General features: G+C 64.1%; 60 protein-coding genes (1 of these 60 running past the window's edge). 32 read left to right on the top strand and 28 right to left on the bottom strand.

Features of this window, described 5'->3' with window-relative positions:
* Positions 1-85 precede the first annotated feature (85 nt).
* From mscL to GSQ90_RS19645, 8 genes are all read left to right on the top strand, one after another.
* Positions 86-499 (top strand): large conductance mechanosensitive channel protein MscL, encoded by a 414-nt coding sequence (gene mscL, locus GSQ90_RS19680; protein WP_158816576.1) that lies wholly within the window; start codon positions 86-88, stop codon positions 497-499.
* 132 nt (positions 500-631) lie between these two features.
* Positions 632-1,846 (top strand): pyridoxal phosphate-dependent aminotransferase, encoded by a 1,215-nt coding sequence (locus tag GSQ90_RS19675; protein ID WP_158816575.1) that lies wholly within the window; start codon positions 632-634, stop codon positions 1,844-1,846.
* Between the two features lie 126 nt (positions 1,847-1,972).
* Complete coding sequence (locus tag GSQ90_RS19670) at positions 1,973-2,863, top strand: CoA ester lyase (protein ID WP_174247504.1); 891 nt, start codon at positions 1,973-1,975, stop codon at positions 2,861-2,863.
* A gap of 85 nt (positions 2,864-2,948) precedes the next feature.
* Positions 2,949-4,565: a fumarate hydratase gene (locus tag GSQ90_RS19665; RefSeq protein WP_158816574.1), complete on the top strand. Its 1,617-nt coding sequence runs from the start codon at positions 2,949-2,951 to the stop codon at positions 4,563-4,565.
* A gap of 21 nt (positions 4,566-4,586) precedes the next feature.
* A complete protein-coding gene (locus tag GSQ90_RS19660; RefSeq protein WP_158816573.1) occupies positions 4,587-5,000 on the top strand; it encodes a GFA family protein in 414 nt (137 codons plus the stop codon).
* A gap of 128 nt (positions 5,001-5,128) precedes the next feature.
* The gene (locus GSQ90_RS19655; protein WP_158816572.1) at positions 5,129-5,653 is read left to right on the top strand and encodes a DUF1993 family protein; all 525 of its coding nucleotides are present in this window, start codon (positions 5,129-5,131) and stop codon (positions 5,651-5,653) included.
* 48 nt (positions 5,654-5,701) lie between these two features.
* Positions 5,702-6,052 (top strand): RidA family protein, encoded by a 351-nt coding sequence (locus GSQ90_RS19650; protein WP_158816571.1) that lies wholly within the window; start codon positions 5,702-5,704, stop codon positions 6,050-6,052.
* 19 nt (positions 6,053-6,071) lie between these two features.
* A complete protein-coding gene (locus GSQ90_RS19645) occupies positions 6,072-7,547 on the top strand; it encodes an AMP nucleosidase (protein WP_371418404.1) in 1,476 nt (491 codons plus the stop codon).
* Between the two features lie 115 nt (positions 7,548-7,662).
* Here the strand turns inward: GSQ90_RS19645 and GSQ90_RS19640 are convergent, their stop codons facing one another.
* From GSQ90_RS19640 to GSQ90_RS19620, 5 genes are all read right to left on the bottom strand, one after another.
* Positions 7,663-8,262, bottom strand: coding sequence for a LysE family translocator (locus tag GSQ90_RS19640; protein WP_158816569.1), 600 nt, complete (start codon positions 8,260-8,262; stop codon positions 7,663-7,665).
* Positions 8,263-8,362: 100 nt separating this feature from the next.
* Complete coding sequence (locus GSQ90_RS19635) at positions 8,363-8,941, bottom strand: DUF6101 family protein (RefSeq protein ID WP_158816568.1); 579 nt, start codon at positions 8,939-8,941, stop codon at positions 8,363-8,365.
* 189 nt (positions 8,942-9,130) lie between these two features.
* Positions 9,131-9,580, bottom strand: coding sequence for a GNAT family N-acetyltransferase (locus GSQ90_RS19630; protein ID WP_158816567.1), 450 nt, complete (start codon positions 9,578-9,580; stop codon positions 9,131-9,133).
* A gap of 67 nt (positions 9,581-9,647) precedes the next feature.
* Entirely contained in the window at positions 9,648-10,388 is a 741-nt protein-coding gene (locus GSQ90_RS19625; RefSeq protein ID WP_158816566.1) for a TetR/AcrR family transcriptional regulator, read from the bottom strand.
* 83 nt (positions 10,389-10,471) lie between these two features.
* Positions 10,472-11,431, bottom strand: coding sequence for a helix-turn-helix transcriptional regulator (locus GSQ90_RS19620; RefSeq protein WP_158816565.1), 960 nt, complete (start codon positions 11,429-11,431; stop codon positions 10,472-10,474).
* Positions 11,432-11,583: 152 nt separating this feature from the next.
* Between GSQ90_RS19620 and GSQ90_RS19615 the strand changes: the two genes are divergently transcribed.
* Both GSQ90_RS19615 and GSQ90_RS19610 read left to right on the top strand, forming a co-directional pair.
* Entirely contained in the window at positions 11,584-12,456 is an 873-nt protein-coding gene (locus GSQ90_RS19615; RefSeq protein WP_158816564.1) for an SDR family NAD(P)-dependent oxidoreductase, read from the top strand.
* A complete protein-coding gene (locus GSQ90_RS19610) occupies positions 12,453-13,175 on the top strand; it encodes an SDR family oxidoreductase (RefSeq protein ID WP_158816563.1) in 723 nt (240 codons plus the stop codon). The genes GSQ90_RS19615 and GSQ90_RS19610 overlap by 4 nt, the downstream gene beginning before the upstream one ends.
* 45 nt (positions 13,176-13,220) lie before the next feature.
* Here the strand turns inward: GSQ90_RS19610 and proC are convergent, their stop codons facing one another.
* The 3 genes from proC to GSQ90_RS19595 all read right to left on the bottom strand — a co-directional run bounded on the left by proC (position 13,221) and on the right by GSQ90_RS19595 (position 15,233).
* A complete protein-coding gene (gene proC, locus GSQ90_RS19605; protein ID WP_158816562.1) occupies positions 13,221-14,042 on the bottom strand; it encodes a pyrroline-5-carboxylate reductase in 822 nt (273 codons plus the stop codon).
* A gap of 203 nt (positions 14,043-14,245) precedes the next feature.
* Positions 14,246-14,749 carry a YbjN domain-containing protein gene (locus tag GSQ90_RS19600; RefSeq protein WP_158816561.1) on the bottom strand — a complete coding sequence of 168 codons (504 nt, stop codon included), beginning with the start codon at positions 14,747-14,749 and terminating at the stop codon, positions 14,246-14,248.
* 202 nt (positions 14,750-14,951) lie between these two features.
* Complete coding sequence (locus tag GSQ90_RS19595; RefSeq protein ID WP_158816560.1) at positions 14,952-15,233, bottom strand: accessory factor UbiK family protein; 282 nt, start codon at positions 15,231-15,233, stop codon at positions 14,952-14,954.
* Positions 15,234-15,362: 129 nt separating this feature from the next.
* On the opposite strand from GSQ90_RS19595, the gene GSQ90_RS19590 reads away from it, so the two are divergent.
* Complete coding sequence (locus tag GSQ90_RS19590; protein ID WP_158816559.1) at positions 15,363-15,617, top strand: hypothetical protein; 255 nt, start codon at positions 15,363-15,365, stop codon at positions 15,615-15,617.
* Positions 15,618-15,646: 29 nt separating this feature from the next.
* On the opposite strand, the gene GSQ90_RS19585 is transcribed toward GSQ90_RS19590, so the two are convergent.
* Positions 15,647-17,419 (bottom strand): cation:proton antiporter, encoded by a 1,773-nt coding sequence (locus GSQ90_RS19585; RefSeq protein WP_158816558.1) that lies wholly within the window; start codon positions 17,417-17,419, stop codon positions 15,647-15,649.
* 195 nt (positions 17,420-17,614) lie between these two features.
* Here GSQ90_RS19585 and eda point away from each other — a divergent pair, with 195 nt between their 5' ends.
* The gene (eda, locus tag GSQ90_RS19580) at positions 17,615-18,262 is read left to right on the top strand and encodes a bifunctional 4-hydroxy-2-oxoglutarate aldolase/2-dehydro-3-deoxy-phosphogluconate aldolase (protein WP_256366618.1); all 648 of its coding nucleotides are present in this window, start codon (positions 17,615-17,617) and stop codon (positions 18,260-18,262) included.
* Here eda and GSQ90_RS19575 read toward each other — a convergent pair.
* On the bottom strand, positions 18,259-19,551 hold the full coding sequence (locus tag GSQ90_RS19575; RefSeq protein WP_158816557.1) for a glutamate-5-semialdehyde dehydrogenase: 1,293 nt from the start codon (positions 19,549-19,551) through the stop codon (positions 18,259-18,261). The two genes, eda and GSQ90_RS19575, sit on opposite strands and share 4 nt — an antisense overlap.
* Before the next feature lie 253 nt (positions 19,552-19,804).
* Here GSQ90_RS19575 and GSQ90_RS19570 point away from each other — a divergent pair, with 253 nt between their 5' ends.
* Positions 19,805-20,389: an acyloxyacyl hydrolase gene (locus GSQ90_RS19570; protein WP_158816556.1), complete on the top strand. Its 585-nt coding sequence runs from the start codon at positions 19,805-19,807 to the stop codon at positions 20,387-20,389.
* Positions 20,390-20,417: 28 nt separating this feature from the next.
* On the opposite strand, the gene proB is transcribed toward GSQ90_RS19570, so the two are convergent.
* Both proB and GSQ90_RS19560 read right to left on the bottom strand, forming a co-directional pair.
* Positions 20,418-21,545, bottom strand: coding sequence for a glutamate 5-kinase (proB, locus tag GSQ90_RS19565; RefSeq protein ID WP_158816555.1), 1,128 nt, complete (start codon positions 21,543-21,545; stop codon positions 20,418-20,420).
* A gap of 685 nt (positions 21,546-22,230) precedes the next feature.
* Positions 22,231-22,491, bottom strand: coding sequence for a hypothetical protein (locus tag GSQ90_RS19560; protein ID WP_158816554.1), 261 nt, complete (start codon positions 22,489-22,491; stop codon positions 22,231-22,233).
* Positions 22,492-22,839: 348 nt separating this feature from the next.
* On the opposite strand from GSQ90_RS19560, the gene GSQ90_RS19555 reads away from it, so the two are divergent.
* A complete protein-coding gene (locus GSQ90_RS19555) occupies positions 22,840-23,172 on the top strand; it encodes a hypothetical protein (protein ID WP_158816553.1) in 333 nt (110 codons plus the stop codon).
* Between the two features lie 26 nt (positions 23,173-23,198).
* Here GSQ90_RS19555 and GSQ90_RS19550 read toward each other — a convergent pair whose 3' ends face one another.
* Both GSQ90_RS19550 and GSQ90_RS19545 read right to left on the bottom strand, forming a co-directional pair.
* A complete protein-coding gene (locus GSQ90_RS19550; RefSeq protein ID WP_158816552.1) occupies positions 23,199-23,531 on the bottom strand; it encodes a hypothetical protein in 333 nt (110 codons plus the stop codon).
* Between the two features lie 550 nt (positions 23,532-24,081).
* Positions 24,082-24,345, bottom strand: a complete 264-nt coding sequence (locus GSQ90_RS19545; protein WP_158816551.1) for a hypothetical protein — start codon at positions 24,343-24,345, stop codon at positions 24,082-24,084.
* Between the two features lie 671 nt (positions 24,346-25,016).
* On the opposite strand from GSQ90_RS19545, the gene recA reads away from it, so the two are divergent.
* From recA to gor, 4 genes are all read left to right on the top strand, one after another.
* A complete protein-coding gene (recA, locus tag GSQ90_RS19540) occupies positions 25,017-26,099 on the top strand; it encodes a recombinase RecA (RefSeq protein ID WP_158816550.1) in 1,083 nt (360 codons plus the stop codon).
* A 678-nt stretch (positions 26,100-26,777) separates the two neighbouring features.
* Positions 26,778-27,485, top strand: a complete 708-nt coding sequence (rpiA, locus tag GSQ90_RS19535) for a ribose-5-phosphate isomerase RpiA (RefSeq protein WP_158816549.1) — start codon at positions 26,778-26,780, stop codon at positions 27,483-27,485.
* Between the two features lie 34 nt (positions 27,486-27,519).
* Positions 27,520-28,026 carry a DUF2059 domain-containing protein gene (locus GSQ90_RS19530; RefSeq protein ID WP_158816548.1) on the top strand — a complete coding sequence of 169 codons (507 nt, stop codon included), beginning with the start codon at positions 27,520-27,522 and terminating at the stop codon, positions 28,024-28,026.
* Between the two features lie 247 nt (positions 28,027-28,273).
* On the top strand, positions 28,274-29,650 hold the full coding sequence (gor, locus tag GSQ90_RS19525) for a glutathione-disulfide reductase (RefSeq protein ID WP_158816547.1): 1,377 nt from the start codon (positions 28,274-28,276) through the stop codon (positions 29,648-29,650).
* A 175-nt stretch (positions 29,651-29,825) separates the two neighbouring features.
* Here the strand turns inward: gor and GSQ90_RS19520 are convergent, their stop codons facing one another.
* Positions 29,826-30,716 (bottom strand): LysR family transcriptional regulator, encoded by an 891-nt coding sequence (locus GSQ90_RS19520; RefSeq protein ID WP_158816546.1) that lies wholly within the window; start codon positions 30,714-30,716, stop codon positions 29,826-29,828.
* 100 nt (positions 30,717-30,816) lie between these two features.
* On the bottom strand, positions 30,817-31,809 hold the full coding sequence (locus GSQ90_RS19515) for an L-threonylcarbamoyladenylate synthase (RefSeq protein ID WP_158816545.1): 993 nt from the start codon (positions 31,807-31,809) through the stop codon (positions 30,817-30,819).
* 144 nt (positions 31,810-31,953) lie between these two features.
* Here GSQ90_RS19515 and GSQ90_RS19510 point away from each other — a divergent pair, with 144 nt between their 5' ends.
* The 3 genes from GSQ90_RS19510 to GSQ90_RS19500 are packed head-to-tail and all read left to right on the top strand — an operon-like array spanning position 31,954 to position 35,396.
* Complete coding sequence (locus GSQ90_RS19510) at positions 31,954-33,744, top strand: acyl-CoA dehydrogenase (RefSeq protein ID WP_158816544.1); 1,791 nt, start codon at positions 31,954-31,956, stop codon at positions 33,742-33,744.
* Positions 33,741-34,487: an enoyl-CoA hydratase-related protein gene (locus GSQ90_RS19505; RefSeq protein WP_158816543.1), complete on the top strand. Its 747-nt coding sequence runs from the start codon at positions 33,741-33,743 to the stop codon at positions 34,485-34,487. Before GSQ90_RS19510 ends, GSQ90_RS19505 begins: the two co-directional genes overlap by 4 nt.
* A 27-nt stretch (positions 34,488-34,514) precedes the next feature.
* The gene (locus GSQ90_RS19500) at positions 34,515-35,396 is read left to right on the top strand and encodes an NAD(P)-dependent oxidoreductase (protein ID WP_158816542.1); all 882 of its coding nucleotides are present in this window, start codon (positions 34,515-34,517) and stop codon (positions 35,394-35,396) included.
* 222 nt (positions 35,397-35,618) lie between these two features.
* Here the strand turns inward: GSQ90_RS19500 and GSQ90_RS19495 are convergent, their stop codons facing one another.
* Both GSQ90_RS19495 and GSQ90_RS19490 read right to left on the bottom strand, forming a co-directional pair.
* Positions 35,619-35,822, bottom strand: coding sequence for a hypothetical protein (locus tag GSQ90_RS19495; protein WP_158816541.1), 204 nt, complete (start codon positions 35,820-35,822; stop codon positions 35,619-35,621).
* Between the two features lie 85 nt (positions 35,823-35,907).
* The gene (locus tag GSQ90_RS19490; RefSeq protein ID WP_158816540.1) at positions 35,908-36,477 is read right to left on the bottom strand and encodes a TMEM175 family protein; all 570 of its coding nucleotides are present in this window, start codon (positions 36,475-36,477) and stop codon (positions 35,908-35,910) included.
* Positions 36,478-36,843: 366 nt separating this feature from the next.
* Between GSQ90_RS19490 and GSQ90_RS19485 the strand changes: the two genes are divergently transcribed.
* Positions 36,844-37,206 (top strand): hypothetical protein, encoded by a 363-nt coding sequence (locus tag GSQ90_RS19485; protein ID WP_158816539.1) that lies wholly within the window; start codon positions 36,844-36,846, stop codon positions 37,204-37,206.
* Positions 37,207-37,340: 134 nt separating this feature from the next.
* A complete protein-coding gene (locus tag GSQ90_RS32900) occupies positions 37,341-39,242 on the top strand; it encodes an adenylate/guanylate cyclase domain-containing protein (RefSeq protein ID WP_371418403.1) in 1,902 nt (633 codons plus the stop codon).
* Positions 39,243-39,333: 91 nt separating this feature from the next.
* On the opposite strand, the gene GSQ90_RS19475 is transcribed toward GSQ90_RS32900, so the two are convergent.
* Complete coding sequence (locus tag GSQ90_RS19475; protein WP_158816538.1) at positions 39,334-40,107, bottom strand: PRC-barrel domain-containing protein; 774 nt, start codon at positions 40,105-40,107, stop codon at positions 39,334-39,336.
* 158 nt (positions 40,108-40,265) lie between these two features.
* Here GSQ90_RS19475 and GSQ90_RS19470 point away from each other — a divergent pair, with 158 nt between their 5' ends.
* Entirely contained in the window at positions 40,266-40,856 is a 591-nt protein-coding gene (locus tag GSQ90_RS19470; RefSeq protein WP_158816537.1) for an isoprenylcysteine carboxylmethyltransferase family protein, read from the top strand.
* Here GSQ90_RS19470 and GSQ90_RS19465 read toward each other — a convergent pair.
* The 3 genes from GSQ90_RS19465 to GSQ90_RS19455 form a co-directional block, all read right to left on the bottom strand.
* Positions 40,844-41,278: a TIGR02301 family protein gene (locus tag GSQ90_RS19465; protein ID WP_174247503.1), complete on the bottom strand. Its 435-nt coding sequence runs from the start codon at positions 41,276-41,278 to the stop codon at positions 40,844-40,846. The genes GSQ90_RS19470 and GSQ90_RS19465 overlap by 13 nt on opposite strands.
* Positions 41,275-41,667, bottom strand: coding sequence for an NUDIX hydrolase (locus GSQ90_RS19460; RefSeq protein ID WP_371418410.1), 393 nt, complete (start codon positions 41,665-41,667; stop codon positions 41,275-41,277). Before GSQ90_RS19460 ends, GSQ90_RS19465 begins: the two co-directional genes overlap by 4 nt.
* Before the next feature lie 67 nt (positions 41,668-41,734).
* Positions 41,735-42,487 (bottom strand): SDR family NAD(P)-dependent oxidoreductase, encoded by a 753-nt coding sequence (locus GSQ90_RS19455; RefSeq protein ID WP_158816536.1) that lies wholly within the window; start codon positions 42,485-42,487, stop codon positions 41,735-41,737.
* 517 nt (positions 42,488-43,004) lie between these two features.
* On the opposite strand from GSQ90_RS19455, the gene GSQ90_RS19450 reads away from it, so the two are divergent.
* Together GSQ90_RS19450 and GSQ90_RS19445 are read left to right on the top strand one after the other, a co-directional pair.
* On the top strand, positions 43,005-43,232 hold the full coding sequence (locus tag GSQ90_RS19450; protein ID WP_158816535.1) for a hypothetical protein: 228 nt from the start codon (positions 43,005-43,007) through the stop codon (positions 43,230-43,232).
* 71 nt (positions 43,233-43,303) lie between these two features.
* Positions 43,304-43,582 carry a hypothetical protein gene (locus GSQ90_RS19445; RefSeq protein WP_158816534.1) on the top strand — a complete coding sequence of 93 codons (279 nt, stop codon included), beginning with the start codon at positions 43,304-43,306 and terminating at the stop codon, positions 43,580-43,582.
* Between the two features lie 113 nt (positions 43,583-43,695).
* On the opposite strand, the gene pdxH is transcribed toward GSQ90_RS19445, so the two are convergent.
* On the bottom strand, positions 43,696-44,310 hold the full coding sequence (gene pdxH, locus GSQ90_RS19440; RefSeq protein WP_158816533.1) for a pyridoxamine 5'-phosphate oxidase: 615 nt from the start codon (positions 44,308-44,310) through the stop codon (positions 43,696-43,698).
* 209 nt (positions 44,311-44,519) lie between these two features.
* Between pdxH and GSQ90_RS19435 the strand changes: the two genes are divergently transcribed.
* Positions 44,520-44,855, top strand: coding sequence for an RT0821/Lpp0805 family surface protein (locus GSQ90_RS19435; protein ID WP_158816532.1), 336 nt, complete (start codon positions 44,520-44,522; stop codon positions 44,853-44,855).
* A gap of 132 nt (positions 44,856-44,987) precedes the next feature.
* Entirely contained in the window at positions 44,988-45,941 is a 954-nt protein-coding gene (locus GSQ90_RS19430; RefSeq protein WP_158816531.1) for a DnaJ C-terminal domain-containing protein, read from the top strand.
* A 20-nt stretch (positions 45,942-45,961) separates the two neighbouring features.
* On the opposite strand, the gene GSQ90_RS19425 is transcribed toward GSQ90_RS19430, so the two are convergent.
* Entirely contained in the window at positions 45,962-46,762 is an 801-nt protein-coding gene (locus tag GSQ90_RS19425) for a hypothetical protein (protein ID WP_158816530.1), read from the bottom strand.
* Between the two features lie 151 nt (positions 46,763-46,913).
* On the opposite strand from GSQ90_RS19425, the gene aroQ reads away from it, so the two are divergent.
* Together aroQ and GSQ90_RS19415 are read left to right on the top strand one after the other, a co-directional pair.
* The gene (gene aroQ, locus GSQ90_RS19420; protein ID WP_158816529.1) at positions 46,914-47,360 is read left to right on the top strand and encodes a type II 3-dehydroquinate dehydratase; all 447 of its coding nucleotides are present in this window, start codon (positions 46,914-46,916) and stop codon (positions 47,358-47,360) included.
* 245 nt (positions 47,361-47,605) lie between these two features.
* On the top strand, positions 47,606-48,655 hold the full coding sequence (locus GSQ90_RS19415) for a GGDEF domain-containing protein (RefSeq protein WP_158816528.1): 1,050 nt from the start codon (positions 47,606-47,608) through the stop codon (positions 48,653-48,655).
* Between the two features lie 25 nt (positions 48,656-48,680).
* Here GSQ90_RS19415 and GSQ90_RS19410 read toward each other — a convergent pair whose 3' ends face one another.
* A complete protein-coding gene (locus tag GSQ90_RS19410; RefSeq protein WP_158816527.1) occupies positions 48,681-49,529 on the bottom strand; it encodes a protein-L-isoaspartate O-methyltransferase in 849 nt (282 codons plus the stop codon).
* Positions 49,530-49,606: 77 nt separating this feature from the next.
* On the opposite strand from GSQ90_RS19410, the gene GSQ90_RS19405 reads away from it, so the two are divergent.
* Both GSQ90_RS19405 and GSQ90_RS19400 read left to right on the top strand, forming a co-directional pair.
* Positions 49,607-50,224, top strand: coding sequence for an RNA polymerase sigma factor (locus tag GSQ90_RS19405; protein WP_246731668.1), 618 nt, complete (start codon positions 49,607-49,609; stop codon positions 50,222-50,224).
* Positions 50,221-50,478 (top strand): hypothetical protein, encoded by a 258-nt coding sequence (locus tag GSQ90_RS19400; RefSeq protein ID WP_158816526.1) that lies wholly within the window; start codon positions 50,221-50,223, stop codon positions 50,476-50,478. The genes GSQ90_RS19405 and GSQ90_RS19400 overlap by 4 nt, the downstream gene beginning before the upstream one ends.
* Positions 50,479-50,565: 87 nt before the next feature.
* Here GSQ90_RS19400 and GSQ90_RS19395 read toward each other — a convergent pair whose 3' ends face one another.
* The 3 genes in view from GSQ90_RS19395 to GSQ90_RS19385 are tightly spaced (each overlapping or abutting the next) and all read right to left on the bottom strand, a layout consistent with a single transcriptional unit that may run on beyond the window.
* Complete coding sequence (locus GSQ90_RS19395) at positions 50,566-51,447, bottom strand: transglutaminase family protein (protein ID WP_158816525.1); 882 nt, start codon at positions 51,445-51,447, stop codon at positions 50,566-50,568.
* Positions 51,444-53,966, bottom strand: a complete 2,523-nt coding sequence (locus tag GSQ90_RS19390) for a circularly permuted type 2 ATP-grasp protein (protein ID WP_158816524.1) — start codon at positions 53,964-53,966, stop codon at positions 51,444-51,446. The genes GSQ90_RS19395 and GSQ90_RS19390 overlap by 4 nt, the downstream gene beginning before the upstream one ends.
* A protein-coding gene (locus tag GSQ90_RS19385) for a DUF2126 domain-containing protein (protein ID WP_158816523.1) crosses the window boundary here: on the bottom strand, positions 53,956-54,383 show its 3' portion. 2,878 nt of this gene lie beyond the right edge of the window; only the last 428 of its 3,306 coding nucleotides appear in the window; the start codon falls outside the window, past its right edge; the stop codon is at positions 53,956-53,958. Before GSQ90_RS19385 ends, GSQ90_RS19390 begins: the two co-directional genes overlap by 11 nt.

The raw sequence follows: 54,383 nt of genomic DNA, 5'->3' as shown, positions 1-54,383 counted from the left end.
CAATTCGCGACCAAGCTCGGCTACCGTGTCATCTGGGCGTCGCAAAGGACGCTCGGGATTCTCACGAGCTCTATGGGGGAATGCAATGCTTAAGGAATTCAGGGACTTTGCCATGAAAGGCAATGTCGTCGACCTGGCGATCGGCGTGATCATTGGCGCCGCTTTCGGCAAGATCGTCGATTCGCTCGTCAACGACATCATCATGCCGTTCATCGGCGCATTGGGCGGCGCCGACTTCTCCAATTATTTCTTCGGTCTTTCCCATGCGGTCGTCGCGACCAATCTCGTCGACGCCAAGAAGCAGGGCCCGGTTTTCGCTTACGGCAATTTCGCCACCATCGTGGTCAATTTCCTCATTATCGCTTTCGTGCTGTTCCTCGTCATCCAAGGGATCAACCGGATGAAAAGGAAGGAAGTCGCGGCTCCGGCGGCCCCCCCTTCGCCGCCGCGCAGCGAAGTGTTGCTCGCCGAGATCCGCGACGCGCTGGTCAAGCGCTAGGACATTGATCGAGACGCCGGTCCGTCGGCGTTCGGCCTTCCGCCGCCAAAAAGCGTCAGGAGGCCGAGAAGTTTATTAGGCCCGCCGCTTGTTTGCGCCGGCGTTCTCCGGCAAAACCCGGCGATGACGAAAATGCCCTCCGATCTTCCTGATACGACGTCCCCATCGCGCGTGGATTGGCTCGGCGCGATCAATCCGCAAATGCATGCCGTCGCCGAAAGCGGCATCGTCGAAGTGTTCAACTACGGCCGCAACCGACAGGGCCTGATCCCGCTCTGGGTCGGCGAGGGCGATCTGACGACGCCCGATTTTATCGCGGATGCGGCGAGGCTCTCCCTGGCCAAGGGCGAGACCTTCTACACCTATCAGCGCGGCATCCCCGAATTGCGCGAGACGATTGCGCGCTACATGACGCGCGTCTACGGCGCGGCGCCCGGCGGCGGCGCGCACCAGGCCGAGCGCTTTTTCGTGACCATCGGCGGCATGCATGCGCTGCAGATCGCCATGCGGATTGTCGCAGGGCCTGGCGACGAAATCGTCGTTCCATCACCCGCCTGGCCGAATTTCGACGGCGCCGTCGCGCTTGCGGGCGCACGCACCGTCAATGTGCCGATGATCAGCGGCGAGCGCTGGAGCCTCGATATCGAACGCCTCGCGGCGGCGATCACGCCGGCGACGCGGGCGATTATCGTCAATTCGCCGGGCAATCCGACCGGCTTTACGGCGACGCGCGCCGAACTTGTCGCCATCCTCGATCTTGCGCGCCGGCACGGCCTGTGGATCGTCGCCGACGAAATCTACGGCCGCCTTGTCTACCAAGGCGAACGTGCGCCTTCGTTTCATGATGTGATGGACCCCGACGACCGCATTCTATTCCTGCAGACCCTGTCGAAGAACTGGGCGATGACCGGCTGGCGCATCGGTTGGCTTGAGGCGCCGGCCGAGCTCGGGCCGACCATTGAAAATGCGATTCAATACACGACTTCGGGCGTCCCGGTTTTTATCCAGCGCGCCGCCATCGCCGCGATCGAGGAAGGCGAACCCTTCCTCGCCGATCAATTGGCCCGCATCCGGCAGAGCCGCGATATCCTATGCAGCGGTCTGGCCGCCACGGGACGTGTGCGCTTCGCCCAGCCGGAAGCGGCCTTCTATCTCTTTTGCTCGGTTGACGGCGAAGAGGACACAAGGACGTTGGCCAAACGTCTCGTCGACGAAGCGGGGCTCGGCGTTGCGCCGGGTTCGGCCTTTGGCGCTGGCGGCGAGGGCTATATCCGGCTGTGCTTCGCCCGATCGCCCGAACAGATCGCCGAAGCGACGCGCCGCTTCAGCGCCTGGCTCGCCAGGTGACGAGCGCCTCTCCGGCATTGCTCCGATTAGGCATTTTCCAAATTCGGGCTGTGGCGACCGCAGCGATGGACTAGCTATATTGCGCTGCACAAATTACAAATGGAGGTTCGTCTTCTGGAGAAAGCCATGATCGCACGCCCGCGTCGAAGCGTCCTCTATATGCCCGGATCCAATCCTCGCGCCATCGCCAAGGCCCGGAGTCTGGCGGCGGATGTGGTCATCCTCGACCTCGAAGATTCGGTCGCGCCTGAGGCAAAGGCCGCGGCGCGCGAGCAGGTCGCGGCCGCTGTCCGGGAGGGCGGTTTTGGCCGGCGCGAAGTCGTCATTCGCGTCAACGGCTTCGAATCGCCTTGGGGCCGGGACGATCTGACGGCGGCGGCGGCGGCCGGGCCCGACGCGATCCTTCTGCCCAAGATCGACGGGCCGGGCTCAGTCATGCAGGTGGCTCGCGAGCTGCGTGAGGCGGGCGCGCCCGAACGCATCCGTCTTTGGGCGATGATGGAGACGCCCATGGCTGTTCTCCATGCCGGCTCGATCGCCGCGGTGGCCGCCGATCCCGGCTCGCGGCTGGATGTGCTGGTCATGGGGCTCAACGATCTGGCCAAGGAAACGCGCGCGCGTTTCGTTCCGGGCCGCGCGTCGATGACCGCCTGGCTCGCCCTTTGCGTGGTCGCCGCCAAAGCGCATGGCGTCGATATTCTCGACGGCGTTTACAACGACATCGGCGACCTCAAAGGTTTCGAGGCCGAGTGCCTGCAGGGGCGCGATATGGGCCTTGACGGCAAGACGCTCATCCACCCCGGCCAGGTCGATATCGCCAATGCTGTTTTCGCCCCGACGAGCGCGGAAATCGACAGCGCGCAGGCGATTATTGGCGCTTTCAACTTGCCCGAAAACGCCGGTAAGGGCGCCATCCAGCTCGACGGCAAGATGGTGGAGCGCTTGCACGCCGAAATAGCCCGCCGTACGCTGGCGATCGCGCAAGGCATCGCGGCCCTGTCGGCCGCGGCGACCTGAACGCCGATCGCCGCCCGCCACGATTGGAATTTGCGGTGAGAAGCATTAGACCGGGCGCGTCAGCGCCAGCTTTGGAGCCGCGTCAATGAGCCATGCCTATCGCCCCCTCTTCCCGCTTGGCCCCGATCAAACGCGCTACCGCAAGCTGAGTGGAGACGGCGTTCGCATCGAGCATGCGCTGGGCGCCGATATGCTGGTCGTCGATCGCGAGGCGATCCGCCTCTTGAGCGAACAGGCGCTGATCGACATCAACCATCTGCTTCGCCCCGGCCATCTCGCCCAACTCGCCGGCATACTCGACGACCCGGAGGCGACGTCGAACGACAAGTTTGTCGCCTTCGACCTGTTGAAGAACGCCAATATCGCGGCGGGCGGTGTTTTGCCGATGTGCCAGGATACGGGCACCGCCATTGTTGTCGCCAAGAAGGGTCGCCTCGTCTGGACTGACGGCGGCGACGAGAGCGCGATCGCGCAAGGCATCGGTGACGCCTATGAAAAGAAGAACCTGCGCTATTCGCAGCTCGCCGCGCTTTCGATGTTCGAGGAAAAGAACACCGGCGACAATCTGCCCGCGCAGATCGAAATCCACGCCGAGGGGGAGGAATCCTACAAGTTTCTGTTCGTCGCCAAGGGCGGCGGCTCGGCCAACAAGAGCTTTTTCTATCAGGCGACGCCATCGATTCTGACGCATGACCGGATGATCGCCTTCCTCAAGGAAAAAATCCTCACGCTCGGCACGGCCGCCTGCCCGCCGTACCATCTCGCCATCGTCATTGGCGGCACCAGCGCCGAGCAGACGATGAAGACGGTCAAGCTCGCCTCGACCCGCTATCTCGACAGTCTGCCGACCTCGGGAGGACCGGACGCCCATGCCTTCCGCGATCTGGCGATGGAGGCGGAAATTCATAAACTGACGCAGCAGCTCGGCGTCGGCGCGCAATTCGGCGGCAAGTATTTCTGCCATGACGTGCGCGTCATCCGGTTGCCGCGCCACGGCGCATCGCTGCCGATCGGCCTTGGCGTCTCATGCTCGGCCGATCGTCAGGCGCTTGGCAAGATCACGAAAGACGGCGTGTTCCTCGAAGAGCTTGAACATGATCCGGCGCGCTTCATGCCGCATGTGGACGAGGAAACGCTGGGCGGGCCGGTCGTGCGCATCGATCTGACCGCGCCGATGAAAGACATTCTCGCCGAACTGTCGAGACATTCGATCCGCACCCGCCTCTCGCTGACCGGCCCGATGATCGTGGCGCGCGACTCGGCCCATGCGAAAATCCGCGAGCGGCTGGAGCGCGGCGAGCCGATGCCTGACTACTTCAAGAATCATCCGGTCTATTACGCCGGGCCCGCCAAGACGCCGGTCGGTTATGCCTCAGGCTCCTTTGGGCCGACCACGGCGGGGCGGATGGACAGCTATGTCGATCAGTTTCAGGCGGCGGGCGGGTCGCTCGTCATGCTCGCCAAGGGCAATCGTTCGAAACAGGTGCGCGAAGCCTGCGCCAAGCATGGCGGCTTCTATCTCGGCTCGATCGGCGGCCCTGCCGCCCGTCTCGCGCTGGATTGCATCCGCAAGGTCGAAGTCCTCGAATATCCGGAACTCGGCATGGAGGCGATCTGGCGCATCGAAGTCGAGAATTTCCCCGCCTTCATCGTCATCGACGACAAGGGGAACGATTTCTTCAAGGAATTGAATCTGGGCTGACGCGATTGGGAGGAGAAGGACATGGTCGTTGTCGGCGGGTGTCTGTGCAAGGCCGTGCGTTATGAAATCGCCGCTGAACCGATCGCGGCAAGGGCCTGCTGGTGTCGGGTATGCCAATATATCGGCGCCGGCAGCGCGACCGTGAACGCCGCTTTCCATAAAAGCGCCCTGACGGTTTCAGGCGAAGTCCGCGACTATCGCAGCGTCGCCGACAGCGGTTCAGTCATGCATCGCCGCTTCTGTCCCACATGCGGAACCCATTTGTTCAGCGAAGCGGAGTCGCGCCCGCATCTCGTTCTCGTGCGCGCCGGCACGCTCGACAATCCCGAAATTGCACGCCCCATCGCGACGATCTGGACCGCCAGCGCGCCGAGCTGGGCGTGCATCGACGAGTCCGTTCCGCGGATCGAAGGTCAGCCGCCGCCCGCGGGCTGAACGCGCGCCGAGCGATCCGCGTCTCTCGATTTTTCGGGTTCTCGCGCAGCCGCCATTGAACCGGAGCGGCATTCTGTGCAAGTTGCCCGCGAAAGCCCGCCAAGGGCCGAGCCCAAGGAACACCACGCATGTCGACTTTGCTTTACCAGGCCACCGTCCCGGTTTTCGTTCAGACTTTGGGGGCGCTCGACGCCATCATCGATAAGGCCGCCGCTCATGCAACGGCGCAAAAGATCGACCCTGCCGTCTTGTTGGCGTCGCGCCTGCGTCCGGACATGCTGCCGTTCGTTCGCCAGACCCAGATCGTTTGCGACAACGCCAAGAACATGGCGGGGCGCCTGGCCGGCGCCGAGATTCCCAGATTTGAGGACAATGAGGCCTCCTTCGACGACATCAAGGCGCGGATCAAGAAGACGCTCGACTATATCGGCGGCGTCAACTCCCAAGATATTGAAGCGGGAGAGAACCGCGAAATCGTCTTTCCGATCGGGCCCAACAAGATGAAGATGAAAGGCGCCGACTATATCTTTCACTTCGCCTTGCCCAATTTCTATTTCCATCTTACGACGGCCTATGGAATTCTGCGCCATAACGGGGTTGAACTCGGCAAGCGCGATTTCCTTGGCGCGGTGGTGGGGGTTTCGCCGGCCTGACGCGTTTTGGCGCGTCTGTCGTCTTCCAATTGTCATGAGGTCAAACGTATGAGCATCCATCGCATCGGCATCGGACCGCGCATGTCGCAGGCGGTCGTCCATGGCGACACGATCTATCTGGCCGGCACGGTGGCCGACAAAGCCGCCGGGAAAAGCGTCGGCGAACAGACCAAGGAAATTCTCGAAATCATCGATGGCGTGCTCGCCAAGGCTGGAACCGACAAGACCAAAATTCTGTCCGCCAATATCTGGCTGACCGACATCAAGACCTTCGCCGAGATGAACGCCGTTTGGGACGTGTGGGTCGCTCAGGGGCATACGCCGGCGCGGGCGACCGTCGAGGCCAAACTCGCCGCTCCGCAATTTAATGTCGAAATCGCCTGCATCGCCGTCAAATAGTTCAGCAAAGAAAGCTTTCGTGGAACACCGTTCTCCGCAAACCTTCGAAACAATGGCGACGCCCGGCCAGGCGATCGATCGCCTGGCCGAACTCTATGCCGAGGCGACTTCGGCGTTGCGCAGCGCGGTTGAGAAGTTTCTGACGGATGGAATCGCGCCGCCGCACGAAATCAGGGCGAAATTCCGCTACCCGCAATTGCGCGTGACGTACAAGCCCGAGGGCGTGCCGCCATCGAACCAGCGCGCTTTCGCCAAATTCACCGAAGCGGGAATCTATACGACGACTGTGACCCAGCCGGCGGCTTTTCGCGACTATCTGCTGGAGCAATTGGAGCCGCTCGTCACGGAATTTGGCGCGACCCTCGAGGTCGGAATCGGCGCCCAGGAAATTCCCTATCCCTATGTCTTCGAGACAGGCGATGAACTCGGGCGCGGCGGCGCTTCGGCTTCCGAACTCGCACGATTTTTTCCGGTGCCCCTGCTCGCGGTTGTGGGCGATGAAATCGCCGATGGCGCCTTCGAGATCAAATATGGCGCGCCGCGTCCGCTGGCTTTGTTCGACGCGGTGCGCGTCGACTATTCCTTGCGGCGGATGGTCCATTACACCGGCTCGGATTGGCGGGCTATGCAGCCCTGGGTGCTGCTGACCAATTATCACCGCTATGTCGATCAGTTCGTACGCTGGGGCCTCGAGCAATTGCGCGGCGGAACAGGCGTCGAAAAGCTTGTCTTGCCCGGCAATGTCGTCATCGACGCGAGCCTCACGGAAGAAGAGGCCGACGCGCGCATCGCCGCTGTCGCCTGGCACCGTTTCCAGATGCCGGCCTATCACGTGGTGCGCGCCGACGGGCAGGGCGTCAGCCTCGTCAATATCGGCGTCGGCCCGGCCAACGCCAAAAACATCACCGATCATATCGCCGTTCTGCGTCCCCATTGCTGGTTGATGGTCGGGCATTGCGCGGGACTGCGCCAGTCGCAGCTCATCGGGGACTATGTTCTGGCGCATGGTTATCTGCGCCAGGATCACATTCTCGACGACGCCGTGCCGCTGGATATGCCGATCCCCGCGCTTGCCGAAGTGCAGGTCGCGTTGCAGGAGGCGGTCGCGCGCGTCACGGGCGATCGCGGCGAGGCGTTGAAGCGGCGCTTGCGCACCGGCACCGTCGTCACCAACGACGATCGTAACTGGGAGCTGCGCTGGACGCAGGAGCGCCGGCGCATCAATCTTTCGCGCGCGATCGCGGTCGATATGGAATCGGGCACGATCGCGACGCAAGGTTTCCGCATGCGCGTGCCCTATGGCACGCTGCTTTGCGTTTCCGACAAGCCGCTGCATGGCGAGATCAAACTGCCGGGCGCGGCGAACGCCTTCTACGAGCGTTCGATCGGCGAGCATTTGCAGATCGGCATCGCCGCGCTGGAGCTGCTGCAAAGCCAGCGCGACACCCTGCATTCGCGCAAATTGCGCAGCTTCGACGAGCCGCCGTTCCGGTAAGGCCTGTATTGTGGACGCGGCCGATGGCCGCGTTCAGCGCTTAAGCGCTTATTTTCAGTTTGCTTCGGTGGTGGAAGATGCGCGGCCAGCGGCCGCGCGTACAAGGCTGTCTCGCCTATGCTTCCGTCAGCACCGGAATGATCGAAGCGACGAGCAGCAAAGCCATGGCGATGTTGAACGGCCGCACGAAGCGCGGATTGCTGAGAACCCGGCGCATCGCCGTCCCGAACAACACCCAGGCGGCGACGCATGGCAGGGTCACCAGCCCGAACACGAGCGCCACGATGAACACCGAGCGCGTGTAATCCTCCGACACGGCATAGGCGGTAAGGGCGCTGACCGCGATGACCCAGGCTTTGGGGTTGATCCATTGGAACGCGGCGGCGCCGAGGAAGCCCAAAGGATTGCCGCTATATTCCGTCTCGCCGACCGGCCCCGCGAACGCCAGTTTCGCGGCGAGCCACAGCATATAAGCCGCGCCGAGATAGCGCATCGCCGGCAGCAGCGCCGGAAAACGCGTAAACAGCGCGTCGAGGCCGATGCCGACGAGGCCGACCATCAGCGCGAAGCCGAGGCCGACGCCCAGCATATGCGGAATCGTGCGGCGAAAGCCGAAATTCACACCCGAAGTCAGCAGCATCAGATTGTTGGGGCCGGGCGTGATCGCCGAGACAAAGCAAAAGACCATCAACGCGTAAAGAATGCCAAACCGCATAGCCGCTCAATTCGTCTTCATGTCGGTGGGAGCCAGAAGACGCGGATATAGGCTTCTTTTCCCCGATTTGCGAATGCGCGGCGGCGGCGTTCGTCAGGCCTCAGCGATCTTCCTTTGATCCGGGGAATATTTCGCGTGCTCCTGGCGTCAATCGACGGCTCGGGTCCGGCCGTCCCGTCTTGCGCCGAGTCAGGAACCGGGGCCGGCGGCTCATCGCGGCGCCGCGGCGGCGCGCCTTGGTGCGCGCGATTGCGATCTCGCCCAGATGCGCGCCTTCCGGTTCAGCGCGCCCTTCCTCGCGCTCGATAAGCGTGGGCAGCCCGAGGAATCGCGCCCATAGCCGCCATTCCGCTCGGATCTCGCTGTCGTCGCTCGCCTCATGCAGCGTGATGGAAAGATCGGGATCGCGATGGGCCAGGCGGATTTCATAATGAAAAATCCCGTCCCGCAATGCGCTCATTCGCAGAACGACGCCGCGATAGGCGTTGGGCGCCATGGCGATATGCATGAAAACGCCAGCGACGCTGCGCGCGATCACCACGCGGTCGCGCGCCAGCAGCACCACCCGACGCCGTCCATCGGCGCGCGGATCGGAAACTTCAATGCGCCGGGGCTCGGCGACGCCCGGCTTGGGCGCGGCCGCAATGCCTGGAAGTGCTTGGGATCGCTCCGCCTGCATTTGAAATGATCTCCCGTGCGAGCCTGTTCGCTGGAGGGAGATTGGCCGGGGCGAGACTGCCGGTCGCCTAATATCTGTGGTTAAGCGCTCTTGAATCGGCCTTTTTGCCCGCCATTCGACGGGGATGGCTGGCGCGCGCTTTCCCGATTCAATCAAATTCGACGCAAATTATTTCTGAGGGATAAGAGGTCAAATCTGCTTGCGGTATTGGACGAAGCCCGAGCGCTCCGCGACCCCGTCGTAAAGTTTCATCGCCGTTAGGTTCGTTTCATGCGTCATCCAATAGACGCGCGGCGATCCCGCAACGCGCGCCCGTTCATAGACCGCCTCGATCAGCGCGCGCCCGATCCCCTTGCCGCGCGCCGCCGCGTTGGTGAACAAATCCTGCAAATAGCAGGTCGGTCCGATCATCGCAGTGTTGCGATGAAAGAGATAATGGACGAGGCCGAGAAGCCGCCCGTCCTCTTCCGCGACGATGGCGTGAACCGGCTCATAGGCGTCGAAGAAGCGCGACCAGGTCGTCTGCGTGACGTCGGTGGGTACGACGCGTTCGTAGAAACTGTTATAGCCCTCCCACAGCGGCGACCACTGGGGGAAATCGGCAGGGGTTACGGAACGGACAATCAATGCGCCGGGCATGGCGGTCTCCCAAATATTCATGAATCCTCAAGCGAGGCGCTGATCCGGTCTTTCGCGGGATCGTCGCTCAGCGCTCCTGTTCGCGCGGTTCGCGCTCCGAGGCGCCGCGTCGCGGCCGATCGCGAAAGGACTCAGCCGCTCGTCTGCGGGTTTCAAACGCCGCGCGAGTCAGGGCTTTCAACGGGCCCGTGAATCGATCGAAACTCTCGACCCGCGACACAATGCGCTCGCCGCGCGTCAATTCGCGATCGAGCGCGGCCATGGTTTTGGAAAGTTCCGCCTCTTCGTCGTCGAGCCAGACCCCGACAATTCTGCCCCAAGCGAGGGCGAGGCCTTGCAATTTGAGCGCGCCGGCGCCGCCCTCGCTTTCGATGCCGGCCGCCTCAAGCATGAAGCGCATCGAATTGACGACGACCTGATTGACGGCGAGCGCCGACAAAGGTTCGCGGCGCAGCCATTGCGTGATTTCGCGCAGGCCCTCGCGATAGGGGCTCATCGCATCAAGCCGGCGCATCAGCACGTCGAACAGCCGCTCTTTGGGCTCTTCGCTCGCCAGTTCGTCGCTGTGCTGCTCAAGCACGATCCGGTCGATGCGCTTCGAAAAGCCGGCCAGCACCGCGCCTTTGGAAGGGAAAGAATCGCGGAAATCGGCGAGCGACACGCCTGCCTTGGCTGAGATCGCCGATATCGAAATGTCCTCGAACCGTTGCTCCCCCGCCAGCGCCATCAGCGCATCGACGATGCGCGAGCGGGCATCGCCGGGGGCGCTATCGCCTTTGGCGGCGGCGGTTTCTTTGTCCTTAGCCATGCGAACTCCTCGTTTTCATTTCTCGCAATGTAAGCGCTCGCGGCTTTTCCTCCAAACAAAAGCGGGGAATGCAGCGACCGGCTCTATGATCGGGAACGATCGCGCTCATGGGCGACGCGGCGATGACGGACATTGGCCGCCTCAACGGTCCTCTGCTTCTTTGCGGAAGTCGCCGAACGCCTCGCGGCGCCCGCCCCTTCGCGCAACAGCCCCGCCATCTTCGCGATGCTGTCCTCCTCCGCCAGCGGCGTGTAGACGATCAGCCGCATGTCGGAGCCGTCGTCGATCGAAAAGCTCATATGTTCGAAAGCCATCGCGCCGGCGATCGGGTGGCGGATTTTCTTGATTCCCGAGAGGCGGCGCAGCACGTCGCGCTGCGGCCACCAGGCCCGAAACTCGGGACTTGCAGCCGTCAGCAAGGCGATCAGTCGCTCGAAATCGGGATCGCCGATATATTTGGCGCTGTCGGCGCGAAACAGGCCGAGCGCGGCGCGCGCCAGTTCCTCCCAATCGACCAGCAGATCGCGGTGGGCGCCGTCGGTAAAAATGAGATGCATCGAGTTGCGCCTGTCGCCCTCAAGCAGTCCATAATCGCCGAATATGGCTTGCGCCGCGGGGTTCCAGGCCAGCACGTCCCAGCGCCGCCCCATGACATAGGCCGGCTGGGTCGCGAGGCTCGCGAGCGTATGGCGCAGCGGCGCGTCGACCTGTTCGGGCGTTTGGGGGCGCGGGTTCGGCGCCTGGCGTCCGGCGAGAATGAACAGGTGCCGTTTCTCGGCTGCATTCAGCTTGAGCGCGTCGCCCAGCGCGGCGAGAACCTCGTTCGAAGGTCTGACGTCGCGGCCTTGTTCAAGCCAAGTGTACCAGGTCGTCCCGACGCCGGCGACCATCGCGACTTCTTCGCGCCGAAGCCCCGGCGTGCGCCGGCGCGGGCCCGACGTGAGGCCGACATCGGCCGGATCGAGACGCTCGCGCCGCGAGCGCAGGAAGGCGCCAAGCTCGCGTTGGCGGATGTCGTCGGAGGCGAAGTTCTGAAGGCTCATGGCGTGGAATGATAGCAGTATGGATACCAGGATAAAATAGGAACTGTTTGCGACACCGGGGAGCGCCCATCTTCGGTTCCGGGCAGTTCAATCCCGCCGGTCATGCCTAGCCATGACCGGCGGGTGAATAAGAAAGGAATTGCCCCGAAGCTATGGAGGCTCTCATTACAAATCTCGTAGGCAAGATCGCCCTCGTCACCGGCTCGACCGATGGCGTCGGCCGGCTCGTGGCGCGCAGGCTCGGCGAAGCCGGTGCGGAAGTCATTGTCCATGGCCGCGATTCCGGGCGCGGCGAGGAAGTCGTGTCCGAAATCAAAGCCGACGGCGGCAAGGCCCTGTTCTTCGCCGCCGACCTCTCATCCCTGGAGGAAGTGCGCGGCCTAGCCGATTCGGTGTTGCAGCATGCCGGCCGGCTCGACCTCCTCATCAACAATGCCGGCATCGGTTCGGGCGGCCCGGGCGCCGCGCGACGGACGAGCGCGGCGGGGCATGAATTGCGCTTCGCCGTGAACTATCTCTCGGGGTTTCTGCTGACCTCGCTTCTCCTGCCGCTGCTGAAGACGAGCGCCCCGGCGCGCATCGTCAATGTCGCTTCGGCCGGCCAGCAGGCGATCGAGTTCGACGATGTCATGCTCAGCCGCGGCTATTCCGGCGGCCGTGCTTATATGCAAAGCAAGCTCGCGCAGATCCTCTTCACCGTCGATCTCGCGCAAGCCCTCAAGGGGACCGGCGTCACAGTCAACGCCCTGCATCCGGCAAGCTATATGGCGACGACCATGGTGCGCGAAGCCGGCGTCTCGCCCTGGAGCACGGTCGAGGAAGGCGCGGCGGCGATCCTCAATCTCGCGACATCGCCCGATCTTACCGGGCGCAGCGGCCTCTATTTCGACGGCCTTCAGGAAACTCGGGCCAATGCCCAGGCCTATGATTCGCGGGCGCGCGAACGATTGCGCGCGATCAGCCTCGAACTCGCGGGCCTTTCATCCTCACCCCATCAATCCCAATCAGGACAACATCAGTCATGACAAACGCAATCGAACATGTCGTCATCATTGGCGGAACGTCCGGCATCGGCCTTGCCGCGGCCAAGCGGCTCGCCGGCGAAGGCATGAAAGTCACCATCGCGGGCCGCGATCGGGACCGGCTCGCCGCCGCCAGCGCGGCGCTTGCCGGCAAAGCCGACGCTCGGGCGCTCGATGCGTCCGACGCGGCGCAGGTTCGTGAATTTTTCGGGACGCTCGGCGCCTTCGATCATCTTGTGCTGGCTTTGGGCAGCAGCCGCGGAACCGGCGCTTTCGCGACGCTCGATCTGACGGACGTGCGGCGCGGCTTCGAAGAAAAGGTCTGGCCGCATCTGTCCTGCGCCCAGGCCGCCCTGCCGACGATCCGCAAAGACGGCTCGATCACCTTCATCTCCGCGGTGTCGGCTGAGATGGCGGCGCCGGGAACGGCCGGGATCGCGGCCGCCAATGGCGCGCTCGCCATTGTCACGCCCATTCTAGCGGCCGAGCTGCGGCCGCTGCGCGTCAATGCGGTGTCGCCCGGCGTCGTCGACACGCCCTGGTGGGACTTTTTGGCTGCCGACCGGCGCCAGGCGGCTTTCGCCGCTTACGCCGGCATGTCGCCGGTCGGCCGCGTCGGAACGCCGGACGATATCGCCAAAGCGATCGCGTTTCTGATCGCGGACAGTTTTGTCACCGGCCATGTGCTCACCTGCGATGGCGGGTTGCGGCTCGCGGCGTGAGGGCGGGGCTCATTCCCGATGCGGGAAGTTAGCGCGAAAGCCCGATCAGCCCGCCAGCTCTCCGGCGCGCTTGTGGGCGGCGGCGACCGCGCGGCGCATCAGCGGCGCGAGCCCGTCGGGCGCGCGCAGCGCGGCGAGGGCGGCGGCGGTGGTGCCGGCTGGAGAGGTCACATTTTCGCGCAGGCGCGAGGCTGGAACATCCGGCTCGCGATGCATCAGTTCGCCGGCGCCCTCGACAGTCGCCCGCGCGAGCCGCATCGCCACATCTTCGGCGAGCCCCAGGGCCGCGCCGGCTTCCGCGAGCGCCTCGACGAGCGCGAACACATAGGCCGGCCCTGAGCCCGAGACCGCGGTCACGGCGTCGATCAGATCCTCGCCTGGCAGCCATTCGAACTGGCCGACGGCGCAAAGAAGCGCCTGCGTTATCGCGCGCTGGCGTGTCGTCACCGCCGCGCTGGCGGCCGCGCCGGCGATTCCGCGCCCGACCGCCGCCGGCGTATTGGGCATGGCGCGAACGAAAGCGCGGGCGTCGGGCAATCGCGCCTCAAGATTGGCGATGGTCTTGCCGGCGATAATCGACAAAACCAGCGTCTGCGCACCGGCTAATAGTCTGAGTTCAGGCACGGCGGCGTCCAGCATCTGCGGCTTGACCGCGAGAACCAGAACCTCCGGCGCCGTTCGATTGGCGGCGGGCGGATTGAGGGCGATATGACGCGCCCCGGCGAGCGCCAGGATTTCGGGCGACGGCGCGGGATCGACCAGCGTGATTCGGGACGGCGCCAGGCCGCCTTCGAGCCAGCCCTGCAACAGGGCGCCGCCCATTTTGCCGGCGCCGACAAGCGCCAGAGACTGCGGCCATTGGGTCATTTTCGGTTCCTCACCCTCTTGCTGGAGCGGTTCAATTTCTGTCGCCACGCCTCACGCCGTCCTGGCCGGTCTTGTGCCGGCCATCCACGCTGTAACGCCGCCGCGAGCCTGTCGGAAGAATATGCAACGTCCCGGCATGGATGGCCGGGACAAGCCCGGCCATGACGGCGATGGCAGTTCTCTCAGCGTCTTCCGTGTCGCCCTCAGGCGCTGCCCTGGGTCTCGAACATGGCGAGCTCAAGCGCTTCGCGCGCGCTCCGGCCGGCCCACAGAACGAACTGAAAAGCCTGATAATAATTCTCACAGGCCTTCAGCGCCTCATGAACGATCGTGCCGCATTGCGCATCATTGGCCTGCGCGCCGCCCGCCAGCACCAGCGAATGGCGGAACATGACGATGTTTTCATTGCTCCACAGATCGAAATGGCCGATCCACAATTGCTCGTTGATCATTTGAGCGAGCGTGGAGATTTCGGCGCGTCGGCGGGCGGGAATTTTCAGGTCGAACGAACAGCCGACATGCAGCGATTCAATGTCGGGCAGCCAAGTGAAGGCGACTTCATATTGCGTCCAGGCGCCCGAAACCAGGATCGAAATCTCGTCCTCGTCGGCGCGATCGAACGCCCAGTCGTTAAGCGCGGCCAGACGCTCCACCACATCGACCGGATGCTCGGCGCGGTCGGCGACAAAACTCTGGCTGGGCGTCATTCTTGAGCCTTCGGGATGCGATGGAGCGGGACGCCGGAACACGCTTGCACAAACCGAGAGGCGAACGGCCAAGACCGAATCACCTGACCCGACTATAGCCGCACAAGAGGCCCTCGAACATGCGTCGCAAACTCGCGGATTCGCAGCCCCGCGTAAACCTCCCGTTAAGCGTCATCCACAGAATCAGCGAAACGAATCAAGGCTATGGCGTTGGCCGCGCGGATTGAGTCGGCGTTGAGTCCAATTTGGCTTCAAGCGCCGCCACCCGCTCGCGCAATCGGTCGTTTTCGGCTCGGGCCAGCGCCGCCATGTCGCGCACGGCCTCAAATTCCTCGCGCGTGACGACATCCATCCCCGAGAGCAATCGCTCGAGCTGGCTGCGCAGCGCGGTATCGACTTCGCGGCGCGCGCCGTCGGCGAGGCCGGCGGCGTCGGTCATCAGCTTGGAAAGGTCGTCGAAAAAGCGGCTGCGGGTCTGGGGCATGTCCGGGCTCCGAGAGGGGCGAATGTCTCGCCCGATATCTGGAGCCCGCCGCCGTTGGATGCAAGACCCGGTTCGGCTATGCTCGTCGCGGCCCCAAAACCGGGTCGATTCCGGAGGAGAACGAATCCCATGACCAAATCAATTGGCTGCGCTGTTTTGACGCTCATGCTTTTGGGGGCCCCGACGCTCGCTTTCGCTGATTCATCCTGCAGCGCGCAGGCCATGGACAAGAAACTCGCCGGCGCCGCCAAAACGAGCTTCTTGAAGAAATGCGACGCGGACGCCTCCACTTCATGTGACAAGCAGGCTGCTGACAAGAAGCTCGCTGGCGCGGCCAAAACGAGCTTCACCAAGAAATGCGTCGCCGACGCGACGGGCGCGTAAGAGGCGCTTCGATTCGTCGCTTCCGGGCGCTACTTTCGCCGCGCGAGGCGCGGGCGCGCCGGCGCCCCGGAGGCGACGAGAAGCTTGCGATATTCGTCGCGTTTCTCGTGAATGGACGCGATGACGATGCCCATCGGCACGCCGATATCGACGAGAACCGCCTCGGAGAGCTGCAGGCTCGCCTCGATTGTCTCAGGCACCGCGTCGGTGACGCCCAGGTCATAAAGCATCTTGGCATGGGTGGCGTCGCGCGCCCTGGCGACGAGGGTCAGGTCCGCGCGGAGAGTGCGCGCGGCTTCGACCACCGCCTCATTGGCGCGCGGCGCGTCCATCGTAACGACCAGCGCGCGCGCGGTCTCGACGCCGCAGCGGCGCAGGAATTCCGGCCGCGTCGCATCGCCGAAAAAGATCGGTTTTCCCGCCCGGCGCTCCCGGGCGATCAGATTGGCGTCCGAATCGACCGCGATATAGGGAATTTTGTGGCGGTCCAGCATGTCGCCGATCAGCGCGCCGACGCGGCCATAGCCCACGATGATGACGCGGTGTGCGTCGTCCTCCGGCGGCGGCTCCATCGCTTCGGGCGAAAGGCTCGGCGCAGGCGCGTGGCCGGCCAGAAACTCGCCCAGCCTGGCCAGCGCCGGCGTGACGAGCATGGTCAAGGTCACCGCGACGAGAATCATCTGCCCGATTTGCGGCGCGACCACCTTGCCCGCGACCGCGGCGCTGATCATCACGAAAGCAAATTCCCCGCCCGGGCCGAGCAAAAGCGCGACTTCGCGGGCAACCCGCGCCGGCAATCTAAAGACGGGGCCGAGCGCCATCACGGCTAGCGCCTTGGCGATCACGAGGCCGCCGGCAATCAAGAGAATGGGCGCCGGCGAAGCGAACAGCAGCGAAAGGTCGAGCTCAGCGCCGACCGCCACGAAAAACAACCCGAGCAGCAGACCCTTGAAAGGCTCGATCGTCACCTCGATCTCGCGCCGATATTCGGTCTCGGCCAGAAGAAGGCCGGCGATGAAGGCGCCGAGCGCCATCGACAATCCGCTGACCGCCGCGATCAGCCCCGTGCCGAGCACCACCAGCAGGCAGGCGGCCATGAAGAATTCCGTGCTCTTGGTCATTGCGACGGAATGAAAAAGCGGGCGCAGCACGCGCCGCCCGAGCACGATGAGTCCCGTCAACGCCAAAGCGGCGGGCGCGATCGTCAAGGCGAGGTCGATCCCCAGCCCGTTTTCCTGCCCGCCGATCAGCATCGTCACCATGAACAGCAGCGGCGCGACCGCCAGATCCTGGAACAGGAGGATCGCGAAGCTGACGCGCCCGGCAGCCAGATTGAGCCGCTTGCGCTCGGCCAGCACGGGAATGATGATCGCGGTCGAGGAGAGCGAAAGCGCCGCTCCGATCACCAAAGCGGCGGCCGGCTGCTGCCCAAGTCCGAAGGCGATCGCCGCGAGCAGCAGCGCCGAAAGCACGACCTGGGCGCCGCCGAGTCCGAACACGAGGCGCCGCATGCGCGTCAGGCGCTCGAACGACAGTTCGAGGCCCATCATGAACAAAAGAAACACGACGCCGAAAGCCGCGACGTGGTCGATCGTCTCGACGTTGGTCAGCGCCAGCGCGTCGAGCCAGGGCGCGCGCGCGACGAGGCTCCCCAGCCCAAAGGGTCCCAAAGCGACGCCTGCGAGCAGAAAGCCGAGCACAGGGCTGATGCGCAGGCGAAAAAACAGCGGCGCGACAATTCCCGCCGTGACGAGAAACAGCAGCGTTTCCTTATAGACGGCAAGATCGAAAGGAGCGTTCACACGCGGCTCCCGCTGAGCGTTCGAGACAATGGGCGAAACAGAGCTTAGTTGATTCGCGACTCGGCGCGACTCATTCCTCCTGGCTCGTTCCGTTGGCCTGCTTCCTGCTTGTTCACACGCGAGGCGATGCCTCGCGCGGTCGCGCGCGGCGCCGCGCCATGATATCAGGCGAAGTCAGACATCAAGGAGCCGCCCGTGAACCCCGCAAGCCACCAGACCGAAGTGCTTTCCATCATGAGGCTCGCCCCGGTCATTCCGGTGCTGACGGTCCGGGACGCGGAAGACGGCGTCGCCCAGGCGCGCGCATTGGTCGCGGGTGGCCTGTTCGCGATCGAGGTGACGCTGCGCACGGCCGGCGCCCTCGCAGCGATCAAGGCGATCCGCGATTCCGTTCCCGGCGCGATGGTTGGCGCCGGCACGGTCCTGACATCAGAGCATATCGCCCAGGCCTGCGCGGCGGGCGCGCGTTTTCTCGTCAGCCCCGGCGCTTCGCCGCGCCTCGCGCAGGCGGCCGCCGCCGCGCCTGTCCCGTTCCTGCCGGGCGTTGCGACGGCGTCCGAGGCCATCGCCCTGATGGAGCTTGGCTTTCACGCGCTGAAATTGTTTCCCGCCGAAGCGGTCGGCGGCGCCAAATTGCTCGCCTCGCTCGCCGGCCCGCTACCCGATTTGCGCTTCTGCCCGACGGGCGGCATCGATCTGGCCAAAGCGCCGAGCTATCTCGCGCTGCCCAATGTCCTCTGCGTCGGCGGCTCCTGGATGCTGCCCAAGGCTGCGCTCGCCTCAGGCGATTACGCGACCGTCGAGACATTGGCGCGCGAGGCGGCGGCGCTGCCAAAAGCCTAAGGACGCACCTGGCCGTCGCCGCGCACGCGATATTTGAACGTGCAGAGTTGTTCGACGCCGACGGGTCCGCGCGCATGCATGCGGCCCGTCGCGATGCCGATTTCGGCGCCGAAGCCGAATTCGCCGCCATCGGCGAATTGCGTCGAGGCGTTGTGCAGGACGATCGCCGAATCGACTTCTTTCAGAAAGCGCTCGGCCGCCGCGCGATCTTCGGTGAGAATGCAATCGGTGTGATGCGAGCCATAGGCCTCGATGTGATCGATCGCGGCGCTGAGCCCGTCCACGATCCGGCAGGAAAGGATCGCGTCGAGATATTCCGTGCGCCAGTCCGCCTCGGCCGCTTCGCTGACGCGTGGATCGGCCGCCATCGTCGCGCTATCGCCCCGCACAGCGCAGCCAGCGTCGAGCAGCGCCTTGACCAACGGCGCCAGATGGGTCGCGGCGCAGGCCTTGTCGACAAGCAAGGTCTCGGCGGCGCCGCAAACGCCGGTGCGGCGCAGCTTGGAATTGACGACGATGCGGATCGCTTCCTCGAGGTCGGCGGCGCGATCGACGTAAATATGCACGAGGCCTTCGAGATGGGCGAAGACGGGCACGCGCGCCTCGCGCTGGACCCGCTCGACGAGACTCTTGCCGCCGCGCGGCACGATCACGTCAAGCGCGCCGCCCAGGCCATCGAGCATTTCGCCGACCGCCTCGCGCGATGCGAAGGGCGCGCGCGCAATCGCGGCCTCCGGCAAGCCGGCGCGGCGAAGCCCCTCGACGAGACAGGCATGAATCGCGGCCGAGGAGTAAAAACTGTCCGAGCCGCCGCGCAGCACCGCCGCATTGCCGCTTTTCAGGCAGAGAGCGCCGGCGTCGGCGGTGACGTTGGGCCGGCTCTCGTAGATGATGCCGACGACGCCGAGCGGCGTGGCGACGCGCTCGATCCGCAACCCGTTGGGCCGCTCGAAATGCGCGAGAACGCGCCCGATCGGGTCGGGCAGGGCCGCGACTTCCTCCAGCCCGCGCGCCATCGCCTCGATGCGCGCCTCGTCGAGAAGCAGCCTGTCGAGAAAGGCGGGCGCCGCGCCTTTCGCTTTCGCGGCGGCGATATCGCGCGCATTGGCGGCGAGGATTTCGTCGCCGCTTTGGCGCAGGGCGCCGGCGGCGGCCAGCAGTGCGTCGGTCTTGGCCTGCGCGGGGGCGATGGCGAGCGCCCGCGCCGCCTCGCGCGCCTGCGCGCCGATGGCGCGCATAGCCGCCCGGACGTCGTTCGCAGGTTCGACAAGGCTGATCGCAGGCTCCATATGTCCAATCCGTCGGAGGGGCGCGGCGGGGTTGGGCCTTTCTTTAGGGCAGGCGCGCCGCGCGAGGGCTCCTATATAGTCAGCGCCGCTAAAATTGGGAAGTTTGGCGGCGCGCATCTTGCTTGGGGGTTACGCGAGCGGCTGAAGATTGAGGCAAAAAAAAGAGCGTGAGGCGCTATCGCTTCGTGTTTCCTGCCGCTAGTTTAGCGCTGCGTTCCGGCGCGTATTTCGAATCGGTGAAAATGGGCTGGTCATGGGGACCCGTTTTTCGGTTGCTTTGCTTTCCGTTGGTTTTGCGGTCGTTTCGGGGCTGCTCAGCGGGTGTTCGTCGCTGCCGCAACAGGCGGCGAACGGGCCGTCCAGCGCTTACCCTCTTTCGGAAGTCCGCCTCGGCGCACTGGACCATGATCCGCTCAGTCCGGAGCGCGGCAGCGTCGACGTGAGCGCGGAAGCCTTGTTCGTCAAACCCTTCACCTCGTCCGATCCGCTGTGGAACGCGCTTCTTCCGCGCCCCGATATCGGCGGAACCGTCAATTTCGACCGGAAAACCAGCGAGGCCTATGCCGGCCTTGCCTGGGATTACAATGTGACCGATCGCGTGTTCGTCGAGGGCGCTCTCGGCGGTTCGGTGAACGACGGTCATTTCGGCGCCATCATCCCCCCTGGCTTTAACGACATGGGCTGCGATGTTTCATTCCGCGAATCCGCTTCGCTCGGATATCGTCTGACGCAAAACTGGAGCGTCATGACTACGATCGAGCATATGTCCAACGCCGGTCTGTGCGCGGAGAACCGCGGCCTGACCAATATGGGCGCGCGTATCGGCTACGCCTTCTGAGGCGGGGGCGTCGAGGCGGCCCGGCCGCCTATCGCTCCACCAGGGCCATATCGTCGCGATGGATCATTTCCGCCCGGCCCGGCGTTCCCAGGATATGCGCGATGTCGCGCGAATTGCGCCCCTTGATGCGTTCGGCGTGCAGCGCGTCATAGGCGATCAGCCCGCGTCCGATTTCCGCGCCCTGCGCGTCGCGGATCGCGACGCAATCGCCGCGCGCGAACGCGCCCTCGATCTGCGTCACGCCGGCGGGCAACAGGCTTTTGCCGGAGCCAAGCGCTTTGGCGGCGCCCGCGTCCACGGTGACGGCGCCCTTCAGCTCCAGCGAGCCGCCGATCCAGATCTTGCGCGCGGCGACGGGGTTGGAGGGCGTCAGGAACCAGGTGCAGGGGGCGCCCGCGCCCATCGCCGCGATCGGATGCAGCACGCGTCCGTCGGCGATCGCCATATGCGTTCCCGCCGATGTGGCGATGCGCGCCGCCTCGATCTTGGTGCGCATGCCGCCGCGCGAAAGCTCCGAGGCGGCGCCGCCCGCCATCGCCTCGATCTCGGGCGTGATGCGCGCGACGATCGGGATCAGTTTCGCCTTCGGATTGTCGCTCGGCGGCGCGTCATAGAGGCCCGCGATATCGGACAATAAGATCAGAAGATCGGCGCTCGCCATGGTGGCCACGCGCGCCGCCAGGCGATCATTGTCGCCGTAGCGGATCTCGCTGGTCGCCACCGTGTCGTTCTCGTTGATGATGGGCACGGCGCGCATCGCCCCGAGGCGGGCGAGCGTCGCGCGGGCGTTGAGATAGCGCCGGCGCTCCTCGGTGTCCTGCAAGGTGAGCAGCACCTGGCCCGCCGTCACGCCATGGGCGGCGAAGGCATGCGCCCAGGCGCGCGCCAGCGCGATCTGGCCGATCGCCGCCGCCGCCTGGCTGTCCTCCAGTTTCAACGCGCCTTTGGCGAATCCGCTCGCCGTTCGCCCCAGCGCAATCGCGCCCGAGGAGACGACGAGGATGTCGGCGCCGCGCCGATGCAGCGCCGCGAGATCGGCGACCAGCGCGTCGAGCCATTCCTGTTTCAGCGCGCCCCTCGTCCGGTCGACCAGCAGCGAGGAGCCGACTTTGACGACGATGCGGTTGAAGCGATCGAGGGAGGGTTGCGGTGTCACGGGCGCCAATCTGACGAATCTTGGAGCGCTTCAATCAAAAATTTGGATTCCAAGCGGCTCCAAATCTAGTGGAATCAAAGATATCAAGGGCTTGATACATGCGGTGGTTCGAATTCTCCAAGCCCTTGCAAATTTTTATCGAGCGGCATTGAGGAATATCAAGGACTTGCAAGCGAAAAATCAAAAAAACATTTTTCAAAAGCCGCGTCGCGCTCTCAGCCCCAGCCGCTCCGCTTCCCCCGTTGATTCGAGACCGGCGTCCCTGCCGTTCGATCCGTCCCGGCCATAGCGAACGCTCCTCAGGATGCAACGGAAAAGCTGGATTGTCCAGAAATTGCTTCTTTAAAACAGAAAATTCGGGAATGGAGACTGAGGGGCGCCCAATCATCCGCGTCTGGGGCTTCTACGCGCGTGGCCTGGGTTCAGACCCACGTGAGACAGGCGCTGCTCTCGGCGTCGCCGCCCCATTGATGGCATGGAGGCGATTATGCGCGGGACGAATGTGAACTCAAGGACGGCCCTCCGGGCCGCCGCCGGAGGCGGTCGCCTGGAGGGCCGTCCTTGAGTTCACATTCGTCCCGCGCTCCGCTCCGCCATGCAAACAATGGACAATTCAGCGTTAGGATCACCCATAAAGGGTGATCTCGGACAGCGCGCCCTTTGTCAGCCATTCGCAACGGCGGCCTCACCGATAGCTAACAAAACCGGTGCAGGACCAGGGCGCCGAATGGTCCTCTTTATTCTCGAGGCATTCGCAATGGGAGGCGGTGACCTGATCGTTGGCGACGCCTTGCCGCGCGAGCTGCAGCGCGAGCTTGCAGGCCGCCGCCTGGGTCGTCGACGAGCCGTCGGCGTGGCGATCGTGCGCCAGCGCTGCGCCGGCGAAGATAAGACCGGCCGCCGCGAGGCTTCCGGCCGTCAGCATGGGACGCAACAATCGCTTCATTCAACTCTCCGGCGGCCCGATGGGCGGGGGATTAAGGGGGCGGTGGCGTCCCGGACTTTTCGACACGCGCCTTTTACAGGCGATTTGTGGCGGCATTGAATCGCCGGACCCCGCGGCGCGCAAGGCGGCGCTTTTCGCCATCCTGATTCGAAGTCTTGGAAGATCGTCCAGGACATGCCCCGTCCGGAAATGTATGATATATCATAAAGAATTCAACTTTTTTCCGATTTCGGCCGCGGTGAGGTTGCAATCTCGCGAAAAATACTGTAACAATATGGGCAAATGTCACGCGTATAATACGATAAAACGGGATGGGGTTGAACGTCGGCAGGCTCGGGAGGCTGGGCAATGACCTACGTCGATGCGATGGGGCGGTTACTCTGTCAGCTTGAGAAAAGCGCGCGAAGCGGCGAAGGCGCGCAATTGTCGCCGCAGGCGACGGCGCTGCTGATCGCGGCGCTTGACGCCCAATCCGAAGGCGCGAGCCAATCCCAGAAACAGACCGGCGGGCCCGCGTTTCGGATCGCCCTCGGCGGCGATAAGGGCGAGGCCGACGAATTGCTGGGCCAGACCCGCGACATTTCAATCGCAAGGGCGATGTTCGACGCGGCCGCGCAGCAATATTTCGGCCAGAAGGTCAGACTATGCCTGGGTCCGCGCATCGTCGAAGAGACGCCATAGCGCGCTTGAGCTAGCGCCGCCGCGGTCTATGCCGAACAAGCGATTTCTTGCGTCCCAAGGCTCAGCCGGACTTTGCGGTCCGGTGTCAGCGCCGCTTGCTCGAAGGCGGCGCGCGCGAGAGCGAGGTTGCTGGCGACGGCCAGAAGTTCCTGCGACAAACCCTGGCCGTCGATCGCTTCGACCCGGAAATAATAGGCGTCTGGCCCGATCTTGCCGGCGTCCAGTCCGTCGATGCGCGCCCGGAGCGCCGCGAGCGCGGCTTCGACGCATTGGGGCGTGAGATAGAGGCCCGCCTCAGGCTGGCGAGCAGATTTCCCGGCGAGATCGGCGAGGCCATGAATCCTGTGTTGCGGTTTCAAGCGCCGAATCCATAACAGCCAAGACTATGAACTAGTTTGACAACAAACCATTGCATGTCAAGGGGCCGGCTGGAGTTGCTGCGCCAGGCGGCAGGGGGACACTTTTTCGCCTGTGTTGCGCGCGTCGCGACACGCAAATAGCACGCGAATCGTCTCCTCTTGGCGTGTCACGCGCGCATTTTCGTCGATTATTGCGTGGCGCAGACGGATGCATATGGGCTGTCCATGTGCGGGGCGATCACCGCGCAGCCAATGGGTTAACATTGCGGTTAAGCAAGGGCGCGCTGCCATCGCCGTGCTCGGCGTCAAGGCCAAGCCGCTTCGCGGGCGCTACGCGCGCCTTGACCCCTCCGCGCGGCGACGGCCTTTGGCCACCATGTCCTTTTGCTGCGCGATGCGGCCTGAGGGGCCGCTTCGCGCAGCAAAAGGACATGGATGCAAAAACGCCACGTCGACGAGACGCAGTCATCCCGAAGGGACCGAAGCGAAGCGTAGGAGCGGCGCAGCCGCTTGACGGCGACTCGGCGGCGTGGCCCCGTTCGGCGGCGCCTTAATTTGAAAAGGCCCCAGCGATCGCTCCTAACGCGTTCAGGGCCACGGACGCGGCGGTCCAGGCCGCCGCTTGCGCATTCAGTTTACCAGCATCCTCGAAGGCCTTTTTGGTTGATTCGGCCCAGACCATTGTCCCAGCGACGGGGTCGTCCGGAATGATTTCAGGGCTATTTTCTACTTTGCTCGCGTTCCACCAAATCAACGAGGCCCGGATTCCTGCCCCAAGCCCCAAGAGCGCGAGGATGATGCTGGCGCACTTCATTTCGTCCTCACTTCGCACGAGATTCAGATGGGTGTTTGTCCGGGGTCGCGGCAGTTTTGTTGCGATAGACGATTATGCACTTGAAAAACCGTCTTCGTTCCGGCATCGTTTTGGTCATGAAGAAAATAATGTTCCTGGCGGCAATCTTCGTTTTGGGGACGTCGACCGGATTTGCCGGTAGTGGCCCGCCTGCCTGGGTCTGCTATGGACCATGTCACCCGGTCCGCTGCGCACTTCCCCCCGAACGCGTCAAATATCATCGTCTGCACCCGGAAGAGCGAGTTTATAGCATAGAGTTTCGTTGCCCAAGCACGCCATAATCGGAAACCGCTGCGATCCGTTGATTTCGGCAATCCGATCTTTGACGACGAAGCAAGCAAGCATTCGAGGCGCGTCGTTGGCCGGATGGTGCGGTTTGCGCGTGGCGTCATCAACCAAGCGATCGAACTAGCGGCGAAGCGCACCGCGCTGGCTTCCACAAACGCCGTGCCTGTTCGGGACAGTTCTCGGTCACCATCGGCTCCGCGATGGAGCCGAGTCGTTTGCCTGGCTTACGAAGCGCATGAAAGGAACAAAAAAAGAACTTGCGCATGAGAACAAAACATGCACAAATGCCCACACGACGCCGCTGTTGCGGTTTCGCCGCTGATTGTGCAGAAGGAAGAACAGTCGTGACGCAAGCCAATCTCCGTCTCGTTGAAGGAACTTCCGTGGACAAGACCAAGGCGTTGGACGCCGCTTTGTCGCAGATCGAACGCGCCTTCGGCAAAGGCTCGATCATGCGGCTGGGCAAAAACCAGAAAGCGGTCGAGATCGAGACGATCCCGACGGGGTCGCTGGGGCTCGACATCGCGCTCGGCGTCGGCGGTCTGCCGCGCGGGCGGGTGATCGAGATTTACGGCCCGGAATCCTCGGGCAAGACGACCTTGACGCTGCATGTCATCGCCGAGGCCCAGAAAAAAGGCGGCGTTTGCGCCTTCGTCGACGCCGAACATGCGCTCGACCCGGTTTATGCGCGCAAGCTTGGCGTCAATCTCGAAGATCTCCTGATCTCCCAGCCCGACACCGGCGAACAGGCTCTGGAAATCACCGATACGCTGGTGCGTTCGGGCGCCATTGACGTGCTGGTCGTCGATTCGGTCGCGGCGCTGACGCCGCGCGCCGAAATCGAGGGCGAAATGGGCGAATCGCAGCCCGGCCTGCAGGCCCGCCTGATGAGCCAGGCCCTGCGCAAACTGACCGCCTCGATTTCGCGCTCGAACACGATGGTCATTTTCATCAACCAGATCCGCATGAAAATTGGCGTCATGTATGGATCGCCCGAGACGACTTCGGGCGGCAATGCGCTGAAATTCTACGCCTCCGTGCGTCTCGACATCCGCCGTATCGGCGCCATCAAGGACCGCGAGGAAGTGGTCGGCAACCAGACCCGCGTCAAAGTGGTCAAGAACAAGGTCGCGCCGCCGTTCAAACAGGTCGAATTCGACATCATGTATGGCGAGGGCGTCTCGAAGGTCGGCGAATTGATCGACCTTGGCGTCAAGGCGGGCGTCGTCGAGAAATCGGGCGCCTGGTTCTCCTTCGACAGCCAGCGCCTCGGCCAGGGCCGCGAAAACTCGAAGAGCTATCTGAAGGCCAATGTCGAGATCGCCAATCGAATCGAAAAGGCGATCCGCGAGAATTCCGGCATTATCGCCGAGCGGATTCTCGACAATGCCGATCCTACCGAACAAGACGACGCCGCCGACGCCTGAGGGCTTTTAATGGGCGCTTGGTCCCCTCGGCGCCCATTCGCCAAAAAGCTTCTCTCGTCGCGCGACCAGAGCGCGGCCGCGTCTGATGGCGCGGCCGCGCTCTCTCTATGCGTGGGGCGGCGGCCACATCGGCCCGTCGTTATCAAGCGGCTGCGCCGCTGCTTCACTTCGTTTCGCCCCTTGCCGAACGAATGCGTCGCATTCGCCGGGGGTGACAACGCCGATCCGATGCGGCCTTTCGCCGATCATAGTCTTTTCTGACCAAAGCCGGCCAAATGGCCGTCTTTGCGCAGCAAAGACCATGGAAAGCCCGAAGCCGGAGCCGCGCGGACTCGTCAAGCCTCGCGAGCGGAGCGAGCGACCCGCGTAGCGGGCTCGGGCTTTACGGGGAGCACGGCTCCGGCACGCTGAGTTGCGCAAATCCAGCCCTGAAAAGCAACCGCGCCGCGCCGCGCCAATTTGCGTTTCACCCGCGAAACCTATAGGCCATGGCCCCGAAAACCCGGCAGCCCAAAGCGGGATGACACTTGGCGAAAACAGCGAACCGTCATTGCGAGGGAGCGTAGCCCGGCGAATGCAAAGCATTCGCCGGGCTACGCTCCCTCGCAATGATTGTTGGCCTTTTCGACCGAAAATCATCTCTCTCCAACGCTTCGCCGCCCCAACGGATGGCGCGCCTTGCAAGATTTTGAAAAGTTCAAGCGCGAAGCCGCCCGCCGCGCGCTTGAACTTGTCCAGCCTGGCATGAAGCTCGGATTGGGGACGGGTTCGACCGCGCGCCATTTCGTCGACCTGCTTGGCGAACGCGTCCGGGACGGCTTGTCCATCATCGCCGTCCCGACCTCGGAGGCGACGCGGGCGCAGGCGCGCGCTTTGGACGTGCCGCTCGCCACGCTCGACGAATATCCCGAACTCGATCTGACGATCGACGGCGCCGACGAAGTCGATTCCGCCTTGCGCCTGATCAAGGGCGGCGGCGGCGCGTTGCTGCGCGAGAAAATCGTCGCGGCCGCGTCCAAGCGCATGGTGGTGATCGCCGACGCGTCCAAATATGTCGCGCGTCTCGGCGCCTTTCCCTTGCCCGTCGAGGTCGTTCCCTTCGGCCTTGGCGCGACGCGCCGCCATATCGAACGAATCAGCGCCGGCCTCGATTGCCGCGGGCCGATCGCGCTGCGGCGCACAGGCGCCGACGGCCCCGTCTTCGTCACCGACGGCGGCCATCACATCCTCGATTGCGCCTTTGGCGCCCTCGCCGACCCCGAAGCGCTCGCTAACGCGCTGCAGGGCGTGCCCGGGATCGTCGATCACGGCCTGTTCATCGGCCTCGCCAGCGCCGCCATCCTGGCCGGCGCCGACGGCCTCAAAATCCTGGGCGATCTCGCCTGACTTTTTTCACTGCGCTTAACAGGAGACTTCCGACGTGGCTGCTACTCTGTCCCCCCTTAAAACCTTGTCCGCCGCTTTGCTCTTTTCGATCGGCGGCTCCTTCGCCGCTTATGCCGACGATCCAACGCCCGCCGCCCTCGAAGCGGCGCGCACCGTCATTTCCGCTTCGGGCATGACGCGCTCCTTCGACGCCATCGTTCCTCAGATGTTCGGCCAGTTGGAGCGCAATGTCCTGGCGACGCGGCCCGAACTCAAAGACACGCTGCATGCGACGCTGCTCGCGCTGGTGCCCGAGTTCACCAAAACCGAGATCGACGTCATCAATAGCTCGGCGCTGATTCTCGCCAAGCATATGAGCGAGCAGGAGCTCAAGGACACGGCGGCCTTTTTCCTCAGCGCGAGCGGCAAAAAATATGTGGAGGCCGAACCGGCCGCGTTCAATGAAATCTCTGGAATCGTCCAGGCCTGGAGCCAGAAGCTTTCCGTCGACGTGCTGACGCGCGCCCATGAAGAAATGAAGAAGAAAGGCGCCGATTTCTGATGCCTTCGCCTGTTCGCGCCCCGACTAGCGGGCTGCGTCGACCAAATTGAAGGACTCCAATATTCCCTCCCCCCTTGTGGGGGAGGGCTAGGGAGGGGGGTCGCGCTGACCTGTCAGATTGAGGCGCGACTATTTAAATTGAAAGTCCGGTGCGACCCCCCACCCCGGCCCTCCCCCACAAGGGGGGAGGGAGAAACTGCGCCAGCCTTTCATTTGGCTGATGCGGACCACTCATTGAGGAGAAGTTGTGAACTTTGACGTCGATCTCTTCGTCATCGGCGCGGGATCGGGCGGCGTGCGCGCCGCCCGGATCGCCGCCGGCTATGGCGCGCGCGCGATGGTCGCCGAGGAATTTCGCATCGGCGGCACATGCGTCATTCGCGGCTGCGTGCCCAAGAAGCTGCTCGCCTACGCCAGCCGTTTCGCCGACGATTTCGCCGATGCGGCAGGCTATGGCTGGCGCGTCGGTGAGACCCGCTTCGACTGGCCGACCATGGTCGCGGCCAAGGAAAAAGAAATCACGCGTCTCTCGGCGATCTACCGCGCCAATCTCGAAAAAGCGGGCGTTCAAATTATCGAGGAACGCGCCGAAATCGCCGGCCCGCAATCGGTGCTGCTCGCCAGCGGCCGGCTGATCAGCGCCAAACATATTCTGATCGCCACCGGCGCCGCGCCTGAATTGGCGCCCCACGTCCCAGGCCTCGAACACGCGATCTCCTCGAATGAAATCTTTGATCTCAAATCATTCCCGAGCCGGCTGCTGATCGTCGGCGGCGGCTATATCGCGGTTGAATTCGCCTCGATTTTCGCGCGGCTTGGCGCAATGGTGACGCAGGTCATGCGCGCTGACAATATTCTGCGCGGCTTTGACGAGGATATGCGCACGGGCCTGCGCGACGAGCTCTGCCATGCGGGAATCCTCTTTGGCTTCGGACGCCTGCCGACACGCATCGAAAAACGCGACGGCGCGCTGCATGTCGCCTTGTCGAACGGCGATCTTCTCGTCGTCGACCAGATCCTGGTTGCGACCGGACGTCGCCCCAACACCGACAAGCTCGGCCTCGAGAACGTCGGCGTCGCGCTGGACGCGGCCGGCGCGGTCAAGGTCGACGCCTGGTCCGCCACCAATGTGCCCGGCATTCACGCGGTCGGCGACGTCACCAATCGCATCAATTTGACGCCGGTGGCGATCCGCGAAGGTCATGCCTTCGCCGATCATGTGTTCGGCGGCAAGCCGGTCGCAGTCGATCACGAATCGGTGCCGAGCGCCGTCTTCGCGACGCCCGAAATCGGCGCCGTCGGCCTGACCGAAGCGCAGGCGCGCGAGCGTTACGACATTGTCGACATCTACCGCTCCAGCTTCCGGCCGATGAAAGCGACGCTGTCGGGGCGCCGCGAACATACGATCATGAAGCTCGTCGTCGACGGCGCCTCCGATCGCGTGCTCGGCGCGCATATTCTGGGGCATGAAGCGGGCGAAATGATCCAGCTCCTCGGCATCGCGGTCAAGATGAAGGCGACCAAGGCCGATCTCGACGCGACGATGGCCGTCCACCCCACCGCCGCCGAGGAACTCGTCACCATGCGCACCCGCACGGCGCGCTACGAGCGCAAACCGGGCTGATGGCGCCCTCGTCGTCATTGCGAGCGGAGCGAAGCAATCCAGAGGTCGTGACGGCTACAAGCGTGTATGCGACACTGGGCGGGCCTCCTTTTCGCGAACGTCAAAACGTTATTTCCGAGAAGTCACGCCCCCTGGTTTGCTTCGCTCCGCTCGCAATGACGGTTGCGGTCGTCGCTCACGCCCCCTCCAGCGCTTTCCGCAATTTCACGAGTTCGCCGCCGACATGTTCGGTGAAGGCGCGCACGCGCGCGGAATGGCGCAGATCCGGATGGGTCAGAATCCACAGGCCGACGTCGAGCTCTTCGATCGGCGCGCCGATGCGCGTCAGATCGGCGCGGCTATTGCCGATGAAACAGGGCAGCACGCCCGCGCCCGCGCCGGCGGCGATCGTTTCGGCCATGCTGAGCACCGAATTCACCCGGAACACCTGGCGGCGCTGGCTGATGTTCCGCTCCGTCCAGCGCCTGCCGATCGGCGAGCCCAGATTGTCGCCAAAGGCGACCCATGGCGCTTCCTCGACCGTCTTCGCTCCATATTCGAGCGCCAGCTTGGGCGAGGAATAAATCGCCCAGCGAATGGCGCCGATGCGGCGCCCGACCAGCGTCTCCTGCGGTTCGTTGGTCGCGCGAATCGCGACATCGGCGTCGCGTCGCGACAAGTTGAGCGCATGCGAGGCGAGGATGACGTCGAGATGAACGCCCGGGTTCAATTGCCGAAAGCGCGTCAGAATCGGCGGCAGGAGGTAGACGGCCATCGAATCGACCGTAGTGATGCGCAATTCGCCCGACGGCTTGACGTCGCGGCCGGCGACGCGGCGTTCGAATTCGACCACCTGATCCGACATTCCCGTGGCGAGCGCCACCATCTCCTCGCCCGCCGCCGTCGGCTGGTAGCCCGAGCGCGAGCGCTCGAACAATCTGGCGCCCAGCGCTTTTTCGACGGAGCCAAGACGGCGGAATATCGTCGAATGATTGAGGCCAAGCGCCTCGGCCGCGCCCACCAGCGACCGCGTGTCGGCGATCGCTTTCACGAGGCGAAACTCATCCCAGCTCAAAGGCGCGTTCATGGCCGCTCTGGATTTTTGCGACGACACAAGATTCGCCGAGAAAATTGCACGGCCGCTGGCGCGTTTGCAAGCTTCGCGTTTCTCTTGGCGAGCTCGCCGGCTATGGCGTCCCGCGCGGCGCGGCGGCGCGGCGCAGCCGATCGTTGATCGCCGCCCCCAACCCGGTCTCGGGAATCGGCGCTGCGGCGATCATGGACAGGCCCGTTTCATCGAGCGTCCGCAAGAACGCGAACAGATTGGCCGCCGCTTCGACAAGATCCGATGTCGGCGACAGGTCGAGCCGCGCGCCGGCCGTGCTGCCCGCGAGGGCGCCGCCAAAATCCAGCGCCGCCTCAACGGGCGCCGCATCGCGCGCCTCAAGCCGCAAGGCGGCGCGCGGCGCGTAATGCGAAGCGAGCAGCCCCGGCGCCAGCGGCGCCGCGCCCGGCGCCGGCTCATGCGCGCCGAGCGTGCGGCCCAGAACCGCTTCGATCGCTTCCAGGGTGATCGCGCCATGGCGCAGAAGACGCGGCGCGCCGTCGAGGCAGGCGACGATCGTCGATTCGACGCCCAGCTTCGTTGGCCCCGCGTCCAGGATCAGATCGACGCGCCCGTCGAGGTCGGCCAGCACATGCGCCGCCAGCGTCGGGCTGACGCGGCCCGAACGATTGGCCGAAGGCGCGACAAGGGGGACGCCCGCCGCGCCGATCAGCGCCCGTGCTGCCGGATGGCTCGGCGCGCGCAACGCGACGCTGCCAAGCCCGGCGCGCGCCAGAAGGCTGATGCGGCTCTGCGGCGCGGCCGGCGCGATCAGCGTCAGCGGTCCCGGCCAGAACGCTTGCGCGAGCGCCAGGGCGTCGGCGTCGAAAAGCGCCTCGGCGCGTGCGGCCTCGATATCGAGGACATGGGCGATCAGCGGGTTGAAGACGGGGCGCTCCTTGGCGGCGTAAATGGCGGCGACGGCGCGCTCGGATGTCGCGTCCCCCGCCAGCCCATAGACCGTCTCGGTCGGCATCGCGACAAGGCCGCCGGCGCGCAGGATCGCGGCGCCCCTGGCGATCGCCTCGCCGCTCGGAATTGCGATTTCGGTTCGCCGCTTTGTGGCATCGGTCATAAAAGGCGTCCGGCGCGGCTTGTGCGCCAATTGGTTTACATATAAACTTTATCGCGACTTGCCGCGCAGCTATCTCAGCCTAAGCTGGCGCGTCAAGCAGCCCCGAACGAGGGCTGTGGAACCGACGCGCCCGAGGAACCGCCCGTGACCTACCGCTCGCCTGTTGCCGACATCCTCTATTCCCTCACCCATGTCGCCGGCTTCAACGAGGCGATCGCCGCCGGCATTTTTGGCGAATTCGACGCCGAGACGGCCGCCTCCGTCATCGACGAGGCCGGGCGTTTCGCCACCGACGTGATCGCGCCGCTCAATCGCATCGGCGATCTGCAGGGCGCGCGCTACGAAAACGGCCATGTGACCTCGCCGCCCGGTTTTCGCGACGCCTATCGCGCCTGGGCGGCGGGCGGCTGGGCCGGCGTGACGGGATCGCCCGAATATGGCGGCATGGGCCTGCCCCATACGATCAACGCCGCCTGCGCCGAATTGTGGAACGGCGCGTCGATGGGCTTCGCGCTTTGTCCGCTGCTGAGCGAGGGCGCCATCGGCGCGTTGAACGCCTATGCAAGCAAGGAATTGCGGGACGTCTATCTTGGCAAGCTCATCGCGGGCGAATGGACCGGCACGATGAACCTGACGGAGCCGCAGGCCGGCTCCGATCTCAACGCCGTCAAGACGCGCGCCGAACGCGCCCCCGACGGCGCCTACCGCATCTTCGGTCAGAAGATTTTCATCACTTATGGCGAGCATGACATGGCCGATAATATCGTCCATCTCGTGCTCGCGCGCCTGCCCGACGCGCCGGCCGGCACGCGCGGCCTGTCGCTGTTCCTCGTGCCCAAATTCCTCGTCAAACCCGATGGTTCGCTTGGGCCCCGCAATGACGTGCGCTGCGCCAGCATCGAGCACAAGCTCGGCATCCACGCCTCGCCGACCTGCGTGATGATCTATGGCGACGGCGAGGGCGCCGCCGGCTGGCTGGTCGGCGAAGAAAACCGCGGCCTGGCGGCGATGTTCGTGATGATGAACAGCGCGCGGCTCGCCGTCGGCATGCAGGGCGTCGCGATCGCCGATCGCGCTTTGCAGCAGGCCCTGGCTTACGCGCGCGACCGGCGTCAGGGACGCGGACCCAAAGGCGGCGCCGAGATGAGCCCGATCATCGAACATGCCGATGTCCAGCGCATGCTGCTGACGATGAAGGCGCTCACCCATGCGGCGCGCGGCGTGTGCCACCTCACCGCGGTGGCGATCGACCGCTCGCTGCATGGCGGCGACGAAGCGGAGCGCCGGCAGGCGGGCGAGCGCGCCGCGCTGCTGACCCCGGTCGCCAAGGCGTTCTCGACCGATATCGGCGACGAGGTGGCGTCGCTAGGCGTGCAGGTGCACGGCGGCATGGGCTATATCGAGGAGACCGGCGCCGCGCAGCATATGCGCGATGCGCGCATCGCCGCGATCTACGAGGGCGCCAATGGCGTTCAGGCGATCGATCTCGTGCAGCGCAAATTGCCGCTGTCGAATGGCGCGACGGTCGCGCGCGAAATTGCCGGCATGCGCGCGATCGCCGCCGATGTGGCGGCGAAAGGCGGCGCGGATTTCGGCGCGACGGCGCCGCGCCTTGTCGAGGCGATCGACGCGCTAGACCGCGCGACGAAGTTTTTGAGCGAAGCGATCGGCGCCAACATGCCGGACGCCCTGGCGGGCGCGACGCCCTATCTCAAGTTGTTCGGCCTGGCGCTCGGCGGCGCCTGCCTCGCCAAAGCGGGGCTCGCCGCGCAAAGCCTCGCGGCGGCGGGCGACGCCTCGCAACTTGGCCGCGTCGCCTTGGCGCGCTTCTTCGCCGAAAAGATCGCGCCCGGCGCGGCCGGCCTTGAGAGCGCCATTCGATCGGGAGCCGGCGCGCTCCAGCAATTTGAATCAGCTCTGGCGGAGGCGACATGACGGATCACATCGAAATAGACCGCGACGGTCAGGTCTTGATCGCGACGTTGGCGCGAACGGAAAAGAAAAACGCTCTGACGACCGCGATGTATCAGGCGCTGGTCGAGGCTTTCGCGCAGGCGGGCCGGGATGAAACCATCGGCGCGGTTTTGCTGCGCGGCAAGGATGGAATCTTCACCGCCGGCAACGATATCGGCGATTTCCTCGCTGCCGCCGGCAGTATGGAGACGTCGGGCGGCACGCTTTTCATCCGGGCTCTGGCGGCTTTCGAAAAACCTTTGATCGCCGCCGTCGACGGACCGGCGATCGGCATCGGCACGACCTTGTGCTTCCATTGCGATCTCGTCTATGCCGCGCCGGGCGCGCGGTTTCAAATGCCTTTCGTCAATCTCGGCCTTGTGCCGGAAGCCGGGGCGTCGCTGCTCGCGCCGCAGCGTTTCGGCTACGCCAAAGCCGCCGAATTCATCATGCTCGCGGAAAGCTTTGACGCCGCCGCCGCGCGCGACCTCGGGCTCGTCAACGCCATCGTCGAGCCCGCCGATCTCTATGCGCATGCGCTCGCCAAGGCGCAGGCGCTCGCCGCCAAGCCGCGCGACGCGCTGCTCGCCACCCGCCGCCTATTGCGCGGCGACCCGGCGATCCTGAAGGCGCGGATGGACGAGGAATTGCGGCTGTTCGGCGAAGCCGTGCGTTCGCCGCAGGCCCGCACCGCCTTCATGGCCTTCATGCAAAAGAAGGCCTGACAAGCTCAAAACGAAAGGGAGGATCGCATGGCCGAGCCAACGCTCAAAGGCAAGACGCTGTTCATCACCGGCGCTTCACGCGGCATCGGGCTGGCGATCGGCCTGCGCGCCGCGCGCGACGGCGCCAATATCGCGATCGCCGCCAAGACGAGCGAGGCGAACGCCAAGTTGCCGGGCACGATCTATAGCGCGGCCAAGGAGATCGAAGCGGCGGGCGGGCGCGCCTTGCCGCTGATCGTCGACGTGCGCGACGAGGCGGCGGTGCGCGGCGCGCTCGAGCAAACGGCGGCGCATTTCGGCGGCATCGATATTGTCGTCAATAATGCGAGCGCGATTTCGCTCACCAATAGCCAGGCGACCGAGATGAAGCGCTTCGATCTGATGCATCAGATCAATGCGCGCGGAACCTTCATGGTCTCGAAATTCGCCGTGCCCTATCTCGCGAAATCAACGAACCCGCATATCCTGATGTTGTCGCCGCCGCTCGACATGAAGGAGAAATGGTTCGCCGGCCATACCGCTTACACCATGGCCAAATTCGGCATGAGCCTGGTCGTGCTCGGCCTTGCTGGCGAGCTGCGCGCGCGCGGCATAGCGGTGAACGCGCTCTGGCCGCGCACGACGATCGCCACCGCCGCCGTCAAGAACCTCCTGGGCGGCGATGCGCTGATGCGCGCCTCGCGCAAACCGGACATCCTCGCCGACGCCGCGCATGTGATCTTCTGCAAGGACGCGAAAAGCTTCACCGGCCATTTCATCATCGACGACACGTTCCTCGCCGAGAACGGCGTGACGGATTTCGACGCCTATCGCGTCGATCCGACCCAGGCGCTGGCCGTCGATTTCTTCGTGCCGGACGACAGCAAACCGCCGGCGAGTCTGGCGGCGGCGAAGGGCGCGACGGCATAGCGGCTTGCGTCAACGAAATTGATGAGGCGCTGGAAATTCCCTCCCCCCTTGTGGGGGAGGGTTAGGGAGGGGGGGCACGCTGACCTATCAGATTGAGGCGCCACTATTTTGGATAGTCCGGTGCGACCCCCCATCCCGGCCTTCCCCCACAAGGGGGGAAGGGGAAAGCAGGCCTCTTTCGTTTTGGCTGACGTATGCCGCTAGGCCCTTCGTTTTGCCCGCTCACGCTTTCTTGCCGATCACGCCAAAGATCAGCAGCGCCAAAGCGATGCCCGCGACCACGCCCGAGACTTGCCCGACCTCTTGCATCATCCCGGCCGGATCGTTCGAACTTGGCATCATCGTCCCCATGTAGAGAAAAAATCCGCCCGCGCCGAGAATCATCACGATCCCGGTGATAATGAACCGCCAATTCTTTTGACGCATATTCCCCTCCGGGCCGCCTCGTCGCGGCCGCATTGCTGACGCCCGGTGTTACGGGATGAAGCCGCAAAAGCGTCGGGCGCGCCGGTCAGAGGATCGCTTCGATCCGCCGGTCGGGGATGAACCAGGACAGAGCGATCGCGATATAGAGCGCGAGCGCGATCCACGGGCTGACGAAGGCGAACCCGGCCGCCACGACGTAAGCGGCCAGAGTGAGCCATTCCTTCCATTCGGCGCCAACCGCCTTCGCCAGCTTCGAATCGGCGCCGTTGCAGGCGATCAGCGCTTTTTCGAACAGGATATAGGCGATCGTCACCAAGGCGAGCGCGACCCCATAGGCGGCGGTCGGCGGCGCCGCGAAATGGGTTTCGTTCATCCAGCGGATCATCAACGGGATCAGCGACACCCAGAACAACAAAAACAGATTGGCCCACAGCGCGCGGCCGTCGACCCGCTCCGTCGCCTGCATGATGTGGTGGTGGTTGTTCCAGACGATGCCGACGTTGAAATAGCTCAGGGCGTAAGCGAGGAAAGCCGGCGCGCTGGCCCATATCGCGGGAAGATCGTAGCCGTCAGGCGTCTTCGTCTCCAGCACCATGATGGTGATGACGATGGCGAGCACGCCGTCGGTGAAAGCCTCCAACCGTCCCGTGTCCATCGGTCCTCTTCGCGCCTTGCGTTCAGGCGGCCGCGGCGGCGCGCGTCGCGGATTGGGCCTCAATCCGGCGCGCGATGCAAGACAATGTCCGAGTTCGCTCTTGTGAGACGATCAACAGGCGCGGAATTGTCCATTGGTTGCGTGGCGGCAGTCGAACACGATGGATGCGCGTTCCTGCGTCGCGACGGCTGGCGGCGTGATTTCAATGGACGGGCGCGGTCGGTTCATGAACAATATAATATTCATAGAATGGATGGCGTTAGGCGTCGGCGTCGACACAATCAGGCGGCGACCGATGCTCGCTCGGAATAGCCCGGTTTGCAACGGTGGCGGCGTCGATGAGCCGCCTCGATGTGGAGATTTTCCATGCACAGGCTTTTTGCAATGGCCGCCGCTGTCAATATTGCCTGCGGCGCCGTCGCCACTCCAGCCCGCGCCGAAGTCATAAAGACGGACGCCGGTCTCGCCGGCAAGAACTTCTGCTGGTTGTCGGGCTGGGATTCCGAACAATATGGTCGCGACCATTCCTACATCTATTCCTACCACATGCATGACTTTAACCAGGGTCAGATCGTTATCCATGGCACGTGGACGATCGGCCGCGAAGGCGTCGTGATCCTCAAGATCGATGGGGGAGGAACGCTGATCAGGCGATACGAAATCATTGACGACCACGTCAACGAACTCACGGGGACCATCGGCGGCGCCGCCGATGGTCACGTCTGCTGATTCATGGGCGTGGCTTATACGACATCCTTTCGCGAAGGGTTCGGAATGGCTTTCCTTCGGTTGAATCGCTCCATTTCGAAGCGGGCGGTTCTTTTCAGATATTCCCGCCGCGTCGACCGCGGCGTAGGGGCGTGATGAGCGAGACCCGGAAAATAGCAGCGATCCTCGCCGCGGATGTGGTCGGCTACAGCCGACTCACGGGCGTCGACGAGGATCGCACGCTGGCCCGGCTCCGCGCGCTTCGCAGCGATTTGATCGATCCGACTTTTGCCGTGCATCGGGGGCGGGTGGTCAAGCGCATGGGCGACGGGTTTCTCGTCGAGTTCCGCAGCGTCGTCGACGCCGTGCGCTGCGCCATCGAAATTCAGAACGGCATGGTTGAGCGCAATGCTGGCCTGCCGCAAGATCGCCGCATCGAATTTCGCATCGGGATTCATCTTGGCGATGTCGTCGAGGAGAGCGACGGCGACTTGATGGGCGACGGCGTCAATATCGCCGCGCGCCTGGAAGGCATTGCTGCACCCGGCGCGATCTGCCTGTCTGAGGACGCCTATCGCCAGGTCCGCGCCCGGCTTGATCTTGCCGTCAGCGATCGGGGCGCGACCCAACTCAAGAACATCGCCGAACCGGTTCGCGTCTATTCGCTTGAGGTCGGCGCGCCCGCTCAGCCGAAACCCACGCCACCCGCTTCGCAAATGAAGCCTGCCGCGCCCGGGAGACGTTCGGCGCTTGTGTTGCCCGTTATAGCGATCGTCGCCTTGCTTGTCGTTATCGCGGCGGCCGCTTGGTATTTTCTCAATGCAAAACCGTCCGCGCCTGTCGCCTCGAGCGTCGCTACCCCGGTCGAAGCCGCGCATCTTTCCATCGTGGTGCTGCCGTTCACGAACCTTTCCAACGATTCCAGTCAGGATTATTTCGCCGACGGCGTCACGGAGAACTTGACGACCGATCTGTCGCGTATCCGCAACAGCTTCGTGATCGCGCGCAACACCGCCTTCACCTTCAAGGGTAAGAACGTCGACGCCAAGGAGATCGGCAAGGAACTTGGCGTGCGTTATGTGCTCGAAGGCTCGGTCCAGCGCGACCAGAACCGGGTGCGCGTCAGCGCCCAACTCATCGACGCGCAATCGGGCTCCCATCTTTGGGCCAACCGTTTCGAAGAAGACGTGACCGATTTGTTCAAGCTGCAAGATCAGGTCGTAGCGCGGTTGGTCAACGCTCTGGGTTACGAACTAGTCAAGGCGGAGGCGGAAAAGGGCGCCCGCTCCAAGAGCCCCGACGTTATCGATCTCACCATGCGCGGGTGGGCCCTGGCGTGGCAAGCGACGCAGACGCCCTCGAAGGACAATTGCGATTTGGCGCTGGCCTTGTTCGACGAGGCGCTCAAGATCGACCCGAACGACGCCGACGCGTTGACAGGCGAGGCTCTCATCTATGGCATCGAATATTCTTTCGGATGGGGCGCCGCCGGGACCGACTACGATGCAAAAATACTTGGTCAGACCGACCGGGCCATCGCGCTCGCCCCAGACAATGTGCAGGCGTATCTGGTAAAAAGCCAATACCTGTCGTCTTCGCGCCGCGCCAACGAGGGACTCGACGTCGCCGATGCCGGGCTGGTCGTTAACCCAAATAACGCCCAACTCTATTCGGCGCGGGGTTTCGCCGAAATTGCCCTCGGCCGCTTTGAGCAGGCCAAGGCTGATTTTCAGCCAGCCATGCGGTTAAGCCCGCGCGATCCGGCGGTCGCTCAATGGCATGTGAACTTGGGCCTGGCGGAACTTGGCCTCGGGCATTTCGACGTCTCCGTCGATGAATTCCATAGATCGATCGATTTCGGCAATCGCACTTTCATACCCTACGGGTGCCTGGCCGCCGCCTATGCGCTCGACGGCAAGATGGAGGCGGCGAAAACGGCTCTGGCGGAAGCCCGCCGCTTCAATCCAAAATTCACTGTCAAACAGATGATCTCCATCGTGCCGGTTATACCCAACTTGCTCGAGGGCCTACGCAAAGCGGGACTTCCCGAGGAGTGAGACGCGAGAAAAATCGCCAACCCCACGCCGTGCGCGCGTCTCCAAAGCGATTGATCTTGATGCCGGTTGGAGAAGCGTTTGATGTTACACGCTACGCCCTCGACCCCGGCCAGCCGTAATGGTCATGCAGCCGCTTCATGCCGGCCTGATCCATCAGCGCGAGCGGGTCCCATGGCGGGCTCGCCTTGACCTGGTCGCGCGTGACATTGAGCTCCACGCGACGCTCCGTCCAGTCGATCGTCGTCACCGCATGGGGCGACATCAGCACGCGTTTCCCAAGCCACCAATTACTGGTGTCGACGACGAAATAGTTGACGGTCCATAGGGCGGCGTCGATCAGCAGATCCTCGACATGGCCGATGTCGCCGTCGCTGGCCGCGATCGGACAACCGGTGATCGCGGCGACGCTTTGCAGATGCGGGTCCGCATCGTCGGGAGCGGGATCGACGGCCGCCGCGTCGCGGATCGAAGCGATGCCGAAATAAGGCTCGGTCGCCAGCGGCGCCGCGATCGCGCCGGCCTCCGCGCCGAGATAGCCGCCGCCCCAAAGCGGATCCCAGCCATAATAACTGTAAAGTTCGCTCTCCATCTGGCGCGACACCGGCTGATGTTCGCGAATGTCGGGACTGCCTTCGACCTCCGTCTTCGTCAGCGCCACGGCGAGCTTTCGCCCTTCGTAATCGGCCTGCCCGATCGCGGAGGGATGGACCAGCACTTTCCGTTCGGCGAGCCAAGATCCGGCGTCGATGACGAGCCAACGCAGCTTCCAACTCTGGTCGTCGAATAGGAAGTCGCTGACACTGCCAATCCCGCCATCGCTCGCCTCGATCGCATAGCCGTTGAACGCCGATATGACCTGCAGCATGGGTCGTCCTTCGCAGCTTGCCGCCTGAGCGGCGGCGATTCAAGTAAAGCGCGTTTCCGGTCAGAAGGTTCCCTCGCTGATCTCAATCCAATTTTTACCTCTGGCGGGGCATTGTCGCCTCAAGTTGAGGACGAGATGTTCGTCGGAACGGTGGCGCTATGACGCTGGGCATGGGTTTTCACGAAGCGCCGGCCGTTCGCCGAGGCGATGAGGCGCCCGCGCCTTTCCGCTTCGCCCCCACATTCAAGATCGACCTTGTTTTTTCGCTCGCCTATGTCGTTCTGTTCGTCCTGACATGGGCGCGATGCGCGCATACGCCCTGGGTTTGCGCGATCGCCGGCCTGTTCGGCTTCCTGCTCGCCTGTTGTTACGCGGGCAAGGTTGCGATCATCGGCCTTCTCAACAAGGGCGGCGGCGACGCGCGCACCTATGTCATCTCTTCCGGTCTCGTGACGACCGGACTTTACGCCTTCTCGCGCAATCCGACCTATCTCTTGACCTTGATTCAGTGCGTGGTCTGGTCGGCGCTGCTCGTCTTCCTTCAGATTGACGCGTCTTTCGAGCCCGTCGTTCTCGCGCTTGCGATCCTGCTGCCGTTCGCGTTTTTCTTCCTCACCGATATCGTGATCATCAAAAGAGAAGATTCCGCGTTGAGCGCCGCCCATCCCGAGGCTTTCGCCGCTTATTCGAAAAGCGTCGGCCGCTGGTTCGGCTGCAAGCGGGGCGTGGGCGCTAATCAGCCGCCATAGCGATTGGCGACATCAGACGAAATCTTCGCGGCTTCGTCGAGGTAGCGTGCGATGATTTCGCGAGCGGCGGGCGTGCAGACGCGGTAGGAAAGTTCATAGCCGCGAAAACCGTCGTTATAGGCGCCCGCGAGGCTTTCCTTGCGCGCCTCGCTCTTGGCTTCCGCCTCCAGCAGGTTCGCCATTTTGGCGTGGAAGGCCTCGGCGTCATGCGCGCCGCAAAGATCGCGCAAGTAGGCAAGCGCGCCCATCAATTCGGCAAGGCGCAGCAATTGCGGTTCATAGGGCGGTGGCGGGTCGGCGGCCGGCGCCGGCGGCTCGGCGGGCGCCGCGGGCTTGGCCGGCGCCTGCTGGGCGCAAGCTGGCCCCGCAACAGCCGCGCAGAGAGCGGCGACGACGGCAAGGCGGAGGAGCCGCGCGCTCACGGGCAGGCCTTGATGAGGCTCGCCGCCCTGGCGAGGATCGCCTCCAGCCCGGGCGTGGTCGGTAAATCGCCCGCCGCCAAAGGGTCGATCCAGAGCACGGAATCGGCTTCCTCGCTCGTTCGCGCTTCGCCGCCGGTCCAGCGCGCGACAAAAGACGCGATCACATAATGCGCCCGCACGCCCTGGTCGTCGCGCACGATCGATTCGACATGATCGTTGAAGGCGACGATCTCGGCCGTGACGCCGACCTCCTCGTCAAGCTCCCGCAACGCCGCCTCGTGCAGAGTCTCGCCGATTTCCACCACGCCGCCGGGCAACGAATAGAGCCCGAGCAACGGCGCCCGCGCTCGGCGCGCGACGAGCGCCTTCCCATCGCGAAAAACCGCCAGCGAGACGGCGAGGATCGGACGCGGGGGATAAAGGCGATCGTTCAGGACGGAACCTCAAATCCATGCGTCAAACGTGTTGGCCGCCATTGATATGGATTTCGGCGCCATGCACATAGCTCGATTGTTCGGAGCAAAGAAAGTAGATCGCCTTGGCGACTTCTTCGGGCGAGCCCAGGCGGCGCAACGGGATTTGCGCGACGATCTTGTCCGTGCCCGGCGACAGGATCGCGGTGTCGATCTCGCCGGGCGAAATGGCGTTGACGCGGACGCCGCGCGGGCCGAGATCGGCCGCCATTTCGCGCGTCAGCGCCGCCAAAGCGGCTTTGGAGGTCGAATAGGCGGCGCCGGCGAAAGGATGCACGCGCGCGCCGGCGATCGATGTGACGTTGACGATCGAGCCATGCGCTTTTTCAAGCTCGGCGATCAGGCCGCGCGCCAGCATCATCGGCGCAAAGAAATTCACCTGAAAGATCGTCTGCCAATCGACAAGCTCGGTTTCGAACAGCCCAAGCCGGGAGCCGCCGGCGCCCTTGGGCGATATCGCGGCATTGTTGACGAGCCCGTCCAGCCGTCCGTCATCCAGCCGCTCGCGGATTTCCGCGATCGCCCGCCGCGTGTCGGCGGGATCGGCGAGATCGATCTGGAGATGGTCCTGCGGCCCCGCCATCCAAGGGCATTCCTCGGGAAAAGCATGGCGCGAACAGGTGATGACCCGCCATCCCGCCGACGAGAACCTTTTGACCGTCGCATGGCCGATGCCGCGCGAGGCGCCGGTCAGCAACATCGTCTTGCGCGGCGCATTGGTCTGAGCTTCAGTCATCTCGTCCCGGCTCGCAGATTGGTTTCCGTCCATCCCCAAACAGGATTTCGGAAAAGTGTCGCGCGGTTTTGCGCAAAAATCCTGCTTCTTCCAAAGACCCTAACCAAGGATTCGTCGGCTCGCCAACGAATCCTTGGTTGGCGCAATCATGACGGCGAAATTACAAAGACTCACATTTTTGTGTGCGGTGCAGCAATTGAATATGGGCGCCACGTCTCCTATCTCCTGTTCAGTGATTAGGGAAGACCGGCTGGCCGCCCGTTCGGTCGCGGGTTTTCTGCAAGCCGCTGATAAATAAATAGGAAAGTGACATGCGGTGCGAAAATCGCCGAGGCTCGATATCGGCGACTCGACCGTCGCCATTAGCCTCGCCCGGTCCGATCGCTGAACAAGAGGAGGCGATTCTTCGTGGTCGCTAAGGAAGCGAAGCGTCTGAAGTTTCAAATTCAGCCGCCGGTTACTACAGAATAGCTAAGATATTAAGATGCGCGAAAGCGCAAGAAGGCAACAAAAGACTATGCGCACCATTATGTTTCTTGGAGCAGGCGCCATCGCGCTGGCTCTTTATGTTCTCTACGTCGACACCTATGCTTTAGGCCCTCGCCTTGTATCGGGAGCGTCGCCCTATGCCGACGTGGCGCCGATGTCCTTGTCGGTTCCGACCGAAGGCCGGGCGGCCTATGTCGATCCAACGGCTGATCCCCAGGCGCCCAAAGCCGACGCCCCTGTTTCATCCGGCCGGTGAAAACCGGCTGATTCGGTGAAAACCGGCTTCGAAAAGCCGGAAGATATGCAAACCAAAAATTGGAGATAAAAATGCGCAACATCATGTTGTTTGGCGCTGCCGCTATCGCTTTGACCCTCAGCGCCGCCAGCGCCTCCGCCATGGGCGGCGGCAATCTCTCCCCCGAGCAGTCTCCCTATGCCGTGATCGCGCCGCAGACGCTGCAGCAATCGCCCATGCAGGAAGGCCGCTCAGCCTATACCGGCGACGATTCGGGCTATTCGTCGAGCTATGGCGTGCAGCCTGGCTATGACGCGCCCCAAACCCTCACGACTCCGGAAGATCGCAACTATTATTCGCGCGGCCGGTAAAGCCTGGCGTTCCCAGAAGCCTTGCCTAGAAGCCTTGTTGGTTGTCGATTTCCCATCGAGAGGCGCCCAAGGGCGCCTCTCTTTATTTTGCTTCTGATCTGACGCCGCCGAACTCAGGGATAGAGACGCTGGCGCCGCCATGGCGCGCCCATGCCCTCGCGCGTGAACAACACGCGGTCGTGCAGGCGAAACGGGCGATCGTGCCAGAACTCCATCGCGATCGGCGTCAGGCGGAAGCCGCGCCAATAGGGCGGGCGCGGCACCTCGCCGACGCCAAATTTCGCGACATAGCCGGCGATGGCTTTTTCAAACGCGAAACGGCTTTCGAGCGGCCGCGATTGCTGGCTGGCCCAGGCGCCGATGCGGCTGTCGCGCGCCCGGGTCTTGAAATAGGCGTCGGCTTCCTGGTCGCTGACATATGCCACAGGCCCGCGCAATCGAATCTGCCGGCGCAAGGATTTCCAGTGGAACAAGACGGCCGCTTTGGGGGTGGCGGCGATCTCGCGGCCTTTCGCGCTCTCTTCGTTCGTATAAAAGACGAAGCCGCGCTCGTCGGCGCCCTTGAGCAGCACCATCCGCACATCGGGCAGGCCGTCGGCGTCGACCGTCGCCAGGGACATGGCGTTGGGATCGTTCGGCTCGGTCTTGCCGGCGTCGGCGAACCATTGCTCAAATAAAGCGAAGGGCTCGTCAGCTTCGGTGAAGTTACCAGACGTTAACTCATTCAACGTGTAATCTCCGCATTGCTTTGTCGCCTTGAGGGAGCTTCTACCTGCGATCGGAACCAACGGCGATCCCAAATCCGGCGACCTATTCCAGCGCCCCCGATCGCGGCGGCGCCTGTCCAGCGCGCGCTACGCGCGGGTGGGGGCCCATCGCCACGCTCGGGCTCCTAGCGCTCGGCCTTGCCGGCTGCTCCATGACCATCGGGCCTTTTATGAGCGATGACGAGACGGGGTCGATCAAGCCCGCCGCCTCTCCCCTGTCGCCCGATCTGGACATGAAGGATTGGCGGATCGCCGAGCCTATTCTCGCATCGGCGCTCCTCAATGGCGAGCCGCAAGCGCCGGTCAAATGGTCGAACCCTGATTCGGGGCGGAGCGGCGCTTTCCAACCCGTCGCCGCCACATTCTCCCGCGAGGGCAAGCCCTGCCGCGCCTTTGTCGCGCGCATCGTCGTCGCCGACGGGCCAAAAATGCTGCAGGCGGTCGGCTGTCCGGGCGAGGAGGGTGCGGTCGCCCTCGACAAGGTCGAGCCCTGGAAAGGGCTCTGACCGGCGATCCCAGCGAAGGCGCGGGCCGATGGCGCTCGATGGCGCCTTGCGCGCGCCGCCTTCATCGCCCAAATAAGCGACGAGACAATGGCGCCCGCGCCTTGAGGGCGGGCGCGCAAGGCTGGGCTCTTTATGCGCGATCCATATGAAATTCTCGGGCTTGCCAAGTCGGCGAGCCCTGCCGAAATCAAGTCGGCCTATCGTCGGCTGGCCAAGAAATACCACCCCGACCAGAGTAAGGAGCCCAAGGCGAAGGACAAATTCGCCGAAATTGGCTCGGCTTACGAAATCGTCGGCGACGAGAAAAAGCGCGGCGCCTTCGATCGCGGCGAAATCGACGCGGAAGGCAAGCCGCGCCATCAGGGATTCGAGGGCTTTACCGGCGCGGGTCGCCGCTCGCGGTCCGCGCGGGGCGGCGATTCCGACTTCCAGCATTTCGATTTCGACTTTGGCGGCGGCCCCAGCCGCGCAACGGCCGGCGCGGGCATCGATCCGGATATCCTCGCCGAATTGTTCGGCGCCCAGGCCACCGGGCGCTCGCGCGGGCCCCAGCGCGGCGAGGATGTCGCCGTCACTGCCACGGTCCCCCTCGCCATGGCGGCCGCGGGCGGCTCGGCGCGCGTGACCTTGCCGACCGGCAAGACGCTCGATGTCGCCATTCCCGTCGGCGTCGAAGAGGGCAAGCCAATCCGGTTGCGCGGCCAAGGCCAGCCCGGCGCCAAAAACGGGCCCGCCGGCGACGCCCTGGTGACCATTCGTTATGCGCCGCATCCGTTGTTCAAAGTCGAAGGGCGCGATTTGCGGCTTGATCTGCCGATCACGCTTTATGAAGCCGCGCTCGGCGGCAAGGTTCGCGCGCCCACGCTCGATGGCGAGGTTGAACTCGCCATTCCGCAAGGAGCGAGCAGCGGCAGAATTTTGCGCCTGCGCGGCAAAGGGCTGCCGGCTGTCGGCGAAGGGCGCCACGGCGATCTCCTGGCGACGTTGCGCATCGTGATGCCCTCGGGCAGCGATCCCGAATTCCTGGACCTGATGCGCCGCTGGCGGGACGAAAAGCCCTACGATCCGCGCGCGACGATGACGTGATTCGCAGACGCCCCGCGCGATCAGCGGGCGTCGATATGCTGAAGGGCGTCGCGCAGCGGCTCGCTCGATACGACGACCCAGCCCGTCAGCGGCGTATCCAATTCAAGGATCAGGAATACGACCGATGATATCGACAAGGCGCAGAGAAAAATCGTCGCATAGATCACTCTGTTGCGCGGCGAGCTCAAGCCGAACACGGCGAAAATCATGATCAGCCATGAGGTCATGACGCAGAGCATCGGCCAGGAAATGGTGGTCTGGGCGGTTTCGATCAGCCGCCAGCGCAGCTCCAGCGTCTGCGTCATGCGCGCCTCGAGCTGGTCAGCGAGCTGCTGGTGGAATTTGTCGGTCGGCTCCAGGCGCCGGATCGCGCTGTCGATTTGAAGGAGCAGCGCGCCCAGTTGTTCGGCTTCGATGCTGCCGGGCGCAAAGCTCTTGAGATGCGTGGGATAGACGCCCATCGGCTTGGGCTCGTCGGGCCAGGTGTCGGCGATCGCCGCCGCGACATAGGTTCGCAGCAGCGCGCGGGTCGGATCGGCGGCGCCGCCATATTCGCGCAGCCGCTCGTCGAGCGCGACGATATCGGCGCCGTAGCCCCGCAAATGGCCGCCGAATTCGTCGAACGCCGTTTTCACCGAAGACGTCAGCAAGCCAAGAACCAGCGCCGTCAAGGTGACCAGAATGGAAATGACCAGGCGAACCGCATCGATCGTGTCGCGGCCCCGGTGGCGCTCGGCCAATCGTCCCTGCAGGAACAGACCGAGCGCGCTGCTCGCCAGCAACAGCACGAAGACGAGACTGGCGACGGCGGTTTCGTTCATCGGGCCATGTTTGCCCGTCCCGCCGCCCTTGACAAGACGCGGATGGATCGGCTGGCCGCGCCCGGTCTATCGATGCGCGCGGCCCGGCAATTGATTGCAAGGACGCGCCCATGCACAATGGCGCGAATTTCCTCCGGCCGGGCCGCGCGCAATGACCTCGACTATTCTGATCCTCAACGGGCCGAATCTGAACCTGCTGGGCAAGCGCCAGCCGCATATTTACGGCCACGAAACTTTGGCGGATGTGGAGGCGCAATGCCGGGCGCTGGCCGTCGAGCTCGGCTTGGCGATCGAATTCAAGCAAAGCAACGCCGAGCATCAGCTCATCGACTGGATCCATGACGCGCGCGAGGCCGCGGCGGGCCTCATCATCAATCCGGCGGCGTTCACCCACACGTCGGTCGCGATCTTGGACGCGCTAAAGACCTGCGAATTTCCGATCCTCGAAGTGCATATCTCCAACGTCCACCAGCGCGAGGCCTTCCGCCACCATTCCTATGTCTCGCTCGCCGCGACGGGCGTGATCGCGGGCTTTGGCGTGCATGGCTATCAGTTGGCGTTGCGGCATATGGCGCATTTGCTGGCGCGGAAGACCTGAAATCCCCTTGCGAATTCGCCGCCCCGGCGGCGCTCGCCCAGGGGCGCGGGCGGGGCATTGTCATCATACCAGTGATGGTTTCTTCGCCTTGAGCGAATGCAGGATTTGTTCATCGTTTGCCTATAGCGTATCGGCGAACGGAGCTCTGATCTTTGACAAATTTGGCGCGACTTGACCCGAGGCGCGACCCGATTGACGACGCCGCGCGACAGCCTCACGTAACCTTACCTCCACAGTTTGGCACAATGTCCCATCTCATCGAATCCGTTGCTGACCTGACCGCCCGCAGCGACCGGGACGAACTCGAAATCACCCTGGCGTCGGTGACGGCCAAATTGCTTTGCGCGACGCGGCTGACGTTTTGGCGAATCGCCAGCTTCGCCGGCGAACTTCGGCTTCAGGAGCGGGTGCGTCTGACGGAAGGCCGCCTCGCCGTGTCCGACGGGCATCTGGACCTTGGCGATCTGCCGGCGCTCGAAGCGCGCGCCGACCTGCGCGCCTGCTACCAGAGCAAAACGCCGATCCAGTTGCGCCGCGACGAAAATGGTCAGCACGGCCATGTCTTTCCTGTAGCGAGCGCGCGCGGCGTGGTCGGCTTTCTTGAGATTTATCATCCGACGCCGATGGGAGAAGACCAGCACCGGCTGGTCTCCGGCCTGCTCAGCATCTATCGCAACCATCTGCGGATACTCGACTATAGCGAATATGACGAGTTGACCGGCCTCCTCAACCGCAAGACCTTTGACGGCTCCTTGGCCAATTTCGTCCGCGTCGATGCGCCGAGCCTCGACTTTGCCGATCCGCACGATCGCATCGGCGGGCGCCGGGCGGCCAACCCCGACCAGCAGGCCTGGCTCGCCGTCCTCGACATCGATTTTTTCAAACGCATCAACGATCGCTTCGGCCATCTCTATGGCGACGAGGTTCTGATCCTGCTGGCGCAATTGATGCGTTCTTCGTTTCGCGAAGCCGACCGACTGTTTCGCTGCGGCGGCGAGGAATTCGTGGTCATCCTCGCGCCGACGGAGGCCGACTTCGCGGAAAGCGTTCTGGAGCGCTTTCGCAGGATCGTCGAAGGCGCCGACTTTCCCCAGGTCGGCCGGGTGACGGTCAGCATCGGCTATACCGGCGTCACCTCCAGGGACAATGGACTGACCGCTTTCGGCCGCGCCGACGAGGCGCTCTACGTCGCCAAACGGCAGGGCCGCAATCAGGTGCAATGTTATGAACATCTGGTCACCGGCGGCATCCTGCAAGACAGAACATTGATCAGCGCCGACGTCGAAATGTTCTGAGCGCCGATCGAACCTCGGATTGCCGTCAGGGTCGGGTCGAGAGGCAATAGCCGTCGCCGTGCAGCCAGCAGGTCGAGTCATGAGCATGTGCGTCAAGCCGGAGCGAACGGACGAAGCGCTGACCGCCTTGTCCAAGCGCCCGGGCGAACAGGCGTTCGGCCTGTATCGACCGGGCGCCGGCGCAGGGATATATCAAGGCGCTGGACACTGCGGTCGCGCCATAGCGATCCGGATCGGCTAGGCGCTCGATACGGAACACCACGCCTTGACCGCCATCGGCGGTGAGCGGCAGGAGCGCCCGTCCCGCGGGCCTCAGGGCGGCGCGCCATGCGGGCATCGGATGGGTCACTCCGGCGTTTATCACGATCACATCGACGGGGCCGGGATCGAACGACGCGCCGTCGGCGGCGGCGATCTGGATATTCGCCCGCGACGCCAGATTGGCTCGCGCCCGCTCGGCGAGGGCGGGGTCGATCTCGACCGCGATCACCGCGCCATCGGGTCCAGCCAGTTCCGCCATGATGGCGGTATAGTACCCGGTTCCCGCTCCCACATGATAAACCTTGTCGCCGGCGCGAATTTCGAGCTTGTCGAGGAGCCGCGCCCAGAACTGGGGCTGGCCATTGTTCAGCTCGCGCGCGGCGTCGATCGCGAACAGCACATTATGATAGGCCGATCTCGGATCGTCGCCGGGCGCCTCCCAATAGCCGTCCACGAAATCATAGACCCGCCATGGCCGGTCGCCGAGAAAGCGCTCGCGCGGAACCGTTGCGAAGGCGTCGATGACGCGGTTTGATTGAACATGGGCGACGTATCGCAATTCCTCGGCGAAGGCCAAACGCGCGGCCTTGATGTCTGCGGTCTCGATGTCCAAGATGTTTCTCCAGCAGGTGATAACTGGAAAGGCGCGGAAGAAGCGCTCACGCGGACATCGGATATTTTTTCCGCTTATTGTCCGCGTGGGCTATCGAGGCGCGCATAACGATCATGGTCGGACTATCGGAACACGAACAACGAGCGGCCCTCGAGGGGATAGACTCGGCGACGGCCGTCTCGCACGCCCTTGCGCGTCTTTCCGAAACGGATCTGCTGCGCTTGCAAGCTTTGGCGCGCTTGCGCGCCAGGAGCCTGCCGCATGGCGTAAGCTGGTCCGATCTTCTGCACGAGGCCATCGTGCGTGCGCTCGATGGATCGCGCCAATGGCCCGCGGGCCTGCCTTTTCTGGCGTTTCTCGCAGGCGTGATGCGAAGTCTCTGCAGCGAGATGGGGCGGCGTCGGGGGCGTGAGGCGAAGCTGATCCTGACTGGAGGCGAAGTCGCGTGGCGGGAGATCGTCAGCCTTGCGCCGGATCAGGAGCGCGCTTTTGTCGCTGCCGAGGCTATCGACGCTATCCGCCGCCTGTTCGCCGGCGATAGGATCGCGTTGCGAATCATCGTTGGCCTGGAAGGCGGGTTGTCGGCCGAAGAAATTCGCGCGACGTACGATCTTTCGACCGTCGAATATGACAGCGCGCGCCGGCGCATGCGGCGCGCGCTGCTTCGGGCCGGTCTGTCCTGGAGCGCACAATGACCAAGAAAGTCATGAAGGACTGGAATCCCGAACGCGACCTGACGGCGCTGCTGGATGGTCTGACCGCCGAACTGCTCGCCGCTTCCGATCAGGATATCGGCGCCTGGGCGCGCGAGGAGGGCGCCAAAAGTCATCCCGCGGCCAGGGCGACGCGCCGCGTGGTGAAGACAGCGGTCGAAGCCGATTTGGACGCGCCGCCGGTCTCGCATTTCATCGTTCCCGGAGCGCGGCTTCCTTTTACTCGGAACCAGTAGCCGGGCCGGACGCCGGTTGTGCGATCAAATCATCTTCGATGAAGCGAACATCAAGGTCGGCCGCGTGCTCAGGAAATTTGCGCCGACCTATCCTCGCACCGGAATGACGTCGACCGCGACATCGAGCTTTTGTCCGCCCGACGAAAGAATGACGCCTTCGACCGGCGCGGCGTCGGAATAATCGCGCCCGACCGCGATGACGATATGATCGTCGCCTTCCGCGATCGCATTGGTCGGATCAAGACCGAGCCAGCCAAATTCCTGTCCGCACCAGACTGAGACCCAGGCATGCGAGGCGTCGGCGCCGGCGAGGCGCGCTTTGCCGGGTGGCGGGACCGTCCGGATATAGCCGCTGACATAGAGAGCAGGTAGGCCGAGCCCGCGCAGTCCCGCGATCATCACATGGGCGAAATCCTGACACACGCCGCTGCGCTTGGCGAAGGCGTCGGCGGGCGATGTGGTGACGCCGGTCGACTTTGTGTCATAGGCGAAGTCCGCCTTGATGCGCCCGTTGAGTTCGAGCGCCGCTTCATAGATCGGACGGCGTGGCGAGAAACTGGTGCGCGCGTAATCGGTCGCCGCCTCAAAAATCCCGACGAGCCGGCTCGCATAAAGCGCGAAGGCCGGGGAATCGCTCGCCAGCGAGGCCGACGCGGTCGCATCCCTGGCGACGCTCTCCCAGGCGGGCGTGAGGCCAGGGGCTGGCGGCGCGGGACGGTGCACGTCGACCCGCGCCGTCGATGTGATGACCAGTTCCCGATGCGGCTTTTCGATGCGCATGCGCGCGACGCGATTGCCGAAAATATCGACGCGTTCGTTCCATTCGTTCGGGGTGGGCGCGACATCGATCCGGCTCGCCAGCACGGATTGGCCATCGATCGAGCGGAGCAGCAATCTCAGCGTGCATGTGTTGGCCGCGACCGGCGCCTCATAGCGATAGCGTGTGAGATGACGCACATCGTAGATCAAGCGAGGCCCGTGACGTGTTCGGCGCGCGCGTGATGGGCGCCTTGCAGGAAATAGCGGACGGCGATCGCTTCGGCGAGCTTCATCAACCGCTGCTCCTGGCCGAGAATGGCCTGATCCTCGATCTCTTCCGCATCCTGCGTCGAGAGATCGGCACGCAATTGCATCGACAGACGCTTGGGCTCTTCGAGCATGCCGTCCTGGCGCAGAATCGGCAAAGCCGCGATGTGATCGTCGATGGAGGCGACCTGAAAGGCGACGCTGCGCGGATTGAACGGGTCGAGCAGCGCCATATCGCGCACCGGCCCGAGCGCGACGCCCGTGAGATAGCGCGACCGATAGGTGATCTGCGAGTCGATCAGGTCGAGCAGAACGTCGAGATTATGGGCGCTCGCGGTCTTGCCGGCGAATTGCCGCGTCAGGCGGCAGGTGTTGATGCCGCGCTCGATGCGCCGCCCCATATCATAGAATATCCATCCGGCGCCGCGATTGAAGTTTTCGTCGAAGAGGCCGGAAAGCGCCGCGATCGTCGTGAGGGCCTCTTCCGTGCAATCGATGATTTCAGGCTCGGAAAGCGCACGGTCCGGCGCTTCCACGATGACCGATTCGAGGCGCCCGATCAGACGCCACGTTTCCGGCGTCAGGCGTTCGCGAATGACGGAGGCGGCATGGCGCGCGGCCCTGGCGATCGACAGGGCCGAACCGTTGCTGTTCTCCTCGCGCAATGCGGCGTCGCTCGCCAACGCCGAAGGGGCCTTGGCCATGCCATAGGGCGCGGCGCCCCAGGCGACCAGCAGGGCCTTCAGCTTCTCCAGCGATTGGCGCGCGCTGTTGGCCGGCGTATCGGGATCGACGGCGCGCGTGCAGATGCAGCGCACCAGCCGCAGCGTCGCCTCTTCGCGTTCGAGATAACGGCCGAACCAGAACAGATTGTCGGCGGCGCGGCTGGGAAGATTGCCGAGCAGACGAACGATCCGCACCTTTTCGGGGGACGGCAACAGGCTCGTCGTTTCGACGGGGCTGTCGCTGAGCACCCAGACATCGGCCGATTCGACGCCCTGGCCCATCGAGACGGCGCGCGCGTCCGTTTGATCGGATATGCGGCAGAAGCCGCCCGGCATGACGCGCCAGCCTTCCGGCGTGGCGGCGGCATAGACGCGCAGGACGAAGGGGCGCGGCACCAGGCGTCCCTTCTCCCACCGCGGCGTCGTCGAAAGGCGAACGATGTCCTGGCCGACATAATCGACGCCGCGCTCGCCGATCTCTTGCGCGAGACGCGCGCGATCGGCGGCCGAAAGCTGCGAACCGATGACGCTGCGTTCGTCGCCAAAGCCGGGAACCTGATCGCCGAACGCGCCGGCGATCGCGATCTCGCCCAGCGAGGCGAGCACCTTGTCGCGCTCGGCGGCCTGGCCGCACCACCATGTCGCGATGCTGGGCATCTCGAGATCGGCGCCGAGCAGGCGGCGGGCGAGGACCGGCATGAAGCCGAGCAAGGCGCGCGATTCGAGAAGGCCCGCGCCGGGCATATTCTCGACCGCGACGGCGCCCGCACGAATGGCGTCGACAAGGCCCGGCACGCCGATGCGCGAGGCCGGATTGAGTTCGACCGGATCGCACCAGTCGGCGTCGACATGACGCCACAAAACGTCGGCACGCTTCAATCCCGCGATCGTGCGCACGAAAATATGGCCGTCGCGCATGACGAGATCGCCGCCCTCGACGAGCAGAAAGCCGAGATAGCGCGCGAGATAGGCCTGTTCGAAATAAGTTTGGCTCCAGGGGCCCGGAGTCAGAATGCAGATGCGCGGGCCGGAGCGCTGCGCGCTCATGCGCAACCCTGCGCGAAATTCGCGGAAGAACGGCGCCAGCCGTTCGACATTCATCTCGCTGTAGAGACTGGGAAAGGCCTGCGAAACGACGAGCCGGTTCTCCAGCGCGTAGCCCGAGCCCGAAGGCGCTTGCGTGCGGTCGCCGAGCACCCACCAGCGCCCGTCAGGTCCGCGGCCGATATCGGCGGCATAGAGGCGCAGCCAGCGCCCGCCGGGCGGCGCGACGCCGCGCATCGAGGCGAGAAAATCGGCTGAGCCGGTGATGGCGGCGGCGGGCAGCACGCCTTCCCTCACCAGCGCGCCGTCGCCGTAGACGTCGGTCAGAACGCGCTCGAACAATTCGGCGCGTTGCTCGACGCCGCGCGCGATCTCGCGCCATTCGGCTTCGGGAATGAGCAGGGGCATGCGGCTCAGCGGCCAGCTTCGCTCGGCGCTTTCGCCCTGTACGCGATAGGACATGCCCATATTGCGAATGCGCCGGTCCGCGGCCTCGAACCGCTGTTCGATCGCGTCCTGGTCCAAACCGGCGAGCGCATTCAGCAAATGGCGCCAGTGAGAGCGCACGGCGCCGTCGCCTCCGATGAATTCATCGGGCGTGCCGGGGAGGGGAACGTAGTCCTTCGTCCAGGCGGCAATGCGATCGATCGCGGCGTCGCGCTGCTCTGTCGCGGACCGGGATTTAGCGGCCAAGGGTTCTCCGCAGATCCAACGTCATGGGAAATTCGCCGCTCGCCTCGTCAGGGGGAATCGGAACATGGCCGCCTGTATGACCGTGATCCTGGAACCGCGCCAGTCGGCGCGCCTCCGCCTCATAGGAATTCACGGGGAACGTATCATAATTGCGCCCGCCAGGATGCGACACATGATAGACGCAGCCCCCGAGCGAGCGCCCGCTCCAGGCGTCGAGAATATCGAACGTCAGCGGCGAATGCACCGGGACGGTCGGATGCAGGCCGGAGGTCGGCTTCCAGGCCTTGAAGCGGACGCCGGCGACCGCCTCGCCCGCGGCGCCGGTCGGGGTCATCGGCATTTTGCGGCCGTTGCAGGCGATGACATGACGCCCTGATGTCAGCCCCTTCGTCTTGACCTGAAGGCGCTCGACGGACG

This window comes from Methylocapsa sp. S129 (assembly GCF_009765995.1).
Classification (GTDB): domain Bacteria; phylum Pseudomonadota; class Alphaproteobacteria; order Rhizobiales; family Beijerinckiaceae; genus Roseiarcus.
Note: the sequence above shows the minus strand (reverse complement) of the source record. Positions and strands in the feature narration are given on the sequence as shown.

Bases quoted from the DNA above. Each gene is read 5' to 3' on its own strand.
- mscL (WP_158816576.1), top strand. From the start codon at position 86: ATGCTTAAGGAATTCAGGGACTTTGCCATGAAAGGCAATGTCGTCGAC.
- GSQ90_RS19675 (WP_158816575.1), top strand. From the start codon at position 632: ATGCCCTCCGATCTTCCTGATACGACGTCCCCATCGCGCGTGGATTGG.
- GSQ90_RS19670 (WP_174247504.1), top strand. From the start codon at position 1,973: ATGATCGCACGCCCGCGTCGAAGCGTCCTCTATATGCCCGGATCCAAT.
- GSQ90_RS19665 (WP_158816574.1), top strand. From the start codon at position 2,949: ATGAGCCATGCCTATCGCCCCCTCTTCCCGCTTGGCCCCGATCAAACG.
- GSQ90_RS19660 (WP_158816573.1), top strand. From the start codon at position 4,587: ATGGTCGTTGTCGGCGGGTGTCTGTGCAAGGCCGTGCGTTATGAAATC.
- GSQ90_RS19655 (WP_158816572.1), top strand. From the start codon at position 5,129: ATGTCGACTTTGCTTTACCAGGCCACCGTCCCGGTTTTCGTTCAGACT.
- GSQ90_RS19650 (WP_158816571.1), top strand. From the start codon at position 5,702: ATGAGCATCCATCGCATCGGCATCGGACCGCGCATGTCGCAGGCGGTC.
- GSQ90_RS19640 (WP_158816569.1), bottom strand. From the start codon at position 8,262: ATGCGGTTTGGCATTCTTTACGCGTTGATGGTCTTTTGCTTTGTCTCG.
- GSQ90_RS19635 (WP_158816568.1), bottom strand. From the start codon at position 8,941: ATGCAGGCGGAGCGATCCCAAGCACTTCCAGGCATTGCGGCCGCGCCC.
- GSQ90_RS19630 (WP_158816567.1), bottom strand. From the start codon at position 9,580: ATGCCCGGCGCATTGATTGTCCGTTCCGTAACCCCTGCCGATTTCCCC.
- GSQ90_RS19625 (WP_158816566.1), bottom strand. From the start codon at position 10,388: ATGGCTAAGGACAAAGAAACCGCCGCCGCCAAAGGCGATAGCGCCCCC.
- GSQ90_RS19620 (WP_158816565.1), bottom strand. From the start codon at position 11,431: ATGAGCCTTCAGAACTTCGCCTCCGACGACATCCGCCAACGCGAGCTT.
- GSQ90_RS19615 (WP_158816564.1), top strand. From the start codon at position 11,584: ATGGAGGCTCTCATTACAAATCTCGTAGGCAAGATCGCCCTCGTCACC.
- GSQ90_RS19610 (WP_158816563.1), top strand. From the start codon at position 12,453: ATGACAAACGCAATCGAACATGTCGTCATCATTGGCGGAACGTCCGGC.
- proC (WP_158816562.1), bottom strand. From the start codon at position 14,042: ATGACCCAATGGCCGCAGTCTCTGGCGCTTGTCGGCGCCGGCAAAATG.
- GSQ90_RS19600 (WP_158816561.1), bottom strand. From the start codon at position 14,749: ATGACGCCCAGCCAGAGTTTTGTCGCCGACCGCGCCGAGCATCCGGTC.
- GSQ90_RS19595 (WP_158816560.1), bottom strand. From the start codon at position 15,233: ATGCCCCAGACCCGCAGCCGCTTTTTCGACGACCTTTCCAAGCTGATG.
- GSQ90_RS19590 (WP_158816559.1), top strand. From the start codon at position 15,363: ATGACCAAATCAATTGGCTGCGCTGTTTTGACGCTCATGCTTTTGGGG.
- GSQ90_RS19575 (WP_158816557.1), bottom strand. From the start codon at position 19,551: ATGGAGCCTGCGATCAGCCTTGTCGAACCTGCGAACGACGTCCGGGCG.
- GSQ90_RS19570 (WP_158816556.1), top strand. From the start codon at position 19,805: ATGGGGACCCGTTTTTCGGTTGCTTTGCTTTCCGTTGGTTTTGCGGTC.
- GSQ90_RS19560 (WP_158816554.1), bottom strand. From the start codon at position 22,491: ATGAAGCGATTGTTGCGTCCCATGCTGACGGCCGGAAGCCTCGCGGCG.
- GSQ90_RS19555 (WP_158816553.1), top strand. From the start codon at position 22,840: ATGACCTACGTCGATGCGATGGGGCGGTTACTCTGTCAGCTTGAGAAA.
- GSQ90_RS19545 (WP_158816551.1), bottom strand. From the start codon at position 24,345: ATGAAGTGCGCCAGCATCATCCTCGCGCTCTTGGGGCTTGGGGCAGGA.
- GSQ90_RS19520 (WP_158816546.1), bottom strand. From the start codon at position 30,716: ATGAACGCGCCTTTGAGCTGGGATGAGTTTCGCCTCGTGAAAGCGATC.
- GSQ90_RS19515 (WP_158816545.1), bottom strand. From the start codon at position 31,809: ATGACCGATGCCACAAAGCGGCGAACCGAAATCGCAATTCCGAGCGGC.
- GSQ90_RS19505 (WP_158816543.1), top strand. From the start codon at position 33,741: ATGACGGATCACATCGAAATAGACCGCGACGGTCAGGTCTTGATCGCG.
- GSQ90_RS19500 (WP_158816542.1), top strand. From the start codon at position 34,515: ATGGCCGAGCCAACGCTCAAAGGCAAGACGCTGTTCATCACCGGCGCT.
- GSQ90_RS19495 (WP_158816541.1), bottom strand. From the start codon at position 35,822: ATGCGTCAAAAGAATTGGCGGTTCATTATCACCGGGATCGTGATGATT.
- GSQ90_RS19490 (WP_158816540.1), bottom strand. From the start codon at position 36,477: ATGGACACGGGACGGTTGGAGGCTTTCACCGACGGCGTGCTCGCCATC.
- GSQ90_RS19485 (WP_158816539.1), top strand. From the start codon at position 36,844: ATGCACAGGCTTTTTGCAATGGCCGCCGCTGTCAATATTGCCTGCGGC.
- GSQ90_RS32900 (WP_371418403.1), top strand. From the start codon at position 37,341: ATGAGCGAGACCCGGAAAATAGCAGCGATCCTCGCCGCGGATGTGGTC.
- GSQ90_RS19475 (WP_158816538.1), bottom strand. From the start codon at position 40,107: ATGCTGCAGGTCATATCGGCGTTCAACGGCTATGCGATCGAGGCGAGC.
- GSQ90_RS19470 (WP_158816537.1), top strand. From the start codon at position 40,266: ATGACGCTGGGCATGGGTTTTCACGAAGCGCCGGCCGTTCGCCGAGGC.
- GSQ90_RS19455 (WP_158816536.1), bottom strand. From the start codon at position 42,487: ATGACTGAAGCTCAGACCAATGCGCCGCGCAAGACGATGTTGCTGACC.
- GSQ90_RS19450 (WP_158816535.1), top strand. From the start codon at position 43,005: ATGCGCACCATTATGTTTCTTGGAGCAGGCGCCATCGCGCTGGCTCTT.
- GSQ90_RS19445 (WP_158816534.1), top strand. From the start codon at position 43,304: ATGCGCAACATCATGTTGTTTGGCGCTGCCGCTATCGCTTTGACCCTC.
- GSQ90_RS19435 (WP_158816532.1), top strand. From the start codon at position 44,520: ATGAGCGATGACGAGACGGGGTCGATCAAGCCCGCCGCCTCTCCCCTG.
- GSQ90_RS19430 (WP_158816531.1), top strand. From the start codon at position 44,988: ATGCGCGATCCATATGAAATTCTCGGGCTTGCCAAGTCGGCGAGCCCT.
- GSQ90_RS19425 (WP_158816530.1), bottom strand. From the start codon at position 46,762: ATGAACGAAACCGCCGTCGCCAGTCTCGTCTTCGTGCTGTTGCTGGCG.
- aroQ (WP_158816529.1), top strand. From the start codon at position 46,914: ATGACCTCGACTATTCTGATCCTCAACGGGCCGAATCTGAACCTGCTG.
- GSQ90_RS19415 (WP_158816528.1), top strand. From the start codon at position 47,606: ATGTCCCATCTCATCGAATCCGTTGCTGACCTGACCGCCCGCAGCGAC.
- GSQ90_RS19400 (WP_158816526.1), top strand. From the start codon at position 50,221: ATGACCAAGAAAGTCATGAAGGACTGGAATCCCGAACGCGACCTGACG.